The organism is Streptomyces sp. NPDC053541 (assembly GCF_044544705.1).
Classification (GTDB): domain Bacteria; phylum Actinomycetota; class Actinomycetes; order Streptomycetales; family Streptomycetaceae; genus Streptomyces.
In genome coordinates, this window is sequence record NZ_JBITXM010000003.1 from 662851 (window position 1) to 719300 (window position 56450).

The following is a 56450-nucleotide window of genomic DNA, read 5'->3' on the forward strand; positions in this document are numbered from 1 at the left end:
CGGCGTACGAGACGTGGTCGCCCGGCACGGCCCAGTGGCGCACCGGCGTGGTGTCCGCCCCGAGCGCGGGCCAGCCGGGGTCGCCGGTGGCGGCGGAACCGGCCCAGGCTCGTCAAGGGCCTCGCCCTCTTCGGCGCCGTCGTCACCCGGAGCCGCGAGGCGGGCGAGCGGCGGGGTGACGGCCGGTCAGCCGGCCTGCGGTCCGGGGGCGTTGTCAGTGGTGCCCGATAGCGTCGGGGGTGTTGGAAGAGAGCATTCCTGACAGGGGGACTTCGATGTACCAGGGCTGTGCGGACACCACGCCGAGGGTGGTCCTGACCGACGTCAACACGCGGGTGGTGGAGGCCTGGCGGGCCGCCTTCGCCGACACCCCCGGGATCGAGATCCGGCAGGGCTCGATCCTCACCGAGGACGTCGACGCCTGGGTCACGCCGACGAACGCGGCGGGGCGGATGGACGGCGGCGTCGACGCCGCGATCAAACGGCACCTCGGCGCCGGCATCCAGCTGCGGGTGCAGCGCGCGATCCGCGACCGCTTCGCGGGCCGCATGCCGGTCGGCAGCGCCGTGTGCGTGCCCTCCGGCGCCGGCGTCCCGCGTTTCGTCATCTCCACCCCGACCATGGTCGGCTCCTCGCAGAACGTGAGCGAGACCCTCAACGTGGCCCTGGCCTGCGCGGCCGCCTTCCAGGCCGTGCACCGGCAGAACAGGAAGGCACCCGGGAGCATCCGCTCCGTCGCCCTGGTCGGCATGGGCGCCGCCACCGGCCGCGTCCCGGCCCGGATCTGCGCCAACCTCATGTGGACCGGCTACACCCTCTTCCACGACCACTGGTTCGAGGACGACGACGAGCTGCGCGCCACCCTCACCGCCCAGCTCGCCGGCATCGACCAGGTCCCGCAGACCACGAGGGTGCGGATCACGCCGCCGAAAGGGCATTCCTTTCGCCGCTGACCCCGGCACGCAGACCGCCGACGCCCCCGCGGGCGCCACCGGCCACACCCCTTCGCACCACCTTCCTGCCGCAGCCACCACGACCGGGAGTTCCGCCGTGAGCGACGCCACCACCCCGCCCGCCCCCCAGCCCGACCCGAACGACCCGCTGGCCCTCGCCGCGCTCTTCAGCGGCGGCGGCGAGCCCTGGCTGCCCGTCCTCAAGCCCGTCATCGAGGCCCGCCCCGACGCCGCCCACTTCATCGGCCCCGGCCGCAGCCCCCAGGTCGTCCCGGTGCGCGAGCTCACCTTCCAGGCGCTCAAGCCGCAGCCGGCACACCGGTGGAAGGTCGTCGTCTTCGGCCAGAACCCCTACCCGAGGCCGGAGAGCGCCACCGGCATCGCGATGTTCGACAACACCTTCAGCGACTGGAAGGACAGCCAGTTCGGGCGGGTCGTCAGCATCCGGTGCCTCATCAAGGCCGCCGCGATGTGGAAGTACGGCATCGCCAAGAAGACCCCCGTCGGCGAGGTCCGCGCCCTCCTGAAGGAGCGCGACACGGTCCAGCCGCCCGAGTGGTTCCAGGCCATGCTCACCCAGGGCGTGCTGCTGCTCAACGCCTCGCTCACTGCCAGCGCCGACGGCGCCATGGGCACCGACCAGCACACCTCCTTCTGGCGGCCGGTCGCCGAGCGGATCGTCGACGAGATCCTCCGGGCCAAGCAGGAGGCCGAGGACCCCGAGGACCGCGGCGTCGTCTTCGCCTGGTGGGGCGCGCACGCCCGCAGCCTCAAGCGCACCGTGCTGCGCCTGGAGAAGAAGTACCCGGGCGTCGAGGTCAGGCACCTCGACCACGCCAACCCGGCGGCACAGGGCGACCTCTTCTGCGAGGGCGACCACCTCGCCACCGTGAACGACGCCCTGCTGTCGCTCGGCGCCGCCCCCGTCGACTGGCTGCCCAGCAAGGGCTGGAACGAGCCCGCCGCCGGTACGGGGCAGGGCGCCGGCCCCGGCACGGGAGTCGCGGGCCCCGACCCCGACGTCGCCGCGCGGATGGGCGCCTTCATCACCTCCACGAGGGAACTGCACCAGCTGTACCTGGAGCGGCTCACCAGCGTCCGGGACGAGGGACAGGTCCTGCCGCCGCTCACCGGCGTGTTCGACACCCCGCTGATGCCGTTCGAGGACGCCGTCGCCCCGGTGACCGAGGTGCTCGCCGGTCTCGGCCGGCACATCGACCGCTCCCGCGAGTTCGGCAAGCGCCGGGCCGACGAGGAGGCCGGCGGCGGACTGTCCGCCGATGCCATCGCCGCGCTCCACCTCTACACCTGCGAGTCGGGCTTCTACCGCACCGTCAACGCCGTGCTGCGCTCCCCCGACCGCAGCCGCGTCGCACCCTATCTGCCGTATCTGCGGCTGCTGTTCGACGCGGTCTCCGGCCTGCCCGTCCGCACCGAGCCGCTGTGGCGCGGAGTCGCCCTCGACCTGCGGCGCCAGTACCCGCTCGGCTCCACCGTGACCTGGTGGGGCGTCTCCTCCTGCACCTCGGAGCTGGGCGTCGCCCGGGCCTTCCTGGGCAGCAGGGGCAGGCGCACGCTGTTCGAGGTGACCCCGGCCCGCGCGGTCGGCATCCGCCGCTTCTCCGCGTTCACCGGCGAGGAGGAGTACCTCCTCGCCCCCGGCACCCAGCTGAAGGTCACCGACGTGACGACCGAGCGGGGCGGCCTGTGCACGGTGAAGCTCACCGAGGTGGACGCCCCGCTGGTCTCCTGACGCGGGTCAGTTCAGCTCGTCCGGGTGGGGGCCGGTGCGCAGCCCCCGGTCGAGACCGGCGATCGTCGCCATCTCCGCGTCCGTGAGGGCGAAGTCGAACACCTCGGCGTTGGCGCGGATCCGGGCCGGGGTGACCGACTTGGGGATGACCACGTTGCCGAGCTGAAGGTGCCAGCGGATCACGACCTGCGCCGGCGACTTGCCGTGCGCCGCCGCGATCGCGGTGATCGCCGGGTCGTCGAGGACCGCGCCCTGCGCCAGCGGGCTCCACGCCTCGGTGGCGATCCCGTGCTCGGCGTGGACGGCGCGCAGCTCGGACTGCTGGAGCGCGGGGTGCAGCTCGATCTGGTTGACGACCGGCGTCAGCGCGGCCCCGTCCATCAGCCGGCGCAGGTGCTCGGGCTGGAAGTTGGACACGCCGGCGGCGCGGATCCGGCCCTCCTCGGCCAGCCGCTCCAGCGCGCGCCAGGAGTCGCGGTACAGGTCGCGGGCCGGGGCGGGCCAGTGGATCAGGTACAGGTCGACGTGGTCCAGGCCGAGCTTGGCCAGGCTGTCGTCGAAGGCCCGCAGCGTGGCCTCGTACCCCTGATCGGCGTTCCACAGCTTGGTGGTGACGAAGAGCTCCTCGCGGGCTATCCCGGAGGCGGCGAGCGCACGGCCGACGCCGGCCTCGTTGCCGTAGATCGCGGCGGTGTCGATCGAGCGGTAGCCGGCCTCCAGGGCGGCGGTGACGGCGGCGGTGGTCTCGTCGTCCGGGACCTGGAAGACGCCGAAGCCGAGCTGGGGGATCTCGACGCCGTTGTTCAGCTTGACGGTGGGGGTGTTCACGGGGGTGTGCATGATGGTGCGTTTCCTCAGGCGGTGCGGTCGGTCAGGGTGTAACGGACGGTCTGGGCGCTGATGAGCCCGTCGCGGAAGACGAAGGTGTCGACGCCGTCGGTGACCTCGTGGGTGCTGTCCGTGGCGGTCCACTGGAGGAAGAGCACGTCTCCGGCGAACTGCGGGGCCAGGTGCCACTCGGCTCCGGGGAGGTCGGCGAGCAGCCGGCCGATGCCCTCGCGGACTCCGGCGCGTCCGGTGAGGACGCCCTCGGGAGTGACGAAGACGGCGTCCTCGGCGTAGTTCTCGCTGATGAGGTCCAGGTCGCCGGTGCCGAGGCGTCGCCCGTGGTCGGCGAAGACCTCCTGCGGCGTGCGGGTCTGCGGGGTGCTCATGGGGCCCTTCCGGGGATCGGGGGTTCGGGTGGTGCGGGGGTCAGTGGTGTACGGGGGTGGGGGCGGCCTGCGCCGTGACGGCGGCGGTCTCGACCGTGCCGTGCCCGGCACCTTCCGCGACGCCCTTGGCGGGCGCCCGGCGCTCCAGGGCCGCCGACCAGAAGGCGAGCAGCAGCGCGGCGGCGGCCAGGACGGCGCCGACCCAGTTGGGGGAGGTGAAGCCGAGGCCGGCCGAGATGACGAGCCCGCCGAGCCACGCGGCGAGCGCGTTGCCGAGGTTGAAGGCGCCGATGTTCACGGCCGAGGCCAGGGTGGGCGCGCCGTGCGCCTGGTCGAGGACGCGCTTCTGCAGCGGCGGCACGGTCGCGAAGCCGAGCGCCCCGACGAGCAGGACGGTGAGCGCGGCGAGGACCTTGTTGTGCGCGGTCACGGTGAACAGGGCGAGCACGACCGCGAGGCCGCCCAGGGTGGCGTACAGCAGGGGCATCAGGGCCCGGTCGGCGAAGCGTCCGCCGATCAGGTTGCCGAGGAACATGCCCACGCCGAAGAGCACGAGCAGCCAGGTCACGGCCCCGTCGGAGTAGCCGGCGACCTCGGTCATCATGGGGGCGATGTAGGTGATCGCGGCGAAGACGCCGCCGAAGCCGAGCACGGTCATCGCCATGGCGAGCAGCACCTGCGGGTTCCTGAAGGCGCGCAGCTCGCCGCGCAGCCGGGCGCCCTCGGCGCGGGGCATGGCGGGGACGAGCTTCGCGACGCCGAGCAGGCCGATCACGCCGAGTGCGGCGACGATCGCGAAGGTGGTGCGCCAGCCGACGGCCTGCCCGATGAACGTGCCGAGCGGCACGCCGACGATGTTGGCGACGGTCAGTCCGGTGAACATGGTGGCGATGGCGCCGGCCTTCTTCTCCGGGGCGACCAGCTCGGCGGCGACGACGGATCCGATGCCGAAGAACGAGCCGTGGGCGAGCGAGGCGACGACCCGGCCGGTGAGCATGAGGCCGAAGTTCGGGGCGACCGCGGAGAGCAGGTTGCCGAGCACGAACAGGCCCATGAGCAGCATGAGCATCCGCTTCCGGCTGACCTTCGTGCCGAGCACGGTGAGCAGCGGGGCGCCGAGGACGACGCCGAGCGCGTACCCGGTGACCAGCAGGCCGGCGGTCGGGATGGTGACGTCGTAGTCGGCGGCGATCTCGGGGAGCAGCCCCATGATCACGAACTCGGTCGTGCCGATTCCGAAGGCGCCGATGGCGAGTGCGAGCAGGGCGAGCGGCATGGTCCGTCCCTGTCCGGAATTGCTTGAACGATCCCTTTGCATGCTTCGACAATACTTGCACGCGCGCCATAAGTGCAAACGCGGGTATGGCCGGGTCGGGGGCGTTCTGGTGAACCGGGGAGGGGACGGGGCTCCGGATCGGCGGCCGGAGCCCCGTCGGGGGTGGGTCAGCCGGTGGGGAAGGCGTCGGCGCTGCTGACCCGGCTCTTGATCAGCGCGCCGGACTCGGTCAGCACGCTGCTACTGCTGTAGTCGCCGCCGTTGCAGGTGCCCGGCCGGAAGGCCGCGCTGCTCTCGTCGGCGTCGGAATAGGTCCAGTTCGCGTACCCGATCTTCAATTGATCGAGCAGGTCCAGCCAGGCCGTGGTGCCGGCCCGGTCCAGGGCCCCGCCGCCCGTCGCGGTCACCGTTCCGAACTCCGTCACGAAAAGGGGGAGCCGCGAGGCGGCCCGGCTCACGGTGGTGCGGTAGACGTCCTTGTGGCTCGCCGCATAGAAGTGGAACGCGTACATGATGTTGGTGGCGTTCACGGGGTTGTTGACGATCTCGCTCTCGTCCGAGCCGTCCGAGACGCCCAGCGAGGACCAGCCGCGGGTGCCGACGATGACGACGGCGTCCGGGTCGGCGGCCCGGATCACCGGGATCACCTGCTCGGCGTAGTTCTTGATGGCCGTCCAGCTCACACCGTTGGGTTCGTTGGCGATCTCGTAGATCACGTTCGTCTTGTTCGCGTTGCGCGCCGCGACGGACGCGAAGAAGGTCTTCGCGCGCTCCAGGTTGTAGTTGGGGTCACCCGGCGTCAGGGTGTGGAAGTCGATCAGTGCGTACATGCCACGGGCCTCGGCCTGGTCGACGAGGCCGTTCACGCGCTGGGTGAACCCGGCCGGGTCGGTCTCGTACCCGCTCTCCTGCACGTACATGGCGATGCGCAGCAGGTCCGCCTTCCAGTCCCGCGCCAGCGCGTCCAGGGACGCGGTGTTGTAGCACGAGCCGAACCACTGGATGCCGTGCGTGCTCATGCCCCGCAGCTGGATGGGGCGGTCGTACTGGTTGCACAGCTTCACGCCGCAGACGTGGACCTTTCCGTTGATGCCCACGGGGGTGCCGGTGCCCGGGCCGGGCTCCCCGCCGCCCGGCGGGGGCTGTTCGACGGAGCCCGTGCAGGAGACGCCGCCGAGCGCGAACGCGGTCGGCTTCGGGTTGGAGCCCGTGAAGGAGCCCACGAACCCCAGGTCCGTCGAGGCGCCGGTGCCCAGCGTGCGGTTCCAGTCGGCGGGGGTGGCGGTGACCTTGGAGCCGGACTGCGACCAGGTGGCGTTCCAGCCCTGGACGACCTTCTGTCCCGAGTCCGGCAGGGTGAACGTGAGCGCCCACCCGGAGACCGGATCACCGAGGTTGGTGATCTTCACGGCGGCCTGGAAGCCGCCCTGCCACTGACTCGTGACGGTGTAGTCGACCGAGCAGCCGGCGGCGGCAGCCGCCGGGGGGCCCGTCAGGGCCGTGAGGCCGAGGGCCGTGGCGCAGGTGGCGAGCCAGGCCAAGAGGCGTTTCACCGTGTTCCTCCTCGTGCGGGTGGGGGAGGGAGCCGGGGAGCGCTCCCGTGTGAGGGGCGCCGCCGTGGTCAGCCCTGGTCGGCCACGAAGGAGGCCATCCAGGTCAGGGCGGAGTTCCAGTTGATGGTCAGCTCGTTGGTGGACCAGGACTGGATGTCGTCGATGTAGCAGAACTGGCCGGTGCAGCCCTGGAGCTTGGACTGGGCCAGCGGGTCCTGGATGCCGGAGTTCGGGCCACCGGCGAGCGAACCGGCGGGCGGGTGGGGCAGCCGGGGGTCGAGCTGGTGGGCGTACCAGCGGCTGTGCTGGTTCTGGGCGCTGACCTCGCCGTAGCCGGTGACGTAGGAGAGGTTCAGCGCGTTGCGGCCGAGGACGTAGTCCATGCTCTGGAGCGCTCCGTCGCGGTAGGCCGCGCTGCCCGTGAGGTCGTACGCCGTGGCGAGGACGGTGGCGTTGTTGAGGATCTGGTGGGTCGAGCCCCAGTCGTACCGCTGGCCCTCGGGGGCGTACGGCATGCCGTACGGGTGCGCCTTCAGGGTGGCCAGGTAGCGGTCGGCGGCCTCGCGCACGGACCGGCGGACCCGGTCGCGGGAGGGCAGCAGGTTCGGGACGGTCGCCAGGTCGAGGCGGGCGGGGGCGGCCGTGCGCGCCCAGTCGAAGCTGACCGGCCCGAAGACGTCGGCGGTGTGGACCGGCGAGTTCAGGACGTGGTCCCGGAACTCCCGCCCGCCGGTGGTCAGATACAGCTCGGCGGCGGCCCAGTAGAACTCGTCGGAGACGTCGGGGTCGGCGTAGGTGCCGCCGCCGATCCCGTCGCTGTCGGAGGCGAGGACGTCCGGGTGGGCGAGGGCCGCGGCCCAGGCCTTGCGGGCGGCGGCCAGCGCGGTGGCGGCGAACTGCCGGTCGTAGGGCCGGTAGAGGCGGGCCGCCTGCGCGGCGGTCGCCGCCAGGTTCAGGGTGGCGGCGGTGCTCGGGGGGTGCAGTTCGCGCTTCTGCGGATCGGCGGCGGGCATCAGCGGCAGGCCGGTCCACTGCTCGTCGTGGATCTTGTGGTGGACCATGCCGGCGAGCGGCTCGCCGTCCGGCACCTGCATCCTGAGCAGGAACTCCAGCTCCCAGCGGGCCTCGTCCAGGATGTCCGGCACCCTGTTGCCGCTCTCCGGGATGTTCAGGGTGCCGTCGCCCAGCCGCTCGGCGTGCCCGGTGCGGGCGAGGCGGGCGCGCTCGTACGTGCTGAGGAGCTGCCAGACGGAGATGCCGCCGTTGACGACGTACTTGCCGTGGTCTCCGGCGTCGTACCAGCCGCCGGTGACGTCCAGCGTGTAGTCGCAGACGCCGGGCCGGCAGGGCACGGCCCCGTCGCCCTGGTTGGGGGCGACGTCCACGTGACCGGCGGCGCGACCGTACCCGGGCCGCAGGTCGTCCCGGATCTCCACGCCGCTGCGCTGGGTGTAGTAGAACTTCGCGGCGTCCAGACGGAGCCTCTCGTAGGCGGCGGTGCCGATGTCGAAGGGCCGGCTGGTCTCGCCGTCGGCGACCAGAGTGAGGCCCGACCCGGCCCTGCGGTAGGTGCCGAAGTCGATCGAGTGGACGTTCTGCCCGGAGGAGGGGTCCACGCCGCGCGGCACGCTCCGGCCGCTCGCGACGACGGCGCCGGCCGCGTTCTTCAACTGCCAGGGCAGCGGCTCGGTCGCCTCGGTGACGACGGTGGCGTTCTTCGGCCCGCCGGGCAGGTAGGCGACCTGGTTGACCCGGACCCGCGGGCCGGTGTCGGGCTTGTACTCCTCCGGCGGGACGCCGCCCAGCAGGGAGACGTCGTCCAGGCAGAAGCGCCAGGGGGCCGCGCCGCCGCCGAGCTGGAAGGCGACCTGACCCTGCGGGGTGTCGACGGGCGAGGTGAAGGTGTACGTGTACGTGTTGCCGGAGACGCTCACCTGCGGCGTGACCTCGTAGTACGCGTCGTACGGCGCCACTTGGAGACCCACGACGGCGCGCACGGAGTTGCCCTCCGGCGCGCCGGTCGCGTGGAAGCTGAAGCGGTACGACTCGCCCTTGGCGAGCGTGAGGTCGTTCTGGCCGACGGCCGCGTCCCACGGGTTCGCGGTGCCGCCGGGCACGTCGGCGCAGAGTCCGCCGTCGGCCGGTCCGGCGGTGACACCGCTCGTCCACCACGAGTCGATGCCCGTCTCGAACGTGCCGTTCCTGACCCGCTCGACCTCGTCCGCCCCCGCCGGCCCGGCGGGGATCGTCGTGAGGCCCGCTGCGAGCAGGGCCGTCAGGGAGAGCAGGGCGGTTCTGCGTTGGTTCACGTCTCGGCTCCTCACGGGAGACAGGGGGGTGGCCCGGGAAAGTGGGAGCGCTCCCATCGGGCGGGGGTCATACTCGTGGCTGGAGTGCCGGGGCGTCAACGTCCGGAACGGGACCGGATGCGCGCTCAACTCGGTCAGGGAGAAAGGGTTTTGAGCGGCCGGGGCCTTGGTCGGCCCGCGCGGGGCCGTCCGGAGCGCGCTCGGCCGGCCGTAAGATCGTGGGCTCTTGGGGGTGTCACGATGCTGAGACGCGGTTCGGGCACACCGACGCTGGAAGAGGTGGCCGCCCTCGCCGGAGTGGGCCGGGGAACGGTCTCCCGGGTGATCAACAACGCCTCGGGCGTCCGGGACTCCACCCGCCGCGCCGTGCGGCAAGCCATCGAAGAGCTGGGCTACGTGCCCAACCTGGCGGCGCGTTCACTGGCCGGGCGCCGGGCCGGCGCGGTCGCGCTGGTGATGACGAAGACGGACTGGCGGCTGTTCGGCGAGCCCTTCTTCTCGGAGGTCGTGCGCGCGGTCGGCGAGGCCTTGGCCGAGGCGAAGCTGCAGCTGCTGCTCACCCTCGCCCGCACGGACGACGAGCGGCAGCGGCTCGTGGAGTACGTGCGCGGCGGACGCGTCGACGGGGTGCTGCTGATGTCGGTCCCGGTCGAGGACGCCCTGCCCGACATGCTCGCCGGCGCGCGGCTGCCCACGGTGCTGTTGGGCAGGCGTTCGGGCGACGAGCGGGTGACGTACGTGGACACGGACAACGTCGGCGGCGCGCGCGCCGCGGTCGGCCGTCTGGCCGGCCGCGGACGGAGGGTGGTCGCCACGATCACCGGGCCGCCCGAGATGTACGTCGCCGAGTGCAGGCTGCGCGGCTACCGGGAGGCGCTCGCCGATGCCGGGCTGCCCGAGCTGCCGTCCCTGGTGGCGGAAGGCGACTTCACGGAGGCCAGCGGACGGCGGGCGATGGTCGGGCTGCTGGAGCGGCACCCCGAGGTCGACGCCGTCTTCGCCGCCTCCGACAGCATGGCCGCCGGTGCGCTCGACGCCCTGCGCGCGGCGGGGCGGAGGGTGCCCGAGGACGTGGCGGTGGTCGGCTTCGACGACTTCGAGCTGGCCGAACGGACCGAGCCGCCGCTGACCACCGTCCGCCAGCCCATGGGGGAGATCGGCCGGACCGTGGTGAGGCTGCTGCTGGAGGAGATGGAGCGACCCGAGGTCGCCTGGCGCCATGTGATCCTGCGGACCCGGCTGGTGGTGTGCGGGTCGGCCTGAGGGACGCCCGGCACCCCTCCGGGGAGACGGCGGAAGCGGGCCTGTTCGGGAGCGCTCCCCAAACGCTCGGGCTTCGGCGGAGCAGCGGCCCGAGGCTGCGCCCCGCCGACCTGCTCCTTCCGGATTCCTTCGGGGCGGCCCGCCGCCGACGGGTTGTCAGGCACACGGCCAACTCCTACAGTCCCCTCCAGAACGGGAGTGGGAGCGCTCCCATCCCCTCGTGCGGAGGGGCGTAAGGCCCCGGATCACCCCTGAACAGGCACAGGAGGACATCCATGGCTCGACGCAAGAAGCGACTGCTCTCGCTGGGGGCGGTCTTCGCGACCCTGCTCGGCGGAATCGCCCTGGTACTGCTGGGCCAGAGCAGCGTCCAGGCGCACGGCGTCACGATGACGCCCGGATCGCGCACCTACCTCTGCTACCTCGACGCCAGGACCGGCACCGGCTCGATGGACCCGACCAACCCGGCGTGCAAGGCGGCGCTCGCCCAGAGCGGCGCCTCGTCGCTCTACAACTGGTTCGCCGTGCTCGACTCGAACGCGGGCGGACGCGGCCCCGGCTACGTTCCGGACGGGAAGCTGTGCAGTGCCGGAGACCGGTCGCCGTACGACTTCACCGGATACAACGCCCCCCGCGCCGACTGGCCCCGCACCCACCTCACCTCCGGGAAGACGATCCAGGTCAATCACAGCAACTGGGCCGCGCACCCCGGTTCCTTCCGGGTCTACCTGTCCAAGCCCGGCTACTCGCCCACCTCGGAACTCGGCTGGGACGACCTGGAGTTGATCCAGACCGTCACTGACCCGCCGCAGACCGGCTCCCCGGGCACGGACGGGGGTCACTACTACTGGAACCTGACCCTGCCGGCGGGGCGCTCCGGCGACGCGGTGATGTTCATCCAGTGGGTCCGCTCGGACAGCCAGGAGAACTTCTTCTCCTGCTCCGACATCGTCTTCGACGGTGGCAACGGCGAGGTCACCGGCATCCGCGGCTCGGGCGGCACGCCCACGCCGACGCCCACGCCCACCCCGACTCCGACGCCCACTCCCACGCCCACGCCCACTCCCACTTCGACCCCGACGTCCACGCCGACCGATCCGCACACCGGGTGCATGGCCGTCTACCGCGTGACCAACGCCTGGAGCGGCGGCTTCCAGGGCTCCGTCGAGGTGATGAACCACACCACGACGGCCCGTGACGGCTGGGCCGTGCGGTGGAAGCCCGGCGCCGGCACCCAGCTCACCAGCGTCTGGAACGGAGCCCTGAGTACGGGATCCGACGGCACGCTCACCGTCGCGAACCTCGACTACAACCGCACCGTCCCGCCCGAGGGCAGCGTCACCTTCGGCTTCACGGCCACCTCGACCGGCAACGACTTCCCGGCCGGCTCCATCAGCTGCGTCACCCCGTAGCCACCTCGCACCGGCGCGTTGCCGAGCGCGGCACGGGCCGGTGGCGATCGGCGGGGCTGGCCCTCCGGGCATCCGCCCAGGTGGGTGCGGTGCTGTCAGGCGCGCTGGGCCGGGATGTCCAGGGTCTCGACCGCCGCGACCAGCGGAGCCAGCTCCGGATGCGCGGAGGCCTCGTCCAGGGCCCGGCGGAGCGCCGCGTCATTGGTCGGCCGGGCCTCGTCGAGAAGCTTCCGGCCCGCCGGGGTGACGTCGGTGTAGATGCCGCGCCGGTCGGTGGGGCACAGATAGCGGGACAGCAGCCCCCGGTCCTCCAGACGGCTGACGAGGCGGGTCGTGGCGCTCTGGCTGAGCACGACCGCGTCGGCGACCTGCTTCATCTGCAGGTGCCCGCCCTCGCCGTCGTGCTGCCGGCTGAGCACGTCGAGCAGCGAGTACTCCCGCGCGCTCAGGCCGTGACCCGACTGCAGGGCGCGCTCGATGTGCGACTCGATCCGGCCGTGCAGCAGGGAGAGCGCGCCCCACCCGCTGGCCAGGGCGGTGAGCGCGGGGTCCGTGGCGGTCATGGGTGCGTGCTCCTTCCGGTGGTACGAGACCCAGGATACTCCGGTGAGACAAAAACCGGCTGAAGCGGATAGAGGGCGACTGCAAGTAGGTGAGAATGGTCGGTGTCGGGCCCGGCATAGGATCCCGTCGACTGTGGACATGACACCGATGGCGGGGGTGGCGGGACGATGGACGCGCACGGGGACCGACCCACACGGCGAGGCACCGGGGCCCGGCGCGCCCCCGCGCTCCTCGTGCCCGCACTGGCCCTCGCCGCAGCGGCACTGCTGGCCGCCCGGATCGCCTTCGACTCCGACACCTTCCAGCACTGCCGCTACCTCGGCCCCTCCCTCCGGATGCACGTCACCTCCTGGGCCGGTCTCGCCTGCGCGGTCGCCGCCCTCCTGACGTACGTACGCCACCGGACCCGCCCCGGCGGCGCACCGGCCCCGGGGCGCCGGCTCGCGAGCGCCTCCGCCCTGCTCACCCTCCCGGTCCTCGCGCTGCTCGCCCTGTCGGTCTACTGGCTCCACGCCCCGGACCCCAGCGGCGGCCACGACTGCTCCGGCCTCCTTCCGCTGCTGCCGGGCCCCCGCTTCTGAGCCGCCCCCGCGCTACGGCCAGATGGCGCACGCGGCGGGCGCCCGGGCGGCGGCCGCCGGGGCGGGCGCCGAAGCTGGTGCGGCGGGGCGCCCGCCGTGGCTGCGGGCGCCCTCCCAGCGATGCCCCGCCCGAAGGAGGCCCCACGTGCCCGTATCCGCCCCCGCACCCCGCACCGGCCGACGGGCCGCCCGGCGGGCCGTCGCCGCGGCCCTGATCGCCGCGGCCGTGCTGACCGGCACCGCGGCGACCCCCGTCGCCGCGGGCCCGCCCCCGCCGGCCGGCCACGGCCCCCACGACGAGGGACTCCGCCGCGCCCTGGCCGACCTGGTCGCCTCGCCCGGCGGCCCGCCCGGCGCGATCGCCGTCCTCACCCGCGACGGCGTGCGGCAGGTCTACCGGGCCGGCACCGCCGAGACCGGCACCGGCCGCCCGCCGCGGGCCCGGGACCACATGCGGATCGCGAGCGCGGCCAAGGCGTTCAGCGGCGCCGTCGCCCTCGGCCTCGTGGACCGGCAGGCCCTCGCCCTCGACGACACCATCGGCGGACGGCTGCCCCACCTCGCGAAGGACTGGCACGCGGTGACGCTGCGCCAGCTCCTCCAGCACACCAGCGGCCTGCCCGACTTCAGCCGCAGCAAGGCCTTCCAGGACCTCGTCCGCGCCGACCCCCGCCACCACTTCGACTCCCGCCGGCTCCTCGACTTCGTGGCCGGCCAGGACCTCCTCTTCGCGCCCGGCAGCCGCTACGGCTACTCCAACTCGGACAACATCGCCGTCGCCCTGATGGCCGAACAGGCCACCGGCCGCCGTTACGAGGACCTGCTGCGCGAGCTGGTGTACCGGCCGCTCGGCCTCCGGGACACCAGCCTGCCCCAGGGCTACCGGCTGCCCCGCCCCTACCTGCACGGCTACGCCGTCGAGCCGGGCGAGCCGCCGGAGGACGTCAGCGAGGCGATCAGCGCGTCCGGCGCCTGGGCCTCCGGCGGCATCGTCTCCACCCCGGCCGACCTCGCCACCTTCGTCGGCGGCTACGCCGGACCCCGCCTCCTCGGCCCCGCCACCCGGGCCGCCCAGCAGGACTTCCTGCCCGGCGGGGCCTCCGAACCGGCCGGCCCGGGCACCAACGCGGCCGGACTCGCGCTCTTCCGCTACACCACCCGTTGCGGCACCGTCCTCGGGCACACCGGCAACACCCCCGGCTACACCCAGTTCGCCGCCGCCACCCCCGACGGCCGGCGCTCCGTCACGGTCTCCGTGACCACCCAGGCCACGCTCGACCCGGCCCTGCTCGCCCGACTGCGCGCCACGGAGGAGACCTTCGTCTGCGCCCTGCTCGCCCACGGCGACGAGCACCCGGGCCACGGCGACCAGGGCGGCCACGGGGACCAGGGCGGTCACGGGGACCACGGGCGTCCCTGAGCCGCGCCCGGCATCCGGGCCTTTCCCTCGTACGGGGCCGTCAGCGCTCCACGCGGGTGCTGCCCGCACCCCTGGAGAGCCGGCGCCGCCGCTCCCGGCGCTCCCGGGCGTGGCGGTCCAGCTCCTCCATGAGGCGGCGGCCCCGGTGCTCGGGGTCGAGCTCGTCGAGCACGCGGTCGAACTCGGCGAGCAGCGCGCCGTAGAGCTGCCAGTGGCCCGGATCCCGCAGGGCGCCGGACAGCAGGAGTTCGGCGGCGTGCGCCCGGCGGGAGCGGGCGGCCCGCAGCTCGCCCGCGAGCCGGGTCTCGGCCGCCTCGGCCGAGCGGCTGTCGAGGGCCGTGACGAGCACCGCGTAGCTGACGAAGGCGTCGGCGGCGTGCTGGGCCGTCTCCTGGAGCACCACGGCGGCCGGTTCGGGGAGCAGCCGCCGCCCGGCCCGTACCTTCGCGAGGTCGGTGACGCTGCGGGCGAGGACGCGCAGCACCACGGCACAGATCTCCAGGGTGTCCAGGCCCGTGCGCAGCATGATGCGGTGCAGCAGACCCTCCTTGACCCGCGGGTTGAGCCGCAGGCTGTCCTCGGCCGTGCGCAGCGCCGCGTCCACCTCGGCCACGTCGTTGTCGAGCCGCCGGGCCTCGTGCAGCCGGGCCGCCGCCCGCTCCACCGGCGGCGCGCCGGTGAACTCCTCGGACACGTCGAGCAGCAGCCGGCGCATCCGCCGGGCGAGGTCCTCGATGGAGTCGCCCGCCGTGTCGACCCAGACCGGCGGCGCGAGCAGCAGGTTGAAGAGCAGCCCCACCGCGGCGCCGATGACGGTCTCCAGGACACGGTCCCAGGCGGTGTCGGCGACCTGCGTGACCCCGAGCACCAGCATCGCGCTGATCGCGACCTCGGGGATGAACTCCTCCACCTTCACGAACCGCCCCACGACCAGCGAGGCCAGGATGATCAGGGCCAGGCTCCACCACGAGAGACCGACGATCGCGCTGAACCCGATGGCGATGAGCACGCCGACCACCACCGAGTTCACCCGGCGCAGACTCGTGGTGAGCGTCGAGTAGAGGGTGACCTGCACGACGAGCAGCGCCGTCAGCGGCGCGGTCAGCGGGGCCGGTTCGCTGCTGAGCCAGAGCGCGACCACGTAACTGATCGTCGCCGCCGCCGTGGACCGCAGGGTCTGGACGACGAAGGGGTCGTGCCGCAGCCGCCGCGCCCGGTCGGCGGTGCGGGCAGCGAGCCGGGCCGCCCGTGCGCGGAACTCTGTCACCTGGTTGCCTCCTGCCCCAGGTATTGCACCGTCCCCGCGCGCCCGAACCCCGGAAGCCGCCAGCCGGGCGAATCCTCCCCGACCTCCCGCCGGCCCCGCCGATTGTGACGCCGCTTTTGCAGTCGCATGACAGACACCTTCGACTCCTTCCCCCGCGACGGAGCGCCACTCCAGAATCGATCTTGACCGGCCTCCTTCCCCTCCGAATCGGAGGAGGGGTGTCCGGAGTCATGCCATGCCGGGGACACGGCACCGCCGCACGGCGGCCGCGTCCCCTCCCTACCGGAAAGCCACGACGACCATGCCCAGAACCGGCACGCCGCCGGCCCCCGCCCCGGCCCTCGCGCCCCGCGCCGCGACCACCGTTCCGGCGCACGGAAGGGCGGGCTCGTGCTCCGCCATCTGACGCGCAAGACCCTGGGGTGGCTGGCCATGATCGTGGTCGCCACCAACGTCACCTATCTGCTCGCCGCCTGGTTCCTCGACCCGCGGGCCAACTACAAGGACACCCGCCCGGTGCGCACCGAGGCCCAGATCGACCAGGCCCTGGCCCCGTACAACCTGGACCCCCGGGTGCCGCTCGTGGAGCGCTGGTGGGGCTGGTTCAGCGACGTGGTCCTCCACTTCGACTGGGGCAGGTCACCGGTCGGCGCCTCCGTGAACTCCGAGATCGGCTTCCGCGTGCTGGTCAGCGGCCAGCTGGTCACCCTCGCCACGCTCCTGTCGGTGCTCCTCGGCGTCGCGCTCAGCGTGGCCGGGGCGTCCCGCCAGTACGGCTGGTGGGACCGCCTGACCCAACTGGTGTCGGTGCTCCTCTTCAACGTCCCCACCGCCGTCGCCGCGCTCGCCGTCGTCCTCGTCGGCATCCGGCTCAACCAGGATCTCGGACTGCGCTTCCTGTACGTCGCGGGGGAGAAGTCCCCGACCGTCGAGGGCTTCCTGCCGACGCTCGTCGACCGCCTCCAGCACCTCATCCTGCCGACCCTCAGCCTGACCCTGCTCGGCTACGTCGGCTACCACCTGACCCAGCGCACGCTGCTGCTCGACGCCATCGGCTCGGACTTCGTCCGCACCGCGCGCGCCACCGGCCTCACCCGCGCGCAGGCCATCCGCCGGCACGCGCTGCGCGCCTCGCTGATCCCGACCGCCACCTCCGTGGCCTTCGGCATCCCGGCCATCTTCACCGGCGCGGTCATCACCGAGACCGTCTTCGGCTGGAACGGCATGGGCCAGTACTTCATCCAGACCATCAGCAAGAACGACGTGCACGGCACCGTCGCCGTGGCCGCCTTCGGCGCCGCGATGACCGCCGTCGGCGCGATCCTCGCCGACCTCGCCGTCGTCCTGCTCGACCCCCGGGTGCGGGTGAGCTGACATGACCGCACCCACCACCCCGCGCGCCGTACCCGCCAGTCCCGTCGCCGCCCAGGCCGCCCCGGCGCCCCGCGCCGGACACGGCCGGCTGCGCCTGCGGCGCTTCGCCCGCAACCGCGGGGCACTGCTCGGCACGGCCCTGTTCCTGCTCCTGGTGCTGTTCAGCCTCCTCGGCGGACTCCTCACCCCCTACGCCCACACCGACGCCGACTTCACCGCGCTCACCCAGCCGCCCGGCGCGGTCCACTACTTCGGCACCAACCAGGGCGGCAACGACGTGTACGCCGAAGCCGTGCACGGCCTGCGGCGCTCGCTGGTGATCGCGGTCAGCGTCTCGGTCCTGACGATCCTGCTCGCCGCGGTGATCGGCGCCGGAGCCGCGTACCTCGGCGGCCGGGTGGAGAAGGCGACCCTCGCGCTCATCCACTTCCTGCTGGTCGTGCCCTCCTTCCTCATCCTCGCCCTGGTCTCGCACCGCCTCGCCGGCGACTGGCGGGTGCTGATCCTGGTGCTCACCGTCTTCGGCTGGATGACCACCGCCCGCGTCGTCTGGGCGCTGTCCACCTCGCTGCGCGAGCGCGACTACGTGCTGGCCGCCGAGTTCATGGGCGTGCGGCCCTGGCGGATCGTGCTGCGGCACATCATCCCCAACCTCGGCTCCCTGCTCGTGGTCAACCTGACCCTCGGGGTCGTCGCCACCGTGCTGAGCGAGACCGCCCTGTCCTTCCTCGGCTTCGGGGTGCAGACCCCCGACGTCTCCCTCGGCACCATGCTCGCCGACGGCTCCGGCACCATCACCAGCGCGCCGTGGCTGTTCGCCTTCCCCGCCGGCCTCCTCGTGCTGCTCACGGTCTCCATGACGCTCGTCGGCGACGGACTGCGCGACGCCCTCGACCCCACCTCCTCCTCGGCGGCCTCGGGAGGCGCCCGATGACCTTCACCCTCACCTCCGCCGCCCCCGGCACTCCCGGCTCCGCCACCGCCCGCGAACCCGTCCTCTCGGTCCGCGACCTGGAGATCTCCTTCCCTTCCGAGGCCGGCCCCGTCGCCGCCGTGCGCGGCGTCGGCTTCGACCTGCTGCCCGGCCGCACGCTCGGCATCGTCGGCGAGTCCGGCTCCGGCAAGTCCGCCACCGCCATGGGCGTGATGGGACTGCTGCCGCCGACCGCCCGGGTGTCCGGGCAGGTGCTGCTCGGCGGCCGCGACCTGGTCGGCCTGGACGACAAGCGCCTCTCCCGGATCCGCGGCAAGGACATCGGCATGGTCTTCCAGGACCCGCTGTCCGCGCTCACCCCGATCTTCTCCGTCGGCCGCCAGCTCGCCGACGCCCTGCGCGTGCACCAGGACCTGAGCCGGCAGGCCGCCTGGAACCGTGCCGTCGAACTCCTCGACCTGGTCGGCATCCCCGAGCCGCACCGCCGGGCCCGCTCCTTCCCCCACGAGTTCTCCGGCGGGATGCGCCAGCGCGTCGTCATCGCCCTCGCCATGGCGAACTCCCCGTCCGTCCTCGTCGCCGACGAACCCACCACCGCCCTCGACGTCACCGTGCAGGCCCAGATCTTGGACGTGCTGCGGACCGCCCAGCGGGAGACCGGAGCCGGCCTCGTCCTGATCACCCACGACCTCGGAGTCGTCGCCGGGTACGCCGACGACGTCGCCGTGATGTACGCCGGGAGGATCGTCGAACGGGCCGGCGCCGACGCGCTGTTCCGGCGCCCCGCCATGCCCTACACCATCGGCCTGCTCGGCGCCGTGCCCCGGCCCGACGCGCCGAGGAACCGCCCGCTCGTCCCGATCGCCGGCGAACCCCCCTCCCTCGTGGCCCTCCCGCCCGGCTGCCCCTTCGCGGCCCGCTGCCCCGCCGCGCTCGACCGCTGCCGCACGGAGGAACCCGCCGCGACCCCCGTCGCCGGGCACGGCCTCGTCGCCTGCCTGCGCGCCGAGGAGATCGCCGACGGACGGCTGGACGCGGCGGCGCTCTTCGCCCAGCCGTCCCCGGACGGCGCGGACCCCACCGACTCCACCGACCCTGCCGAATCCGCCGACGCCGCCGGCGCGCCGGGCGAGGTCGTGCTGCGGGTGACCGGCCTGGCCAAGACCTTCCCCGTCACCAAGGGAGCCCTCCTCAAGCGCCGGGTCGGCACGCTGCACGCGGTCAGCGACGTCGCGTTCGAGCTGCGGGCCGGCGAGACCCTCGGCCTGGTGGGGGAGTCCGGCAGCGGCAAGACCACCACCCTCCTGGAGATCCTGCGGCTGCGGCCGCCGGAGCGCGGCCGCATCGAGATCACCGGCACCGACGTCGCCGCCCCCGGCACCGCCGAACGGCTGCGCGCACTGCGCGGCGCCGTACAGATCGTCATGCAGGACCCCGCCGGCGCCCTCGACCCCCGGCTGACGGTCTCCCAGCTGCTCGCCGAACCCCTCCAGGCGGCCGGCGCCGACCGGACGGCGACCCGGACCCGGGTCGCCGAACTCCTGGACCTGGTCCGCCTCGACGCCTCCGTCACCGACCGCTTCCCGGCCGCCCTGTCCGGCGGGCAGCGGCAGCGCGTCGGCATCGCCCGCGCCCTCGCGACCCAGCCCCGGGTCGTGGTCCTCGACGAACCCGTCTCCGCCCTCGACGTCTCCGTACAGGCCGGAATCGTCAACCTGCTCACCCGGCTCAAGCGCGAACTCGGCCTGGCCTACCTGGTCGTCGCGCACGACCTCGCCGTGATGCGGCACTTCGCCGACCGGGTCGCCGTCATGTACCTCGGCCACATCGTCGAGAGCGCCCCCACCGAGGAGCTCTTCGCGCGCCCCCGGCACCCCTACACCGAGGCCCTGCTCTCGGCCGTCCCGGTGCCCGACCCCCGGAGCGAGCGCACCCGCGAACGGATCGTGCTCCGCGGCGAGCAGCCCAGCGCCGCCCGCCTCCCGCAAGGGTGCGTCTTCGTCGAGCGCTGTCCGCTGTACGCGCGCCTGGACGAGGAGCTGCGGCAGCGGTGCCGCACCGAGCGCCCCGCCCCGCGCCCGGCCGCGCCCGGCTCCGACCACCACCACGCCTGCCACGCCCGCTGAACCCCGCACCACCCGCCCGCGCCCCCGGCCGCCAGGCCTCGGGCGCGGCCCGAGACCCCACACCCGTACCACCGAGATGAGGAACCACCCCGCCATGCGAGCGAGAAGCGCCGTCCCCGCAGCCGCCCTGACCGCGGCCCTCACCCTGGCCGTCACGGCCTGCAGCGCCTCCGGCCCCGGCACCCCGGGCGCCGGAAAGGGCGCCGGCGGCGCGGCCACCCCGGCCGCGGCCTCGGCGAAGGTCGACTACAACCCCCAGCCGTACGAGAACCTCAAGGACGGCGGCACCTACACCACCGCGGGCACCATCGACGACCAGGGCAACCCCTTCAACGCCAACGCCACGCTCACCGCCAAGCGCGTCTGGTTCTGGTACAACCCCGACGTCATCACGTACTCGCCCACCGGCGAGACGCAGTACAACCCCGACTACCTCACCGACGTCAAGGTCGACGTCACCGGCGGCAACCAGCGGGTCGTGCTCACCCTCAACCCCAAGGCCACCTACAACGACGGCACCCCGATCGACTGGACGGCCGTCAAGGCGACCTGGCAGGCCAACAACGGCGCCGACAAGAAGTACAACGCCGCCGACACCGAGGGCTACCGCCACATCACCTCGGTCACCCGCGGCAAGGACGCCAAGCAGGCCGTCATCGGCTTCAAGGGCGTCGCACCCTGGTGGTCGAGCCTCTTCACCACCTTCCTGCACCCCAAGGCCGCCACCGTCGCCGCCTACAACGACGCCTACGTCAAGCAGGTCCACCCCGAATGGGGCGCCGGCCCCTACACGGTCGGCAAGTTCGACGCCAAGGGCGGTGACCTCACCTTCGTCCGCAACCCCAAGTGGTGGGGCAAGAAGGGCAAGCTCGACCGGCGCGTCTACGTCAACCTGGAGTCGGACGCCGCCGCCAACGCCTTCAAGAACGGCCAGATCGACTACACCGCCGCCGGCGACGCCGAAGGCCTCAAGCGCCTCTCCGGCGTGGCCGGCACCGAGATCCGCCAGGGCGGCAGCCCCTTCGCGTACTCCTTCTACGTCAACGCCAAGTCGCCCAACCTGAAGGACCTCCAGGTCCGCAAGGCCCTCCTGGAGAGCATCGACCGCACCCAGATCGCCAGGATCCAGTTCCAGGGCCTCGGCGACTACAGCGAGCCGCTGCCCGGCTCCCTGCTGCTCTTCAGCTTCCAGAAGGGCTACTCCGACAACGTCGGCGCCGTCGTCAAGCACGACCCGGACGACGCCAGGAAGCTCCTGGACGCCGCGGGCTGGAAGCCCGGCGCCGACGGCATCCGCGAGAAGGACGGCAGGAAGCTCACCGTCTCCTACACCCTGCGCGGCGACGACCCGCTGGAGAAGGCCACCGCCGGCGCCCTCGTGCAGATGCTCAAGCCCGTCGGCATCCAGATCGAGCTCAAGACCTCCACCGAGGCCGACTTCGCCAAGATCCTCAGCGAGCGCAGCTTCGACATCTTCCTCGTCGGCAACCGCTCCGGCGACCCCTTCGGCACCCGCTACCTGTGCGAGTTCTACTGCACGGACAGCGCCTCCAACCTGGTGGGCATCGGCACCCCCGAGCTCGACAAGGAGATCCGCGCCGTCGGCGCCGTCGCCGACCTCGACGAGCAGACCGCCCGCGCCAACGCCGTCGAGCGCAAGGCCCTCGCCCAGTACGGCTACCTGCCGCTCTTCAGCGGCCCCTCCATCTACGGCGTCCGCAACGGCCTCGCCAACGTCGGCGCCACCATCTTCGGCACCCCGCTGCCGGAGACCGTGGGCTGGCAGAAGTAGCCGCCCGCCGGGCCACCGCCCCGCCGCACCGGTCGCGCCACCGGTGCGGCGATCCCCGTTCAGGCGGACCGAGGAGCCTCCCCGGGCGCCCGCTCGTCCTCAGCCCCGCCGGCTGCCGCGGCCTCGGCCGGACTCCGCCGCAGGAGCGTGAGCCGGGCGATCTCCGCGTCGAGCGCCGCAAGCCGCTCGGCGACGACCTCGCCGTACCCCTCGGACCCGTCGCCCCGGCACGCCGTCGCGGGATCCACGGCGAGCAGATCGAGCCGGTCGGCGCGGCGCCGGATGTCCTTCAGGGTCAGGCCCAGCGCCTGCAACTCCCGTACGACCCGGACCCGGGCCACCTCGGCGGAGCCGTGCTCCCGCTGCCCGGAAGCCGTACGGCGCGGTAGAGGCAGCAGCCCGCGCGCCTCGTACAGGCGCAGCGCGCGCGGTGCCGTCCCGGCCGCCGCCGCGGCCTCACCGATCCGCATGACCCCTCGTCTCCCCACCCGTCGGCGAACTCCCCTACAGCTCCACCACGGTCGCCCCGAACGAGCACCCCGCGATCAGTCCCGGCAACGCCCCCGGAGCCCCGTCCATTCCCCGGACCGTCGTCCGGGGGAACCGGATCGCGCCCGCCCGCAGCCACGGCCCGAAACGCGCCTCCCACTCCGCCTAGACCTCCGTGTGGTCCGCGCCGCTGTACCCGGCGAGCGTGATGCCGCGGGTCACCAACCGGAACGTGTCGAGCACCGCCGGGGCGCTCCCGCCCGCCCGCTCGGGGGACGGCTGCCCGGCCAGCGCGCCCACCAGGGCGAACCGCGCACCCCGGTTCGCCGCCCGGACGGCGGCCGCCAGCTGCTCGCCCCCCACCGTGTCGAGGACGACGTCCACGCCGCCCGGCGCGGCCCGCGCGAGCCGCTCGTCCAGCGGTCCGGAGCCGCGCAGCACCGTCGCGTCGTACCCGAGTTCCCGCTCCAGGCGCCGCGCCTTCCCGGGCGAGCCCGTGCTGCCCACCACCCGTCCGGCCCCCAGCAGCCGGGCGATCTGCCCGGCCATGGTGCCGACGGCGCCGGCGGCACCCGTCACGAACACCGTGTCGCCCTCGCGCACCCGCGCGAGCCGGGTCAGCGCCCCGTACGCCGCGACCCCCTGGGCGAGGTGCGCCACCGCCTCGGGCAGGGCGTCGTCCAGGACCCGGCACCCGGCGACCGCGGGCGTCGCGTACTCCCGCCGGCCCTGAAGGTGGAGCACCGTCCGCCCCGGCTCCAGCGGCCCGTCGACCACCTCGCCGATCGCGGGACCGAACAGCGCGTCGCCGGGGTGCAGCGGCGGCAGCGGCGCGTCCCGGGTCTCGCCGCCGACGAGGGTGCGCAGACCCGGGAAGACGAGGAAGGCGGTGTTGCGCACGAGGAGTTGCCCTTCCCCCGGCCGGGGAACGGGCTCCCGGGTCAGGGCGAAGTCCTCCGCAGTCGGCAGGCCCCGGGGCCGGCGCGCCAGGCGCACCACACGATGAGTCGCAGTCATGCCCGGACGCTGAGCCCTGACCCGCGGGGCAGGGTCAAGCCCGCCCGGGCACCCCGTAAATGCGTCGACAGCCCCCTCGGCCTCCGGCACAGTGTCCCTCCGTGACGAGCAGCGAACTGTGGACCCGTGCGACCGCCGACCGCTACGACGCCGAGGAGACCGAGGCCTTCTCGGCCGCCGTTCTCGGACCCACCCTCGACTTCCTCACCGAGCTCGCCGGAGACGGCCGGGCGCTCGAGTTCGCCATCGGGACCGGACGGGTGGGCGTCGCGCTCAGGGAACGCGGCGTGCCGGTGGCCGGCATCGAACTGTCCGAGCACATGGCGGCGGTGCTGCGCCGCAAGATCGACGAGGAGACCCTCCCGGTCGTCATCGGGGACATGGCCACCACCGTCGTTCCCGGCGGCTTCACCCTGGTCTATCTCGTCTACAACACCATCACGAACCTGCTCACGCAGGACGAGCAGGTCGAGTGCTTCCGCAACGCGGCACGGCATCTGGAGCCAGGCGGCCGGTTCGTCATCGAGCTGGGCGTGCCGCCGCTTCGGCTCCTGCCGCCCCGCCAGATCGCGGTGCCGTTCGACGTCTCCGAGCGGCATTCCGGCTTCGACACCTTCGACCTGGTCGAGCAGGTGCTCGTCTCGCACCACTTCACCCGCGACGGCGACGACGGCCGCTACCGCCGCGACACGTCCCGGCACCGGTACGCCTGGCCGGCCGAGCTCGACCTGATGGCGCGGATCGCCGGTCTGGAGCTGGAACGCCGCGTCGCGGACTGGGACGGGTCGCCGTTCACCCAGGACTCCACGAAGCACATCTCCGTGTGGCGCAAGCCGGCCTGAGACCGGCCCCCGGGCCGTGGGGCGACCGGGCCGTGGGGCGACCGGGCCCTGGGTCACGGGCCATGGACCCGAAGGCCCGTTCCCGCCTCCTTCGCCGGCCGCCGGCCGTGTGGCACGGTGGCCGCATGCCCGCTCCCGAGCCCGCACGCGCCGCCGATCCCGCGGCCACCCCCGCCTCCGCCTCCGCGCGCGTCCCCGTGCCCGTCATCCTGGACTGCGACCCCGGCCACGACGACGCCTTCACCATCCTGCTGGCCGCAGCCCACCCCGCCGTCGACCTGCTCGCGATCACCACCGTCGCCGGCAACCAGACGCTGGAGAAGACCACCCTCAACGCCCGCCGCGTCTGCTCGGTCGCCGGCATCAGGGGCGTGCCGATCGCCGCCGGCCGCGACCGCCCGCTGCACGGACCGCGCCGGATCGCCGAGGACATCCACGGCGCCTCCGGCCTCGACGGGCCCGGCTTCGCCGAGGGCGAGCCCGACGTGCCGCAGGACCCGCGCGACGCCCTCGCGCTCGTACGTGACACCCTGCTCGCCCACCCGGAGCCGGTGACGCTCGTGCCGACCGGGCCGCTCACCAACATCGCCGTCCTGCTGCTCGCCCACCCCGAACTCGCCGCGCGCATCGACCGGATCGTGCTGATGGGCGGCTCGACGGGACGCGGCAACACCACGCCCGCCGCCGAGTTCAACATCCTCTGCGATCCGGAGGCGGCGGACATCGTGTTCCGCAGCGGGCTCCCGGTCACCATGTTCGGCCTCAACGCGACCCACCAGGCCCGGGCCACCCCCGAGGTCGTCGCCCGGATCGCCGCGCTCGGCACCCCGCTGAGCCGGCTCTGCGTCGACCTCCTCACCTACTTCGCGTCGACATATCGCGAGGTCTTCGGCTTCGACGCGCCGCCGCTGCACGACCCGCTCACCGTGGCCCATCTGATCGACCCGTCGCTGGCCCGCCTGGCCCGGGCGGCCGTCGCCGTCGAGCTGACGGGCACCCACACCCGGGGCGCGACCGTGGTGGACCTGCACGGTGTGACGGGCCGGCCGGCCGACACCGAGGTCGCCCTGGACATCGACACGGAGGCGTTCTGGGACCTGATCGTGGACGCCGTACGCACCCTCGGCGGCGCCACCACCCCCGGTGGTGACGCCGCCTGAGCCGGACGCGGTCGGCGGGGCAGGGTCAGCGACGCGCCGTCACTTCCCGATCCACGCGTTGCGGATCGTCACCGTCGACGTGTTGCCCTGCCGGTCGGTGACCTCGGCGGCGAGGGAGATCCCGCGGTCCTCGGCGGGGCTCGGCACGACGATCGCACCGGCCACGACCTTCACCGGCTGCCAGGTCCTGCCCTCGTCGTCGCTCACCGACACGGTCAGCGACTTCAGGTTCGGGCCGGCCGCCGCGCCCTGCACGGTCACCGGAACCCGGACCCGCTTTTGTGCCGGGATCCGCGAGGCGAGGTCGACGGGGGCCGCGAAGCGGACCGTCGACACCGGCAGCGCGGTGGTGGCCGCCACCTGCCGCGAGCGGAAGGCGAAGCCCACCTCGATCCGGGTGCCGGCCGCGGCGGCCGTCGCCGGGCGCTCCACGAAGGACGTCAGCCGGTACGCGGCCTCGGCCCCGTCGACCGTGAAAGGCACCGTGCCGCTCAGCGGATCGTCGTTCTCGGCCACCTTGACCCCGTTCCGGTAGAGCACGCTGCCGGCCGAGGCGTACGGGCCGGAGCCCGGGTGCCCCGCGCCGTCGGCGGCCGGCGGCACGGCCCCGACGAGCCGCTGCTCGCCCGTCACCGGATCGGGCGCCGTCCGGAAGACTCCCAGGCCCTCGCCCAGGACCGGGCCGAAGACCCCGGTGTTGAAGGTCTCCCGGTACGTGCGGCCGGCCTCGTAACGCTTCGGCGCGGCCGTCTCGTAGGCGGCCTCCAGGGCCGGATAGCCCCACTCGTCCGGCTCGCCCAGCTGGTTGAAGCGGGTGAGCCAGCGGACGCCGTCGGCGGTGGACACGTAGAAGGTGCGGGTGCCCGGCAGTGCCTGGCGCGCGGAGAAGCCGTTGCCCTCGGGTGCGCCCGGCAGCTGCGCGTACGGGGAGGCGAGCACGGTCTTCCCGGGGACGGAGGCGCCCAGGCCGACCTTGAGCACGGCCAGTTCCTCGGCCCGCACGTGCCGGGCGTACCCGGTCGCGACCGTGGTCGCCGGGCCGCCGAAGGCCACCGCGTACTGGCTGGTGGCGTCCTTCAGGAAGTGCGCGTCCCAGGTCTGCAGCAGGGAGCCGTCGGTGACGGCGGGGCCCTGGTGCGCGGTGCGGAAGCCGGTGAAGCCGCGCAGCACCCAGCCGTTGCCGACGCGCCCGATGCCGGTGGCGAGCTCGTAGTACGTCCCCGCGTGGTCCGCGGTGTCGATGCCGGGCACCGTCAGGTCCACCGGCCGGGTGGTGCGGGCGTCGGAGACGACCGTGGTGTCGGCGGTGACGTCGAGCCGCGGCCGCGCGATCCAGTCCGTTCCCGCGGTGTAGTCCGAAGGGTCCTGGTAGACGGCGGTGTTGAGCGTGTACGTGCCCTTGGGGACCCGGAGGGTACGGGCGTCGGACCCCTCGTCGACCCGGGCCTGGAAGCCCGCGGCGGGCCCGGCGACCCCGGTCAGGGTGCCGACGAAGGATCGGGCGTCGGCCCCGTCGCGGCCGAGGGTCCGCAGCGTGAGGTCGTACGACTCGGCCTCCCGCACGGCCACCGCGGCCGTGCGGACGGAACCGCCTCCGCCGGTGGCCGTGACGTACGCGGAGTAGCCGCCGTCGGCGTCACCGATCCGGGTGTCGGCCACCACCTCGACCTCGGCCTTCCCGCCCGCCGGCACCGTCACCGTCCGCGCCCCCAGCCGGAAGAAGCCGGCCGGCGCGGGCGCGCCCGACGGGTCCGCGGCGGACACCTTCAGGTCGAGCGTGACGTCCGCGGCCCCGAGGTTGCGGTAGACGAGCGTGCGGGTGACGGGCTCGTCGTCGGCGTGCGGCCACAGCGCGGTGCCGAAGTTCAGCGAGGCCTGCTCGGCGACGACGCCCGCGTCGAGCGCCCGGTCCACCCGGATCCGGCCCGTGCCCTGCTGGAAGACGCCGGCGTCGACGCCCTCGGCGGAGCCGGTCAGCGCGCCCTTCAGCTCGGCCGCCGTCCAGTCCGGGTGGCGCTGCTTGAGGAGGGCGGCGGCGCCCGCGACGTGCGGGGTGGCCATCGAGGTGCCGTCGAGCCGCAGATAGCCCGGCGCCGGGTGCGGAACGCCCGGGCGCGTGTCCAGGGCGCTGCCGGCGGCGGCCGCCGCGGCGATGCCGACGCCGGGCGCGGTCACGTCCGGCTTGACCGCCCCGTCACCGAGCCGCGGTCCGGTGCCGGAGAACGGCGCCGGCCGGTCGTCCCGGTCCACCGCGCCCACGGTCAGCGCCGCGTCGGCGGTGCCCGGCGAACCCACCGACGACGCACCGCTCTCGCCCTCGTTGCCCGCGGCGACCGCGAACAGGACGCCCTTCTCGGCCGACAGCCGGTCGATCGTGGCCTCCAACGGGTCCACACCGGGGCTGTCGGGGCCACCGAGGCTCAGGTTGACCACGTCCGCGCCCTCGGCTGCGGCCCACTCCATGCCCGCGATCACGGCGGAGTCGTCCCCGTACCCCTCGTCGTCGAGGACCTTCCCGCTGATCACCTCCGCACCGGGAGCGACTCCCTTGAACCGGCCGCCCGACGCCGCGCCGGTGCCGGCGGCGATCGACGCGACGTGCGTGCCGTGGCCGACCCGGTCCACCGCGTCGGCGGAGGCGGAGAAGTTCTTCTCGCCGACCACCCGCGTGTTCAGGTCCGGGTGCGTCCGGTCGACGCCGGTGTCCAGGACGGCGATCTTCACGCCCTTCCCGTCCACGCCGGACGCCCACGCCCGGTCGGCGCCGATCTGCCGGACGCTGTGGTCGAGGCGCGCCCCGCGCACCCCGTCCAGCCACACCTTCTCGATCCCGGCGGCGGCGACCCGGGCCCCGCCGCTCCGCCGGTCGGTCAGCGCCTCCCAGACCCGGGCCACGTCCTGCTGCGACGCGGCACGGACGGCGTCCGCGCCGAGCGTCGGGAACGTGCGCCGCGGCCGGCCGTCCCCGGCGGCGCGCACCTCGGCGCGCGCGGCGCCCGCGGCCCCTTCGTACTGCACGATCAGCTTGAGCCCGGCCCCGTGGCTCCGGCGCAGCCGCGGGTCGGTGAGGACGGAGAGGTCGAAGAGCCGCTGGTCGAGGCGGCCGCCGGCGATCAGGCGCTCCGCGTCGGCGGGCACCACCAGGGTGTGGTCCCCGGTGCGGCGCACCTGGACGGGTATGTGCTCGCGGCCCTCGGCGGGGTCGAAGGCCACCATGCGGCCGGCGGCGTTGACCGTCACGCGGTCGCCGGTGACGAGCGGAAGGGTACGGGTGTGGGCGGAAGCGGCCGGCAGGGCTCTCCCGGCCGTGGTGGCCGAGGCGGCCGTGACGGCCGGGGCGGTCATGCCCGCGACGAGGGCCACCGAGGTGGCCGTGGCGACGGTGAGGGTGCGTGTTCGGGACACGGGTGCGCGCAAGTCTCCCCCTGGAGATAGGGACGGGGTCGAGTGGTCGGAACCGGCCGGGGGAGCGAGCCGCTCCGCCGGCGGTCCGCGCAGTATGTGAGCCGGGGGAGAGGTGATCAACTGCCCCCGAGGCAAAGGCAGTCGGGTCCCGCGACTTCCGGCCGACCTGCGGGCCGCGGGTGCGATGGGGCCACGACGAGTGTGTGACCGGAGCGTGACGGGACGGCGATCCTTCCACGACAGAGGCGACCGCCGACCCGTCCGGAACACGTTCCGGCGCAGGTCACGCGGCCGCCTCGGGCCCGGCCCCGGCGCGCGCGGAGCCGGGCCCTCCTCTTGGCCGTATCCCCACCCGGCCGGAACCGTGCTCCGTCCGGGCCGCGCCTACGGCCGCGCCGTGCCTACGGCTGGGCGTCGAGCCAGCTCAGCTTGTGCCCGTACAGCACCCGCTGGCAGTAGTCCGTGCCCACCGGATCGGAGGCGTCCCGATTGGCCGTGCAGTCCGCGGCGGAGCCCGGCCGGTGCTCGGAGAGGGACCACAGGCGGCCGGTGCCGCGCTCGATGTAGAGGTCCTCCGCGCCCCGCGCGGTCTTCACGGCCTGCCCGGACGCGACGAGCTGCCCGTCGGCGCTCCAGGTGTAGCGCCAGAGGTTGCCGGGCTCGTCGGTGCCCTTGGACTCGTTGACGTACAGCGTGCCGCCCGCCGCCGCCGCGCCCTGCGCGCCGCCGCTGGCCAGCGGCAGGTAGTTGGCCCAGCCCTCCGCGGTCACGTCGGACGTGCGGCCCTCCAGGGCCGCGACGGGGTACGAGGCGATGCGGCCGGTGGACGGGTACCCGGTCGCCGGGCGGCAGTACTCGCCCATGAGCAGGCGGTCCGGGACGGTGCTGCGGTCCAGCGAGATGTACGAGGCCTTCGGCGCGCCGGTCGACACGCAGGAGTAGGAGCCGGCCGGGTTGCTCTGGGTGGCCTTGAACTTCCAGGCGGCGACCTGTGGCATGACGTAGCGGTAGCCGAAGCTGTACCAGACGTTGTCGTGCCGGCCGACCTTCGTCTTGTCCTCGGTGTTCGCGGTGGTCGGCACGCCGTCGGTGTCCGCGCCCATCGCGTCGTGCGTGGTCGGGTCGCCGTCCGGATCCAGGTCCATGATGGAGCGCATGTCGAAGACGCGCAGGCCGTTTCGGGTGTCGGCGACGTAGAGGTAGTTGCCGTACCAGACGATCCCGCCGGCGTGCACGCCCTTCTGGATCGGGTACTCGGAGGCGTGCAGCCCGTCGAAGGAGACGTGGTCGGCCGAGTTGACGTACGTCCAGCCCAGCAGGACGTGCCGGTACTTGATCTCCGGGCTGCCGGTGGCCGGGTTGATCCGGTTCTGCACGAAGGTGACGCGGACGCCCTTCTGGTTGCAGGCGTCGTTCGCGGCCAGCTCGGCCGCGGTGCAGTCGCCGGTCGCCGGGTCCGGGTCGGTCTCCCGGCCCGGGTCCCAGCCGTCGTACGAGGCGAACAGCTGGATGTTCCCGGCCTCGCCCCACAGCTCGTTGTCCTTGGCGTCGGAGACGCCGGTGAAGCCCTGCGGCACCCACTCCTGCGACACCGAGTCGTCGTTCTGCAGGCAGTACTTGGTGTCGGGGTCCGGCGCGGTCCCGAACGGGTCGCGGGAACACCACGGCGTCACGGTGCGGTTCGCCCCGGCGAGCAGGTTCTGCACCCCCGACTTCGGCAACACCGCGTCGAGCCGGGTCACCCGCGAGGTCGTCTCCGCGTTCAGCGCACCGGGCGACAGCGTGAAGTCCCCGGGCGACGCCGCCCCGCCGGGTGCGGTCCACCCGCTCACCGCGAACGACGACGACGGCGCCGCCTGCGCCGCGAGCGGCTCCTGCACGGCGGGGTCCCCCGCACGGCCGGCCCCGTCCCGCGCCTGTGCGGCCGGCGTCGCCACCAGACCGGTGACCACCAGCGAGGCCGCGGCCGCCGCCGTGAGCCAGGCGCGGCGTATTCGCCTTGAGGGCATGTGAGGTCGCCTCCGTTGATGAGGTGTCAGACAGCAAGTCGAACGGAGGGTTCCAGAACGCCCGAGCGATGCGCAAGGGTGAGGGATGTGCCGCCAATGCGGCTTATGGGGTGGGCGGTTGGAGCGGAATGTGCCCTGTTGGACGCCGCCGGCGGCCGCCGGGGGAGCGGAGCCCGCCGCCGGATCCGCACAAGATCCACACCAGTGACGAGAGGGGGCGAGGACGGATGACGCCCGGAGGGTCCTGGACCGGTGACGACCGCGAGTTCGGGGGTGAGGTGCACGCGCGCTGGCTGACCATGCTCCATCGATCGACCGCGGATCCCGGCTACCGGGACGAGTGGTACGACGAGCAGTGCGGCGGATGCCGCTTCTGGCTCGCGTTGAGCGGCGAGCCGGGTCTGGACTGGGGGGCCTGCACCCACGCGAGGTCGCCGTTCGACGGGCGGGTGCGCTTCGAGCACGACGGCTGCGACGCCTTCGCCGTACGCGAGGACGGCTCGTTCGGCTGAGGGGATCCGACTGCGGCGGGGGATGGTCGGATCCCGGAGGGGGGTTCAGCGGGCCGCCGTCCGGGGGCGGAAGGTGCGGCGGTATGCCTGCGGGCCGATGCCGATCGTGGCGTTGAGGTGGCCGCGCAGGGAGGCGCCGGTGCCGAGGCCCGAGCGTTGGGCCACCAGGTCTACCGGCCAGTCGGTGGTCTCCGGGAAGTGGCGTGCGAGCTCGACGCGTTGCCGGGTGAGCCACTGGCCGGGCGTGCTGCCGACCTCCTCGCGGAAGCGGCGACTGAAGGTGCGGACGCTCATGTGGGCCCGCTCGGCGAGACCGGCCAGGGTGAGCGGTTCGGACAGGTGCTCCAGGGCCCACGCCCGGGTCGCGGCCGTGCTCCCCGCCGTGGGCTCGGGGAGCGGGCGTCGGATGAACTGCGCCTGGCCGCCCTCCCGCCACGGCGGTACGACACAGGAGCGGGCCACCTCGTTGGCGACCCGGCTGCCGTGGTCGCGGCGCACCAGATGCAGACACAGGTCGATGCCCGCCGCGACCCCGGCCGAGGTGAGGACGTCGCCGTCGTCGACGTACAGGACGTCGGGGTCGATCCGGGTACGGGTGAACATCCGCTGCAGCCGGTCGGCTTCGCGCCAGTGGGTGGTGGCGGGGCGCCCGTCGAGCAGCCCGGCGGCGGCCAGGACGTACGTCCCGGTGCAGATCGCCACGATCCTCGTGCCGGGCCGGACGGCGTCCAGCGCGCGGCGCAGCGGGCCGGGCAGCCGGCCCTCCTCCCGGATCGGCCCCAGCCGGTGGGAGGGCGGCACCACCACGGTGTCGGCGGCGGCCAGGAGGGAGGCGTCGTGGGAGACGGCGCTCGAGTCCGCGGCCGCGGTCTTCGGGCCCCTGGCCACCCGGTACCTCACCGGCGCGGGGCCGGACGTGATCGCCCGGCTCGCGGAGGGCCTCGGCCTGACCGAGCAGGCCGCCGGCTCCCGCCTGAGGCACTACCAGTACCTCTCCTTCTGACCCTTCTGAACCTTCTGAGCCCGGGCCGCCGCGCCCCTGGGGCGTCGGGTCGCCGACCCGCCCGCGCGCGGGCGCCCCCACCGGCCCCGCGCCCCGGCGCGCGCCCGCGCCGCCCGCCGCCCGGCCCTCTGGCAAGCCCCCCGGGCCCCGGGAGGCCGGCCCCGTCCGCCTCAGCTGAGCGTCTTCACCGCCGCCGCGTCGTACGGCTTCAGCTCGTCCGTGCGCCCGGCGAGGACCTTGGCCGCCCACTCCGGGTCCTGGAGCAGCGCGCGACCGACGGCGACCATGTCGAACTCGTCGCGCTCCAGGCGGTCGAGGAGGTTGTCCAGGCTGCCGAGCTCCGCGCCCTGGCCCGCGAAGGCCTGGATGAAGTCGCCGTCGAGACCGACCGAGCCGACGGTGATCGTGGGCTTGCCGGTGAGCTTCTTCGTCCAGCCCGCCAGGTTCAGGTCCGAGTCCTCGAACTCCGGCAGCCAGTAGCGGCGGGTGGAGGCGTGGAAGACGTCGACGCCGGCCGCGGCGAGCGGGGTCAGGATCGCCTCCAGCTCCTCCGGGGTCTCGGCGAGCCGCGCGTCGTACGCCTCCTGCTTCCACTGCGAGTAGCGGAAGATCACCGGGAACGTCGGCGAGACGGCCGCGCGGACCGCCGCCACGATCTCGGCCGCGAACTTCGTGCGGGCCACGGCGTCGCCGCCGTACGCGTCGGTGCGGCGGTTCGTGCGCTCCCAGAGGAACTGGTCGAGGAGGTAGCCGTGGGCGCCGTGCAGCTCGACGCCGTCGAATCCGATGCGCTCGGCGGCAGCGGCGGCCTCGGCGAAGGCGCCGATGACGTCGTCCAGGTCGCTCTGGGTCATCGCCTTGCCGGCGCCCTCGGTGCCGTCCACGCCGATGCCGGAGGGGCCGACGACGGGGGCCTCGGGGTACGGGGCCTGGCCCTGCCGGCGGACCATGCCGATGTGCCACAGCTGCGGCACGATCGTGCCGCCCGCCGCGTGCACGTCCTCGGCGACGCGGGCCCAGCCGGCCAGCTGCTCCTCGCCGTGGAAGCGCGGCACCCGGTCGCTCTGGCCGGCGGACGGGTGCCCGACGTACGTCCCCTCGGTCACGATCAGGCCGACGCCCGCGGCGGCGCGGCGGGCGTAGTACGAGCGCACGTCCTCGCCCGGGATCCCGTCCGGCGAGAACATGCGCGTCATCGGTGCCATCGCGATGCGGTTCGGGACTGTCAGGCCGTTCAGCGTGACGGGCCGGGAAAGGATCTCGGCGGCGCGGGAGGCGGGGGACTCGGTGACGGTCACGGGGACGCTCCTCGGGACGAAAACTTCACAACGTTGATGCTTGAGAACTTCATGCAACGGTCTGCGAGGGTGACGGTAGAGGTAGATATTTGAGGTAGTCAAGTTTCTCCGGGTAGAATGGCGCCATGACGGAAGCTCCTCGCACCGACGCGGCCCGCGTCGACACCGCCCAGCTCATGGAGCTGCTCTCGGTGTCCCTCGGCGTCTACTACGGCGACTTCACGGTCGCGGCGGCGAGCGAGAACCTCACGGCCAGCCAGGGCAAGGCGCTCACCGTGCTGCGCCGCGGCCCCGCCGCGATGCGCGCCCTCGCCGAGACGCTGACCTGCGACGCCTCCAACATGACCGGCATCATCGACCGGCTGGAGAAGCGCGGCCTCGTGCGCCGCGAGCCCGACGCCGCCGACCGCCGCGTCAAGAACGTGATCCTCACCGCGGAGGGCGAGCGCGTCAGTGACGCCATCCGCGCGCGGATGCACCTCACGCGGGACGGCCTCGAAAGACTCGACGACGAGGAGCGGCGCTCCCTCCACGCCCTGCTGGAACAGGTCTTCGCGCCCCGTCCGACGGACTGACCTTCCCGCCGCCGACCGTTTCTCCCGCCGGGTGTCCGCCGGGAGGCCGGGGCGCCCCGCTCCCTCGGGCGCCCCGGCCCCCGGCGAGAACCGGACGTGACGGCCTAGGTGTCCGCGCCCTTCCCCTGCGGGTCGCTCGCGCCCCGGAAGAGACCGAAGGTGCGCGTCAGCGCGCGCAGCGGCGAGGACTCCTGCTTGGGCGGGGCCGCCGCCGGCGAGGGCGCCTGGGGCGCCCCGGTGCCGCCCGTGGCCTCGGCGAGCGCCGCCAGCGCGGACTCCGCGGCCTCCCGGTACAGGTCGCAGGAGGCCGTCATCGCCTCCAGCGCCTTGGCGTACCGGGTGACCATGGCCTTCGCGTGGACCAGCTCCTCGTCCGGCGTGAAGAGGTGCCAGCCCTGGCGCAGCCGGGTCAGGACCGGCTCGGCGTCGGGCGGGAGCGGCAGCGGCAGGGTGGCGAACTCCTTGATCCTGTCGAGGAGTTCGGTCGGCTCCGTGCCGTCGAGGAAGACGTTGCGGACGGTGAAGCGCTCCGCCTCGTAGCCCGCGACCGCCGGCGAGGGCGGCAGGACGACGGCGCCGCCCCGCGGAATGCCCACCCCCAGCTCCCGCTTCAGCGCGAAGTCGGCGATCAGCGCCTGCTCCGGCGTGGCCCGGTGCTCGACGACCCGGTGGCGCAGGCTCGGCGGCAGGAAGGCCGTGACCGGCTGCCGGCCCAGCGCGTCCGGCGTCATCGCCTCGTGCACCACGACGTGGATGAACCAGCTCTGCCGGTGGCAGGCGCGCAGCAGCCGGCGCACCTCGTCGTCGTCCTTGGGCAGGTGGTTCGCCGCCCGCAGACGCACCTCGGGCACCGCGTCGTGGTCCCAGGCGACGTGGTCGCTGTCGGGCCAGAACACGGTCGCGGGGGAGGGCCACGCGGCCTCCCAGGCCCGCTCCGCCTCCGCCGCAAGGACCCACGCGACGCCGTCCCCGTCCGTACGGCGGGACTCCGGGTCGTACGTCGTCAGCTGCGCCCGTACGGTGACGCCGTCGGCCACGCGCCAGCGGGCCTCGAACACCCGGCGGGCGTGGGGGCCGGGATCGGCCGTCTCGTCGCGGGGGTAGAGGTCGGTGGAACGGGCCGCCTCGACGGGATCGAGGTCGAGGTAGTCGTCGATCACCCGGGCCGCCTTGAGGGCGATCAGATTGCGCCTGACGTCCCGCTCGGGCTCGGGCCCGGTGTGACGCCCGCGCCCGAGCCACGCGGTGTCGGGGACGGGGGTCGGAGGAGTGCTGTTCTTGGCCATGGAACCGTTCGGTGGATGATCGGGGCGGGCCAGACCAGTATGGTCCCCGGCCCGGACGGGCGGAGCGATACCCCGCCCATTCACCCCACCCGGTCCGTCCGCCTCACCCCCCGTGACCGGCGAAGGCGCCTCCGGGCCCGACCACCGCCATCAGGGGGCGCTCGCCTCCGAAGCCCGGGGTGTGGGCTTCGGAGGCGAGGACGCCCTCCCGCACTAGGACGATCGGCGCCAGACCCACGCCAGGGCGGCCCCCGGCGTCACGCAGGAGAGGAAGGCGGCGGGACGGGTCAGACCGCCCGCGTCCAACCCCAGGGCGGTCGGCAGCAGCAGGAGCAGGCCGAGGAGGGCGATGCCCAGGGCGGGGAGGTGTACGGGCGCGGCGAACCGCCGCATGCCGCGCGGCATGTCGTGGCGGAGGAGCCCCGTCAGGAGCGCCCCCGCGAAGAAGACCGGCATGAACGTGACGAGGATCAGCCGGGTGCCGATCACCCCCGTGCCCCAGCGCCGGCCGTCCTCCAGGACCGGCGAGTCGGGGCGGGGGTCGCCGGGCGCGTAGTGGACGTCGATGCTCATGCCCGCCTTCGGCGGCTCGTAGCGGGTGTACATCCCCGGCACGGTGACCTCGCGCAATCCGTTCTCGTACGGGACGCGCAGGACCAGGTCCGTCTCGAAGTACACCGGCTCGTCGGAGGCGTTGCCGCGCACCGGGTCGCCGGCGAGGCGGGCGACGGTGACGGAGTAGCGCCCGAAGCCCGCCGCCTCCAGGCGTTCGGTCTCCCGCCCGTACTCCGGCGACACCATGAACCCGAGGTCGAAGCAGGCCAGCGTTGCCAGCGGCACCAGCCAGGCCACCAGCCACGCGAGCCCGCGTCCGCCGGCCGGGGGCAGGCCCGTGCGGAGCGGGGCCCGGAGCGAGGCCACGATCCAGGCGACGGCGAACACCACGGCGAGCGCGACCAGGCCCGTCTCGACGATCAGCGGCGGGTACGGGCTGACGCCCCACAACGCGCAGCCGACCGCCGCCGCGGCGCTGAGCAGCGTCCCCCAACCGGTGAGCGTGGTCCACGCGCTCCGCCGGTACGCGGGTCTCTTCCGCGGTGACGCCTTCTCCAGCTGCACCATGCCTGTCCCCCCTGGACACCCTGCCGCACGCGCGACGCGTGCGGGACCGCGGGGCACCCTAGCCCAGGCACGGAGCGCACTCCCGTGCCCGGTCAGGAGGCGCTGCGGCGCCTCAGCGCGTAGAGGGCGATGCCGCCCAGGAGCAGGACGCCCGCGCCGATGCCCAGGGCCGGGGCGAGCCTGGCCAGGAGCGAGGTGTCGCCGGTGTCGTCGTCGGCCTGGTGGCCCGTCGCGCGCTCGGCGGACGGCGAGGGGGCCGGCAAGGGGCCCCGCGCCGTCTCGTCACCGAAGTGGAACACGGGTCCGTTGTCGGGGCGTGGCGTGCCGGAGACGTCCACGGTCAGCGAGATCGGGACGACGATGCCCTTCGCCCTGGCATCGGGCTCGGCGACCTGGGCCTGGATGTAGTAGGTGCCGGGCGCGTCGTAGCCGTCGGAGTCCTGCTCGGTGATCTCCCAGGGGCCGCAGACCCGCTCGACGTGCCCGGTCCGGCCGGCCAGGAGCTCGGTCGAGTCGTGGTCCGCGTTGCACAGGGCCCGCCGGCGCTGGGGGTTGTAGACGTCGAGGCTCCAGCCGGTGGCCGCCGAGGCGGGGAAGTCGCCCGGGATGTCCACCCCGGCCCTGATGGTCAGTTTCTGACCGGCCTTCAGTTCCACCCGCCAGAACGGGGCTTCGCCGACGGTGATGGACTGCCGGTGGGTGCCCGGCCCGATGGGGGTGGCGCTGTTGAAGGAGAAGCCGCCCTCGGCGTCGGCGCCGGTGCGGGGTTCCGGCACGCGCGCGCCCGCGGCGCGGGTCGTCTTGTCGGCGAGGCCGACGAGCAGTTCGACGGGCATCGGCTTGTCCCCGGCCTTGGTCACCCCGTTGTGGACCATGATGCAGCCGGTGTCGTCCGGTGCGGGCGTCTCGCCCCCGGCCCCGGGCTTGCTGCGGCCGCCCGCCGAGATGATGTTCGCCCAGCCCATGGACTGCTCGAACTCCCGCAGCCAGGCACGCGGTTCGCCGTCGCCGGCGGGGCCGGCGGAGACGGTGATCAGGGACCCGCGCGCGTACCCCTCCTCGGCGACCGCGGTGGCGCTCACCTGGAGCTGCTGGTCCGGCCGCTTCTTGACCCGGTAGTAGAGGTCGCGCCCGCCGGTGAACCGGTCCAGGTACTGTCCCGGGGCGACCAGCGGGGCGCTCGCGCAGTCGACGTGGGAGCCCTCGACCGGCGTGCCGGTGGCGTGGTAGGTCCGCCACTCCTTGCGGAACAGGGCGCCCAGGTTCGCGGTGAGCGAGTCGCCGTCCTCGGCGTCCGCGTAGGAGCCTCCCGTGACCTCGGCGATGCACGTCAGCTGCGCCCGCGCCGCCGAGGGCGTACGGAACCCGACCACGTCCACGGCGAGGTCGACGCCCTGCCCCTTGAGCTCCCGGGCCACGTCGCACGGCGGCGGCGGGGCGCAGGTGTCCTCGCCGTCCGAGACCAGCACGATGCGGCGCTTGCCGTCCGTACCGAGGTCCTTGGCGGCCTCGCGGAGCGAGACGCCGATCGGCGTGAACCCGACGGCCTTGAACCCGGCGACCCGGTTCCGGGCCTCGGCCCGGGCCGCCCGGTCCATCGTGGCGACGGGCAGGACCTGCTGCGTGTCGGCGCAGCCTTGCTTCTTGTCCTGACCGGGGTACGTGGCGCCGTAGACGCGGAGCCCGAGCCGGGCCTCCGGGGGCGCCGTGTCGATGATCCGGCTGACGGCCTGCTTGGCCGCGGCGAGGCGGGTCTGGCCACCGGCGTCGTTCTGGTTCATCGACCCGGACAGGTCCAGGACGAGGTCGATCCGGGCGGGCTCCTCGGCCCGGGCCGCCGCGGGCGCGGCGCCCGCGGCCCCCGCCGCCGGGGCCAGGAGCGCGCCGGCGAGCAGCACGGGCAGGACGGCGCGGGCCTGCGGCCGGCGGGGGCGGAGTGGTGGTCTCGTGTGCTGCATGAAGCGAACTCCAGGGAGGGACGGGGACGGTGCATCGGGTTCGGCCCCAACTCCCCAGACAGGCAAGGAATGTGAGCGCCGGGGTGCCGGACCTGATCACTTCGACGATGAGCAGATGCGAACGGTTCCCCGGGACCGGAAAATGCCTGAAGGCCTGGCCTCTCTTGCGAGGCAAACCGAGATCGACATCCCGATCGCAACCAGATTCACGCCGAGGGCGGCGGTCACGGTCCGGCACCGGGAGCCGCCGCCGGAGGCCGTTCTGCGCCATGATGGCGGCATGGACGACCAGACCTCCGCATGGGTGACCCTCTTCTCGTACGAGAACCTTCCCGGCCGCCCGCAGCCGGGCCGGCTGACCGCCGTTTGACTGCGGGACCGGGGCATCGACTGGAACCCCTTCGCCGACGACGAGGTGCGGATCGACCTCATGTGCGGCATCCGCGAGGACGGCCACTGGCACGGCACCTTCGCCGTACGCTTCCGCGCCGACGCCCTCCGCCGCCTCGGCCTCCACCCCGACCAGCCGACCTCCGCACCGGCGGACCCGCAGGCACCGAAATGGTGGGGGCCGTGGGCGAGATGAGGCTCCGCGGGCTTGGCTCCGCGCGGGCTGTCGCACCACGACGCCGTCCGAAGGATCAGGGCCCCCGGCCCGCCGTCCCGCCCTCGCCCCGGCCCGGGCGCGCCGGTTCGTGCCCGATACTGCCTGCATGGGGGATCACGACACCGCGCGCACACGTCTGCGCGCCGCACTGCGCAGCAGCGATCCGTGGACCGCGCTGAGCGTGCTGCACACCGGCCGGCCCGGCCCGTCCGACCCGGCCGGCGCACCCGAGCGGCCCGAGCGAGCCGAGCAATGGGCCGCGGCGGTCGAGGAGTTGTACCGGTCGGACGCCGACCGGACGGCGTACGGCGGTCACCTCACCTGGTTCCTGGGGAGGCTCGGCGAGGCCGGGGCCGAGGTGCTGATGCGGCTGGTCGCCGAGCCGGCCTTCTCGCCCGCCGAACGCCGGGACCTACTGGCGACCGCCGTGGGGCGCGGGCTTCGTCTGCCGGCCGCGGTGCTGGAGTCGTACGCACGACAGCACACGGAGTCCGGCGGCGGCGTCGACGGCCCGCCCGATCCCGTGCTCGTCAACGCCATGGGACTCTCCGGCGACGTGTCCTTCGCGCCCCGCCTCGGTGCGCTCCTCGACGATCCCGACGCCCCGCGCGGCCGGGCGGCGCTCGCCCTCGGCCGGCTCGGCGCCCGCGCGTGGACGGTGCCGATCGCCGAGCGCCTGCCCGTGGAGACCGGACTCGACCACGTCGCGTTCGCCGTCGCCCTGGAGGTCATGGGCGACCGGGCCGCCGTACCGCACCTGCTGCGGTGGCTGGCCGAGAGCCGCGAGGAACGGGTGTACGACGTCCACCACGCGCTCGTACGGCTCACCGGCCGCGACCCGCTGCTCCCGGAGGGCGCGAAGGGCGCCGAGTACGCGGCGGCCGTGCGCGCCGCCTGGGCCGACGGCCGCACGGAACCCGCCGCCCCGGAGGTCCGCGACCTCGTCGTGGAGTCGGGCGCGCGGGCCCGGTTCCGCGTCGAGGAGGGCGCGGGCCGGATCCGGGTCGCCTTCGACCCGCCGCTGCCCGGCTCGTCCTGGCCGCGCTGGGACCGTTCTCTGACGTTCGACGGCAGGCCGCTGTACCGCGTCGGCTCGGTCTGCGACACCTGCGAGCTGGGCCTGTCGTTCCTCGGCTGGCCGGACGCCGAGGCGCGCCGGATCGCCGCCGGCCTGCGCGGACGGCTGGCCGATCCACACCACCTGGACGCCGCGCTGCTTGCCGACCTCACCCCCGTACTCGCCGAGCTCGCGACCGGCCACTACCGCGCCCTCCTGCTCGACCTCCCGCTGGAGCGGGTGACGGATCCGGCCCGCTCGTGGTGGCACCTGCGCGCCCAGGCCCGCCCCGTGGAGGACGACGACGGGTGCGACGAGGACGCCCGCCCCGAGGACGCCTGGCCCGGCGTCGCGCACTTCCAGCTCCCGACACCCATTCCGGACGCCCGGATCCCGGCCACCTACGCCGCCGTACTGCCCTCGCAGCCCCCGGAGGCGCTCGACCCGGCGGCCCTCGCCCGGCACGCGGCCGCCCTGGCGGCGGGGGAGCGGCCCGCCGCCGTGGTCCTCGGCTGGGTCGACGACCGGTACGTGGAGGCGCGCGACGAGGAACGCTGGCTCGTCGGCGTGGTCCTGGACGGCCACCACCGCCTCACCGCCTACGCCACCGCCGGCCTGCCGGCCCGGGTGCTCTGGATCGCCCCCATCGGCGAGGCCCCCGGCGCGGACGGCGGCCTGGAGGGCCTGGCGGAACTGTCCGCCGCGTACGCCGTGCGGGAGTGAGCCGGGAAAACCGCTCGCCCCTGCGGGACCGTGCGCGGAAACCGGTCGGCTGACTGAAACCGGCGCACGCGCACCTGACGGAGGGAGGGCGCCCGCCCTGCCGCACCACCGTGACACCCTGCCGTTCCCCGAGAACCTCGTGCCGCCGGCCACCGGCCCGGACGGGACGAGGAAGCCCGGCTGCGCGCGCTGGTCGCCGCGTGGGTCCCGCCCGTGCAGGTGGACGCGATCGTCCGGAGCCGGTACAGGAAACGGGCCGAGGGGCCCAGGGCTGGAACCGGTGCGACCGCTACGGCGGGTCGATCGGCAACCGGGTCACCGGAGTGAGTTCGGTGACCGCCCCGACGAGGCCGCCGACCGGGGCGTCGCCGCCCTCCTGGAATGGCGCGCGTGGCGGAGAGCGGACGGCGCGACGCTTCGGCGAGCCGGCGCCACCACCGCACGCCTCGCCCGAGGACCGCAGCCGGAGCCTGGCGCGGGCGTGCCTCCGGCTCGCCACGTACGCGCTGAACTCCGGCGCGGAAAGCGGCTGATACGGCCAGGCGGCCCGCCCGCGCGGGTGGTTCCTCGCCGCCACCGGCATGGACGCCGCCGACCTGGCGAGGCGCAGCGGGATGCTCAACCACCGCAGGCGGTGAGCCGGCCCCACCGTTCAGCCGGTCTGTTCGGCCAGGGCGAGGATGATGCCCGAGGGGCCACGGAGGTAGCAGAGGCGATAGATGTCCTTGTACTGCGCCACCTCGCCGAGCAGTTCGGCGCCGTGGGCGCGCAGGCGGCGGATCGTGTCGTCGATGTCGTCGACCGCGAACATCACCCGGTGCATGCCGAGTGTGTTCGGCGGCGGATTCCGCGTGCCGTCCCCGATCGCCGAGGGCCTGTGGTACTGCGCCAGCTCCAGCTTCCCGTGCCCGTCCGGCGTCCGCATCATCGCGATGGTGCTCCGCACCCCGTCCAGCCCGACCGCCTGGTCCGCGAACAGCCCCTCGATCTGCGCCGTGCCCTCGACCTGCATCCCCAGCTCGGTGAAGAAGGCGACGGCGGCGTCCAGGTCCTCGACGACGATGCCCACGTTGTCCATCCGCTGAAGCGTCATCCCGGTTCTCCCTCTGCTCGCGTTACGGAACCCATCGATGCCACCGGTATACCGAGCCCGGCTCCGGCACCCCGGGCGCGACACCGGGTGCGGGGCGAGTCCGCGTCACTCACCTTCGCGGCGTTTCGGCCACACCCGGTGTCGTAGGGCGCCCATGCGCCGTACGGGTCGATGCACAGCACACGAACGTACTTTCGCCTGTTTCCGGGGTTCGATTGCCGTCCGATTCCGCTGTGCTCGCCTCGCGCTCCCACCTCGATCGCCGCCACCGCGGTCCTCGCGATCCGGACCAGCTCCGCCAGCATCACCGATCTGGTCGTGCGCGTCACCGACGTCCAGGGCGAGGCCCTCTTCGTCGCCGACCTGGAGCGCCTGTGCGCGGAGGCCGTCCAACGCGCGGTCCCCGACGGCGGAAAGGCCCTGCCCGAGACGACGCCGGAGATCCGGTTCGAGAAGGTCACCTACACCTACCCCGGCAAGGAGACGCCGTCCCTGCGGGACGTCGACCTGGTGATCCCCCGGGGCAAGACGGTCGCCCTGGTGGGCAAGAACGGCTCGGGAAAGTCCACCCTGGTCAGCCTCCTCAGCGGAGTGCGGCTGCCGAGCTCCGGACAGGTCCTGTGGGGCGGCGTCAGCACCGCAGAGGCCGACCGGGCCCAGCTCTTCGGCCGGGTGGCGATCGTCGCCCAGGACTTCTTCCGCTGGCCCTTCACCGCCCGCGTCAACATCGGCATCGGCCGCAGCGACGTCCGGTGGGACGACGAAGCCATCCGGGACGCCGCCGCCTACGCCGGCGCCGACGAGGTGATCGCCGGGCTGCCCCGCGGACTCGACTCGCTGCTCGGACGTGGCTACAAGGGCGGCCAGGAGATCTCCGGCGGCCAGTGGCAGAAGCTCGGCCTCGCCCGGGCCAGATTCCGCCACGGCGAGCTGCTGATCGTCGACGAGCCCACCAGCGCGCTCGACGCGGCCGCCGAGCAGCGCGTCTTCGACCAGATCCACCGCCTCGCGGACAAGGGCCAGACCACCGTCCTGATCACCCACCGCCTCGCCAGCGCCCGCCACGCGGACGTCATCTACGTCCTCGACGAAGGCCGCGTCGTCGAGACCGGCACCTTCACCGAGCTCATGGACCCCGCGATCGGCACCGGCGCGTTCCGCGACGCCTACGAACTCCAGGCCCGCCAGTACGAGACGGCCCCCGTCCCACCCCCACGCGACCGCGCCGCCGAGCCGAAGAGCCGCCGATGACGCGCTGATGACCCCGCGGCCCGACAGCTGTTGCGCAGGGGGCCGGTGCCACCGCACCAGCACCGACCTGGACCCGACAGCAGGCGGGTCCGGAGTCATCGACGTAGACGGTCGCCGTAGCGCCGACGTCGTGTCCCTCTAAGCTGCTCCCGGAACACGAAACAGGAGGTCGACCACCGTGGCCGACGAGGAGCAGGGGCTGGCCGAGGAGCAGCGGCGGCACTGGCAGGAGACGTACGCGGCGCACCCCGGCATGTACGGCGAGCGGCCCTCCGCACCGGCTCTGCACGCCGCCGGCGTCTTCCGTGCCGCCGGGGCGCGGGACGTGCTGGAGCTCGGGACCGGGCACGGGCGCGACGCCCTGTACTTCGCCCGGGAAGGGTTCACCGTCCGGGCGGCCGACTTCAGCCCCACCGGGCTCGAGCAGCTGCGTACCGCGGCGCACACGCAGGGCGTGGCGGCGCGGGTCACCACGCTGGTGCACGACGTGCGCGAGCCCCTGCCGCTGCCCGACGACTCCGTGGACGCGGTCTTCGCGCACATGCTGCTGTGCATGGCCCTGTCCACCGAGGAGATCCGCGCCGCCGTCAGCGAGGTCCGCCGCGTCCTGCGGCCCGGCGGCAGCCTCGTCTACACCGTCCGGCACACCGGTGACGCCCACTACGGCGCCGGCACGGCGCACGGGGACGACATCTACGAGCACGGCGGCTTCGCCGTCCACTTCTTCGACCGCGCCCTGGTCGACGGCCTCGCCGAGGGCTGGACCCTGGACGAGGTCCACGCCTTCGAGGAGGGCGACCTGCCCCGCCGCCTGTGGCGCGTCACGCAGAGGCTGCCCCGATGAATCCGGCCGACATCACCGTCGACGGCACCGGTCTGCTGTGCGTGACCCTCCTGCTGCGCCTGCGCAAGGAGATCGAGGGCGCACCCCCGGGCACGGTCGTCCACGTCGTGGCCACCGACCCCGCGGCCCCGCTCGACCTCCCCGCCTGGTGCCACATGACCGGCCACCACTACCTCGGCCCGGTCCCCGACCCCAACGGACGCCCCCTCTACGCCCTGCGCCTCACCCCCGAAGCCCGCCCCACCCGACCCGACGCCCCCTGGCACCCGGCCACCTGAGATCCCGGACACCTGATCGGCGCCTCCACGCTCCGGAAAGGAAGACTCAGCCGTGTTCGACCACATCGCAGGCCTGCGACCGGCCGAGGCCGCGCGTTGGACCGACCTCGTCGAGCGATGCCGACCCGTCCTCGCGGACGACGGAATGGACGCCGTGCAGACCCTGCTGGCCGCGCAGGGCATGGGCATCATCCCGTCGATCGCGATCACCCGCGCCTTGCTCGGCTGGCAGGAGACGCCCCTCGGCGTCGCCGCCGAGATCGTGACCACGAGCTCCGCACGGACGGACCCCGCCGACACCGCACCCGCGCCCGCTCCCGGTGGCCCTCCGCACCACCGGGAATAGCCGGGCGCCACGGCCGCTCGACCGGACGAAACCCCTCCCCGGTCGGCCCGGCGATCATGTGAGGAACAAGAACCACCCCGATGCGGCGACCGGCGTCGCGCAGAGAGCGAGGAACGGCGTGAAGCTCGCGGACCAGATGGGCGACTGGCTCGACTCGGACCAGGCCGCGTACGTGCTGGGGCTGGCGCTCGGGGCCATCACGGAGGATGTTCCCTTTTCGAGGAGCAAGCGACTCTTCTGGGAGGACGGCCCGGTGTCGCGGGGCCTGCACGCGGCACTGCTGGCCCTCGTCGAGGCCGGAATCCTGGAATCGCGGGACGACGACGAGCAGTTCCGCTGGGCGCTGACCGGGCACCTGAACGACTTCGGGCGGCCGCAGGAGCACCGCCTCGGCGACGACGGCAGGCGGTGAGGCCGGTGTCGCCCCGCATGCGCACCCGTACGACCGACCCGGACTCGCCCGGCCCGCCGGCCGTCCCGAGAATCGCGTTGACGACCCCCACCCGGCAGTGCTGGAGTCGGCACGTGGACAGCATCCCCGCCAACCGGCGGCTCTGGAATCAGATCAGCGGCACCTACCAGCGCGAGCACGACCCGCAGATCGGCGCCGCACCCCGGCTCTGGGGCATGTACTCCATCCCCGACGCGCGGCTGCGCGCCCTCGGTGACGTCGCCGGGCGGCGGGTCCTCGAACTCGGCTGCGGCGCCGGGCAGTGGTCCAGGGCGCTCGCCGCCGAGGGCGCCCGGGTGGTCGGGATCGACCTGTCCGAGGCCCAACTCGGTGCCGCGGCCAAGGCGATGGGGACGACGCGATACCCGCTCGTGCAGGGCGCCGCCGAGCAGCTCCCCTTCGCCGCCGACAGCTTCGACCTGGTCTTCTGCGACTTCGGGGGGCTCAGTTGGGCGCCCCCGCACCTCGCCGTTCCCGAGGCCGCCCGCGTCCTGCGCCCGGGCGGGCGGCTGGTGTTCAACGTCGCCAGTCCATGGTTCGAGGCCTGTTACGACGAGGCCGCCAGCCGTGTGACCACGACGCTGCAGAAGGACTACTTCGGTCTGGACGCGATCGCCGAAGGCGACGGCGCGACCAGCTACCAGCTCACCTACGGCGACTGGGTCAGGGTCCTGCGCGGTGCCGGTCTCGTCATCGACGACCTCATCGAACCGCGGCCGGACCCCGGAACACCCAACGGCTACAACGAAACCGACCCGCCCGACTGGGCCCACCGCTGGCCCGCGGAACTCCTCTGGGTCACCCACAAACCGTGAGCCCCGCCATGCCGAGACGTCCCCACGCCCACCAGCCGACGCCCGACGACATCGAGGCGTGCTTCGTCGCGCTCGTCGAGGGACGCCTGACCCGGGACGAGGCAGACCGGTGGGCCGCGCGGTGGATGGCCGACGACGGGCTCAACTGGGACGACGTGTCCTGGTGGGCCCTGGGCCTCCTCCACGGCATCGACCTGCCGGCGGACGAGAGTGGCGCCTCCCTGCACGACGACGAGCAACTGCGCACCTGGCTCGCCGAGCTGAGGAGCCGCCGGGCCACGTGAGCCGGCGCCGGGGCGCCGCGCGACGAAGCAGACGCCGAGGGCTCAGGCACCCTCCACACCGGACGGCTGCTGCCGCACGCCCTGCGCCGGTTCGCGCTCCACGGACGTCCCCACCGCCTCGGACCTCGTCAGCCACAGACCCGTGAACACGGCGGCGGCCAGAGTGAGGGCGCCGGCCGTGAGGAAGGCGCTGTCGAGGCCGGCCTCGAAGGAGGCGCCGCCGGACTGGCGGGTGCGGACGACGGCGCCGAGTGCCGCCACGCCGAGCACCGCGCCGATCTGGCGGGTGGTGCTGCTGACGCCCGAGGCGAGACCACCCTCCTGCGGGCCGACCGCCTGGATGGCGGCTCCCGTCAGCGGCGACATGGTCAGGGCGAAGCCGGTGCCGACGACGGCGAGCCGCCACCACACGTTTCCGTAGCCGGTGTCGGCGTGCACCGTTCCCAGTGCGAGGAGTCCCAGTCCCGCCACGGCCAGGCCGGCGGTGACGACGACGCGGAATCCGTACCGGGCGGCGAGCCGGCCCGCGTACGGGCTGACGACCACCATGGCGAGGGTGGTGGGCAGGGTCTGCAGTCCGGCACGCAGGACCGAGCTGCCCTGCACGTACACGAAGAACTGGGAGAAGAAGAACGTCGAGCCCATGAGGGCGAACCCCACCACGACCATGGCCGTGTTCGACACGGTGAACAGCCGCAGCCGGAACAGCCGCAGCGGCAGCATCGGCGTGGCGCGGCGCGCCTCGACGGCGACGAAGGCGGTGAGGAGGGCCGCCGCGGCGGCGAGGCCGCCCAGGATCACCGGCGACGTCCAGCCGCGGGCGCCGCCCTCGATCAGCCCGTACGTGAGGGCCCCGACCCCCAGGACGGAGAGCACCGTGCCGGGGACGTCGATCGCGGGGGCGCTCGGGTTGCGCGCCTCTGCGAGGCAGCGCCCGCCGAGGACCAGCAGGACCGCGCCGATGGGCAGGTTGACGAGGAAGACGGCGGGCCATCCGAAGGCCTCGGTCAGCACCCCGCCGGCCACGGGGCCCGCGGCCAGACCGATGCCGCTGAGCCCGGCCCAGAGGCCGATCGCCTTGACGCGTTCCTGCGGTACGGGATGGGCGGCGGCGAGCAGGGCCAGCGAGGCCGGGCTGAGCGCCGCGGCCCCGATGCCCTGGAGCACCCGGCCGGCGACCAGCCAGCCGAGCGACGGCGCGAGGGCGCACACCACGGAGGCTGCGGTGAACACCGCCACGCCCGTCAGGTACACCCGCTTGCGCCCGAACCGGTCGGCGAAGATGCCGCCGGACAGCAGCAGCATGGCGACCAGCAGGACGTACGCGTCGACGATCCACTGAAGGCCGGTCAGTTCCGTGTGCAGCCGCTGCTGCATGTCGGGCAGCGCCGCCCCGACGATCGTGTTGTCGAGCAGGACCATGAACTGCCCGAGGCAGGTCACCGTGAGCAGCATGCCCCGGTTCGATCGGCTGCCTGCGGTGGCGAGTGACGGTGACGACGATGCGGCCATGCGGACTCCTCTCCCTTGTCGGGCGCGCCCGGTCGCGCCCATGAGCGCCCGGTCGCGGTCGACGCGGGTGGCGATGGACCGGGCCGGCGGCCCGATAAATGCAGTCGGTGACTGCGTTAGTGGACTGTAGGGAGGTGGCGCCGTAAACGCAAGTAGTGACTGCATTAAGGTGGGGGAATGGCAGAGCAACCGAAAGCCCGGAGGCCCGGTGGCCGCAGCGCCCGCGTCGCCGCGGACGTGCACCAGGCCGTCACCGACCTGATCAGCGAGCGCGGATACGGCAACTTCACCGTCGGCGAGGTCGCGGCCCGCGCCGGAGTGGCCGACAGCAGCATCTACCGCCGGTGGGGCAACCTGGAGAAGCTCCTCACCGATGTGGCGCTCACCCGCCTCAACGCGCAGTCGCCCATGCCTGACACCGGAAGCCTCGACGGTGACCTGCGGACGTACGCGGCCAATGTGGCCCGCGAGATCACCGGCCCCGACGGGCTGGCAGTGGTGCGCCTGGCGGTGGCCCTGTCGGGCAACGGTCGGCGGGGGGTGCGGGCCGGTGACGAACTCCGCGTCGCACGCATGCGGCAGCTGCAGTCCATGCTCGACCGTGCCCAGGAGCGCGGCGAGGACGCCCCCGACGCGTTCGCCGTGCTGGACCACATCCTCGCCCCGATGTACATCCGCGTCCTGTTCGGCATGGTCCCGCTCACCCCGGACTACATCGACGGCCTGGTCGACCGGCTGCTCTGACCTCCTCCTCCGTCTCCTCCTCCACCTCCTCCTTCGGAGCCGTACCTCGCGCGGGGTGCGGCTCCGAGGCGTTTCTAACGCAGTCGAGAGTTGCGTTTGCGTGGAGGCCGGGTCTAAGGTCCACCCTCGGCTAAAGCAGCCATCGCCTGCGTTAGGAGTTTTCCGGTGGACCCGATCTTCTTCCCCGACCACCCTTCGTTCTGGTACGAAACCCTGCGGACGCTCGGTCACATCGCTTACGGCGGCGCCGACTTCGGCGAGGTCGCCGCCACCGTGCAGAAAATCGGCGAGGGCGACTACGACAGCTGGCACGACCACTGGCTCGCCACCGCCGACCGGGTCGCCGGCCAGGCCCGGTCCTCACGGGAGGGCGGCCACCGCGTCAGCGCGCGCGACGGCTTCCTGCGCGCCTCGAACTACTACCGCTGCGCCGAGTTCTTCCTGCACGGCGACCACGCCGACCCGCGCATCCGCCACGCCTACGACGCCTCCGTCACCTGCTTCCGCCAGGCCGCCGAACTGTTCACCCCCGCCATCACGCCGGTCGCCATCCCGTACGAGGACACGACCCTGCCCGGCTACCTCTACCGCCCCGACGGCGACGGCGCGCCGCGCCCCACGGTGGTGATGTTCAACGGCTTCGACGGCACCGCCGAGGAGATGCACTTCTTCGGCGCGGCGGCCGCCGCCGAACGCGGCTACACCGTCCTGGTCTTCGACGGCCCCGGACAGCCCGGCGCCCGCCACCGCCAGGGACTGATGTTCCGGCCCGACTGGGAGAACGTCGTTACGCCGGTGCTCGACTTCGCGCAGACGCTGCCCGAGGTCGACGCCGACCGGATCGCCGTGCTCGGCGCCAGCATGGGCGGCTATCTGGCGCCCCGCGCCGCCGCCTTCGACCACCGGATCGCCGCCGTCGTCGCACTCGACGGCGTCTACGACCTCGGGGACATCAGCACCGCGCCCCTCGGACTGCCGCGCGACGAGGCCGAGCGCCGGTTGCGGGCCGCCCACGACCCCGAACTCGACGCGGCGATCGAAGCGTCCATGGCCACCGATCCCACGCTCAAGTGGGCCGTCGAACACGGCATGTTCACCATGAACGCCGCCACCCCGCGCGCGTTCTGCGCCGCCTACCTCGACTACCACCTGCGCGACGGCATCGCCGAGCGCATCACCTGCCCGGTACTCGTCTGCTCCGGCGAGGGCGACGGCTTCTTCCAGGGGCAGCCGGAGAAGCTGTACGCACACCTGCGCTGCGAGAAGACGTTCCTGCCGTTCACGGAGACGGAGGGCGCCGAGGCGCACTGCCAGTCCGGCGCCCAGAGGATGGCGTTCGCCCGGGTCTACGACTGGCTGGACACCGTGATGGCCCGCCGGCCTGCCGGCCCGGCGCGATGAGAGGAAGGGGGGAGCCCCGTAACGGAGGGGCGTGCGGTCAGCCGCAGGTGAGGTCGAAGCGCACGTGCTCGACGGTGATCTCACCCGGGTCGGGCTCGCCGTCGCGGTCGGCGTCCGTGAAGACGACCTTCTTCCGCTCGCTGATGGTGAGCGTGCCGACGGGCGTGCCGTCGGCGGCGTGGATCGTGCGCTCGTCCTCGGAGACGGTGCTGAGCACCGTGTGGTACGGGCGGGTGAGGACGACCTTGAAGCGCTCGTAGTTCGTCCCGCTCTGCACATAGCGCCCGTCGGGCAGGTCCATGTGGAAGTCGTAGCTGTTGACGCCCTTGATGACCGTGGCGCCGTCGGTGCGCACGACGCGGGCGACGGTGTGCTCGACGACGGTGAAGCGGCCGATGACATCGGGCGGCAGACAGCCTTCGAGCGGGCCCTCGCCGGACTCGGTCGTGGTCTCGTCGATGGTGTCGATGACGACGCTGTCCGCCCGGGCCGGGGCGCCGGCGCAGAGGCAGACGGCCGCGGCCAGCGCGGCGGCGGGGGCCGCGAGGCGGCGCATGCGGGAAGTGAGGTGCATGGCCACGACGCTAATGATCCGGACGTAATCCGGCAGCGCGGACGCGACCGTGCGGAGGACGACGCGGGCCGCGACCGGAGCGCCCTTCCCGCCCGCCTTCACTCGTTCGAGTGACGTGTCCGGGTACATGCCCGGGCGTGGCGGGCGGGGGCGCTCTGATGGGTGCGCTTCACCCGGAGGGGTGGGGGACTCGGGGTGATCGTCGAACGAGGGGCGGGCATGGGGATAACTGTTCTGGTCGTCTGGCTGGTGACGGCACTCCTCGGCGCGTTCCTCCTGACGATCTGGCTGCGCAACGGCGGTCTGCGCCAGCGTGACGCGCGGGTCACCCGGCTGCCGGTGTGGCTGATCCTCGGTCACATCGGCCTCGCCGTCCTCGGGTTGGTTTCCTGGTCGCTCTTCCTGCTCGGCCGGACGGCCGCATTCGGCTGGGCGGCCGGTGCGGTGGTGCTGATCGTCGCCACCCTCGGACTGATGATGCTGTTCCGCTGGCTGCCCAGTTCCGGGCGGCATGCCCACGGCGAGCCGACGGCGGAGGGACACTTCCCCGCCACGGCCGTCATCGCGCACGGCGCCTGCGCCGTCGTCACGGTGTTGCTGGTGGTCGCGGCAGTGAGCAGAACGGTCTGAGCCGGCGGCGCCTTACGGGCCGTCAGTCGGCGTCGTCGGCGCCCGATTCGCGCAGCTCGACGCAGCACTGCCCCGGCTTCGGGGCGAGCCGGGCCTCGATGCCCGTGGTCCGCAGGCCGTCCAGGATGCCGCAGACGAAGGCGTGGTTGATGCCGCAGACCAGTTCCGGCGACCGCCCGACGAGGTGGTGGAAGGGGCAGTTGAGCAGACGCAGCCGGGTGGGGGCCGTGCGGTCCGGCTCGAAACCGTAACCCTCCAGCACCGCCTGCCCCGCGCTCACGGAACGCTCCGGCCCGAGGCGACCGGGCCGGAAGCGGGCGCGCTGCGCCGTCCCCGACTCCTCGCCGTGCCGCCGGGCGGTGCGCATGGCCGCGGCGCGCGCGCCCTCGCCCGGCTCCTCGCTGAGGACCGCGGCGATGAGGATGTCGGCGATCACGTCCGGCCGGCGCTCCGGGATGCTGATCCGTATGTCGACGTCCGCCGGCTCGTACACCTTCGGCTTGCGCCCCACCTTGCGGATGCCGCCGGGGGCCTCGTAGCGGCTCCGCAGCAGCCCGGCGGCGACGAGCTTGTCGAGGTGGAAGGCCGCCAGCTTGGCGGAGATGCCGGCCTCGGCGGCCGCCTCCTCGCGCGTGACCGGACGCCTGGCCCGGCGCGCGAAGGCGTACATCGTGCGCCGCTGGTCGTCCGCGAGCACGGCGACCGCCCGGACCCGTACGTCGTCATCGGTGGCGCCGGGGCCCAGGTCCGGTCCGGTGGCGAACTCCGGGCGGGGGGTGAGCCCCGGGCCGGGGGCGAGGTCTGGTCCTGAGCCGGTCTCCGGGGGCGGGGTCGCGTCGCTGGCCATGCCTCCATCGTAAGGCGCACCCGCATGGGCGTAACCGATCCACACCTTCGTGTGTCCAGGGGCGCTTGACGACCCTTCGCAATAAGTCCAATACTTGTTAGTGAAATCAAGGAGAGGGGCCCATCATGACCAGCGAGCGTCACCAACAGGCGAAACAGCCGGTCAGCGCCCTGCTGGCCGGGCCGTACGGGCATCCTTTTCATCCGATGCTGGTCACCGTGCCGATCGGCGCCTGGGTGGCGAGCTTCGTCTTCGACATCGCCTCGCAGTTTGTCGACGACCCCGCCTTCCTCGCGCGCGGATCGATGTGGCTGATCGCCGTGGGCGTGGTCGGCGCCCTGCTCGCGGCGACCGTCGGCTTCCTGGACCTGTTCGCGATCCCGCCCGGGACCCGGGCCTTCCGCGTCGGTCTGGTGCACATGACCCTGAACCTGCTCGTCACCGCCGCCTACGCCGGCAACTTCCTCTGGCGGCGCGCCGATCCGGCGCCCGCCGAGGGAGTCGGAGCGGGCATGCTCGCCCTCTCCGCCGCGTCCCTCGCCGTCCTCGGCGCCTCCGGCTACCTGGGCGGCAAACTCGCCTACCGGTACGGCGTACGCGTCGCGGACGAGCGCACCCAGGCCGAGGGCTACACCTCGGCGGGCGCGCCGGGCGACCGCTAGGCCCTGTCCGTCGGATCAGGGTCGGACAGGCCCCAGCACGCCGAGCCGCGCGCCACGTCCCCGTGGCCCGCCGCAGCACTGCGCGGCGCCGGTGCCGCCCCGCGCCCACCGCCGGTTCCGGTACGTCGGCGGCGCGGCCCGCCGCCACGGCGCGGCGCCGGTCGAGCCGACCGCACCGCCGACGCGCCGGCTCACTGGTGCACGCGTCACCGATTCACCGATCCACCGCTTCACGGGGGCACCGCACCCCTCTTTCGCCCTGCCCACACCATCCCCTTCGACCTCCGTCGACCGACACCCCGGGAGTACCCGTGCACATCGCCGCACTGATCGCCTGGCTGCTGACCGCAGTCAGCGGCTTGTACATGCTCGGCACCTGGATCGCCCGCGGCGGCCTCCGGCAGAAGGGAGCCGGCGCCAGCCGGCTGCCCGCGCCGCTGCTCTTCGGCCACTTCGCCCTCGCGGCCCTCGGCCTGCTCGTCTGGATCGCCTACCTGGCCGTCGACCGCGACGCGCTCGCGTGGACCGCGTTCGGCCTGCTGCTGCCGGTCGCGCTGCTGGGCTTCACCATGCTGGCCCGCTGGATCCCCGTCCATCGTGCCCGCAACGCCGCCGTGGCGGCCCGGACGGGTGCCGCGGGGGACGGTGGCGACGGGCCGGCCGAACGGCACTTCCCCCTCGCGGTCGTCCTCGGCCACGGACTGCTCGCCGTGGCGACGCTGCTCCTCGTCCTGCTCGGCGCGCTCGGAATCGGGGCGAGCTGACATGGCCCTCCACGACGCACTCGCGACCGAGCAGGACTCCGGAGCCGCCGGCCGGCAGGCCCCCACCGCCCTGCGCGTCGTCCACGACGCGGCCGGTGTCGACTTCGCCGCGGCCGAGGACGCCGCCCGTCACTTCCTCAAGGCCCTCGGCGTCCTCAGCGACGACGAGAACATGCGGGACACGCCCGGCCGGATGGCCCGCGCGTACGCGGAGCTGTTCAGCCCCCGCGACTTCGCGCTGACCACCTTCCCCAACGACGAGGGCTACGACGAACTCGTCCTGGCCCGCGCCATCCCGTTCCGATCGGTCTGCCAGCACCACCTGCTGCCGTTCGTCGGCACGGCACACGTCGGCTACCTGCCCGGGCCGCGCATTCTGGGCCTGTCCAAACTCGCCCGCACCGTCGAGTACTTCGCCTGCCGGCCCCAGGTGCAGGAGCGCCTCACCAAGCAGATCGCCGACTGGCTGCAGGAACAGCTCGACCCCAAGGGCGTCGGGGTGGTCATCGAGGCAGAGCACACCTGCATGACCCTGCGCGGCGTCCAGGCCGCCGGATCGTCCACCGTCACCTCCACCCTGCTCGGACTGCTGCGTCACGACCCGCGCTCCCGGGCGGAGTTCCTCGCCCTGAGCGGAGTCAACGCCTGACGTCGTCGACCGCCGCACTCGCGGGCTTCCCGGAGCCCTGAGAAAAACCAAGAACCCCTGGGAAACCCGGGCGACCTCGCGAGACCCCGAGAGACCCGAGAGCCCCCGAGACGCCCCGAGTCACCCCCGAGACCCCCTGAGGAGCCGCTTCGTGGAGATCTGGATCAACCCCGCCTGCTCGAAATGCGCCTCGGCGCTCGACCTGCTCGACGCGTACGAGGCCGAGTACACCGTCCGCCACTACCTGGAGGACCCGCCCACCCCCGGCGAACTGGAAGAGGTCCTGGCCCGACTCGGCCTGGAACCCTGGGACATCGCCCGTACCGGCGAGAGCGCCGCCGTCGCACTGGGCGTGGTCACCTGGCCCCGCGACCCGGCCGCCCGCCCCCGCTGGATCACCGCCCTCGCCGAGCACCCCTCGATCATCCAGCGCCCGATCATCACCGCCGACGACGGCACGACCGTCGTCGGCCGCACCGAGGAGGCCGTGCGCGCGGTGCTGCCGCGCGACCCTTCGGGCGCCCGATAGCCCGGCCCACGACAGCCCTGACCATCTGCTGGGCCTGACCCTGGGCCTGGGTTGCTTCTCGCGGCGGGGTGTGTTGGCGCTACGACGGCGGTGCAATCCAGTTCCTGGTGGAGTACTGCACCGGGATTCTGGAACCCTGGGGGTTGCCGCCCATCGACCTGGAAGTCCTTCCAAGCTGATCGATTGCAGGCAGTTATCGGCTGGTGAGGCGCCGGTATCCCAGACCAGAATGCCGCGTTCGGTCGGATTCGATGACCAGCGGGAGTTGGGGCCACGTGCCCCGATGCCGCCATGCGGATGATCGGGGCCAGGCCTCGCGGTCAGCGGTGCGCCGTCGGCCACCGCCCTGCGGGCGTGTCACCTCAGTCGGTGGCGCCACCCGCGGAACGGCGCCCGCCACTCGTCCGCCGTCAGCGCGGCGTTGTCGGCGGCCACGCCCGCGGGTACGGCACGCGCAACGCCTCGGGCGGGACCGGCGTGTGGTCCGCGGCGGCGTGGAGGCGGCCGTCACGCAAGCGTATGGCGCCGGTGCGGAGCATGGTCGTGACGAGTTCGGTGGCGAGGTGCTCGGGGGTCACGTCCAGCAGGCGGGCGGCGTCGGTGAGCCAGGTGCGGGCGAGGAGGTACGGCTCGATCTCGGCGGCCGGGATGCCGTCGCGGATCATCAGGGCGAAGGCGAGGATCCGCCGGGCGCCGTACCAGACCGCGCCGGCCGGATCGTCGACGAGGCGCTGCGCCCGGCGCAAGGCGGCGGCGAGCGCGGCCTCGGGGTCGGCGGGGATCGGCCCGTGGGAGGGGAGGATCACGCGAGGGGCGAGGTCGGCCATGCGCTTGAGGGAGGCGAGCGCGGTGGTCGCCGCCTCGGGCCCGTCGAGCGCGAGGTCGACCCAGCCGACGTCGTAGTCCGACAGCGCGTCGCCGACCACGAGCAGCCGTTCCTCCGGCTGCCACAGGGCCAGGTGGCCAGGGGTGTGGCCGGGCGTGCGGACCACCTCCCACTCGGCTGCGCCGAGACGCAGCAGCTGTCCGTCGTCGAGCGGGATGTCGACGGTGTACGGGGCGACGGGCTGGTCCAGGTACTCGGCGGCGCAGCAGCCGGGGTCGCGGCGGGCGATCGCGTCGGCCTCCGGTGCGCCGGCGGCGACGGCCGCGCCCCGGGCCTGGAGGAGTGCGTTGCCGCCGACGTGGTCGGAGTGCCAGTGGGTGTTGACCACCAGGTCGACCTTCCCGGCCCGGGCACGGGCCCAGGCGGCGGTCTCGTCGGCGTGCCCGACGAACCCGGTGTCCACGAGGGCGCTGTGACGCCCGGGCAGGAGGAGGGTGTTGGCGTCGGGGAACGGCCGCTGCCACCAGGTCAGCCAGTTCGGCAGCTCCGGAACCGGCCGCTCGGGGCTCACGCGCCGCCCCCGTCCGCGGGGATGAGGGTCCGTCGCCGGTGGGCGACGAGCTCACGAGGGCCGTCGCCCCGCCCGCGCGTCCGCGCCACGGGGCCCGCCTCTTCCTGCTCGGTCCGGTCTTCCACGTACCTGCTCTCCTCGCGTGCGGTCGGTGGGGCGGGGCGACGCATTCCTCAGCCGTGCAGGCGTTCCCACAGCAGGAAGGCGCCGATGGTGATCATCATGGCACCGCTCACGCGGGTGACGAACAGGGCCGCCGCGGGCCGGGTGCTGAGGACCGTACGGGCCACCACGCCGACGCCGAGGTAGACGACGGCGCACGCGGTCAGGTGCAGGGAGCTGAGCAGTCCGGTCTGCGCGCTGACCGGCCAGCCCGTGGCCGGATCGATGAACTGCGGGAAGAGGGAGAAGTACAGCAGCAGTGCCTTCGGGTTCAGGCCGCTGGTGCCGGCGCCCTTGAGGACCACCGACAGCCGGGACACGCCCCCGCCGTCCCCGGTGGTGGCCGCGGCCGGCGCGACCGGC

At 73.6% G+C, this 56450-nt stretch carries 51 protein-coding genes and 1 pseudogene (1 of these 52 running past the window's edge); 30 read left to right on the forward strand and 22 right to left on the reverse strand.

Translation table 11 applies throughout. The features are described 5' to 3' along the window. The first annotated feature begins 275 nt into the window (after positions 1 to 275). Positions 276 to 953, forward strand: coding sequence for a macro domain-containing protein (locus tag ACIGW2_RS10260; protein ID WP_391651798.1), 678 nt, complete (start codon positions 276 to 278; stop codon positions 951 to 953). 97 nt (positions 954 to 1050) lie between these two features. Then, positions 1051 to 2706, forward strand: coding sequence for an ADP-ribosyltransferase domain-containing protein (locus ACIGW2_RS10265; RefSeq protein ID WP_391651797.1), 1656 nt, complete (start codon positions 1051 to 1053; stop codon positions 2704 to 2706). 6 nt (positions 2707 to 2712) lie between these two features. Here the strand turns inward: ACIGW2_RS10265 and ACIGW2_RS10270 are convergent, their stop codons facing one another. The 5 genes from ACIGW2_RS10270 to ACIGW2_RS10290 form a co-directional block, all read right to left on the reverse strand. After that, on the reverse strand, positions 2713 to 3546 hold the full coding sequence (locus tag ACIGW2_RS10270) for an aldo/keto reductase (RefSeq protein WP_391651796.1): 834 nt from the start codon (positions 3544 to 3546) through the stop codon (positions 2713 to 2715). A gap of 14 nt (positions 3547 to 3560) precedes the next feature. Further along, positions 3561 to 3920 (reverse strand): nuclear transport factor 2 family protein, encoded by a 360-nt coding sequence (locus tag ACIGW2_RS10275; RefSeq protein ID WP_399842612.1) that lies wholly within the window; start codon positions 3918 to 3920, stop codon positions 3561 to 3563. A gap of 40 nt (positions 3921 to 3960) precedes the next feature. Next, positions 3961 to 5196 carry an MFS transporter gene (locus tag ACIGW2_RS10280; protein ID WP_399842614.1) on the reverse strand — a complete coding sequence of 412 codons (1236 nt, stop codon included), beginning with the start codon at positions 5194 to 5196 and terminating at the stop codon, positions 3961 to 3963. A 167-nt stretch (positions 5197 to 5363) separates the two neighbouring features. Next, positions 5364 to 6749, reverse strand: a complete 1386-nt coding sequence (locus ACIGW2_RS10285; protein ID WP_399842617.1) for a cellulase family glycosylhydrolase — start codon at positions 6747 to 6749, stop codon at positions 5364 to 5366. A 68-nt stretch (positions 6750 to 6817) separates the two neighbouring features. Beyond that, complete coding sequence (locus ACIGW2_RS10290; protein ID WP_391651792.1) at positions 6818 to 9058, reverse strand: glycoside hydrolase family 9 protein; 2241 nt, start codon at positions 9056 to 9058, stop codon at positions 6818 to 6820. A 240-nt stretch (positions 9059 to 9298) separates the two neighbouring features. Here ACIGW2_RS10290 and ACIGW2_RS10295 point away from each other — a divergent pair, with 240 nt between their 5' ends. Continuing rightward, on the forward strand, positions 9299 to 10321 hold the full coding sequence (locus ACIGW2_RS10295) for a LacI family DNA-binding transcriptional regulator (protein WP_399842620.1): 1023 nt from the start codon (positions 9299 to 9301) through the stop codon (positions 10319 to 10321). A 275-nt stretch (positions 10322 to 10596) separates the two neighbouring features. Then, positions 10597 to 11733: a lytic polysaccharide monooxygenase gene (locus ACIGW2_RS10300; RefSeq protein ID WP_399842623.1), complete on the forward strand. Its 1137-nt coding sequence runs from the start codon at positions 10597 to 10599 to the stop codon at positions 11731 to 11733. 95 nt (positions 11734 to 11828) lie between these two features. Here the strand turns inward: ACIGW2_RS10300 and ACIGW2_RS10305 are convergent, their stop codons facing one another. Beyond that, positions 11829 to 12296 carry a MarR family winged helix-turn-helix transcriptional regulator gene (locus ACIGW2_RS10305; protein ID WP_399842626.1) on the reverse strand — a complete coding sequence of 156 codons (468 nt, stop codon included), beginning with the start codon at positions 12294 to 12296 and terminating at the stop codon, positions 11829 to 11831. 234 nt (positions 12297 to 12530) lie between these two features. Between ACIGW2_RS10305 and ACIGW2_RS10310 the strand changes: the two genes are divergently transcribed. Together ACIGW2_RS10310 and ACIGW2_RS10315 are read left to right on the forward strand one after the other, a co-directional pair. Continuing rightward, complete coding sequence (locus ACIGW2_RS10310; RefSeq protein WP_399842630.1) at positions 12531 to 12878, forward strand: hypothetical protein; 348 nt, start codon at positions 12531 to 12533, stop codon at positions 12876 to 12878. Positions 12879 to 13023: 145 nt separating this feature from the next. Continuing rightward, positions 13024 to 14298, forward strand: a complete 1275-nt coding sequence (locus ACIGW2_RS10315; protein WP_399842632.1) for a serine hydrolase domain-containing protein — start codon at positions 13024 to 13026, stop codon at positions 14296 to 14298. Positions 14299 to 14338: 40 nt separating this feature from the next. Here the strand turns inward: ACIGW2_RS10315 and ACIGW2_RS10320 are convergent, their stop codons facing one another. Beyond that, on the reverse strand, positions 14339 to 15565 hold the full coding sequence (locus tag ACIGW2_RS10320) for an aromatic acid exporter family protein (protein ID WP_399842635.1): 1227 nt from the start codon (positions 15563 to 15565) through the stop codon (positions 14339 to 14341). Positions 15566 to 15955: 390 nt separating this feature from the next. Between ACIGW2_RS10320 and ACIGW2_RS10325 the strand changes: the two genes are divergently transcribed. The 4 genes from ACIGW2_RS10325 (at position 15956) to ACIGW2_RS10340 (ending at position 21791) form a co-directional block, all read left to right on the forward strand. Then, positions 15956 to 16939, forward strand: a complete 984-nt coding sequence (locus ACIGW2_RS10325; RefSeq protein ID WP_399842637.1) for an ABC transporter permease — start codon at positions 15956 to 15958, stop codon at positions 16937 to 16939. A gap of 1 nt (position 16940) precedes the next feature. Beyond that, positions 16941 to 17873: an ABC transporter permease gene (locus ACIGW2_RS10330; RefSeq protein WP_399842639.1), complete on the forward strand. Its 933-nt coding sequence runs from the start codon at positions 16941 to 16943 to the stop codon at positions 17871 to 17873. Beyond that, a complete protein-coding gene (locus tag ACIGW2_RS10335) occupies positions 17870 to 19999 on the forward strand; it encodes a dipeptide ABC transporter ATP-binding protein (RefSeq protein ID WP_399842642.1) in 2130 nt (709 codons plus the stop codon). The genes ACIGW2_RS10330 and ACIGW2_RS10335 overlap by 4 nt, the downstream gene beginning before the upstream one ends. Before the next feature lie 94 nt (positions 20000 to 20093). Beyond that, positions 20094 to 21791, forward strand: a complete 1698-nt coding sequence (locus tag ACIGW2_RS10340) for an ABC transporter family substrate-binding protein (protein ID WP_399842644.1) — start codon at positions 20094 to 20096, stop codon at positions 21789 to 21791. 59 nt (positions 21792 to 21850) lie between these two features. On the opposite strand, the gene ACIGW2_RS10345 is transcribed toward ACIGW2_RS10340, so the two are convergent. Further along, positions 21851 to 22261 carry a MerR family transcriptional regulator gene (locus tag ACIGW2_RS10345; RefSeq protein WP_399842646.1) on the reverse strand — a complete coding sequence of 137 codons (411 nt, stop codon included), beginning with the start codon at positions 22259 to 22261 and terminating at the stop codon, positions 21851 to 21853. 184 nt (positions 22262 to 22445) lie between these two features. Then, positions 22446 to 23297 carry an MDR family NADP-dependent oxidoreductase gene (locus ACIGW2_RS10350; RefSeq protein ID WP_399842649.1) on the reverse strand — a complete coding sequence of 284 codons (852 nt, stop codon included), beginning with the start codon at positions 23295 to 23297 and terminating at the stop codon, positions 22446 to 22448. Between the two features lie 101 nt (positions 23298 to 23398). Between ACIGW2_RS10350 and ACIGW2_RS10355 the strand changes: the two genes are divergently transcribed. After that, a complete protein-coding gene (locus tag ACIGW2_RS10355; RefSeq protein WP_391651780.1) occupies positions 23399 to 24139 on the forward strand; it encodes a class I SAM-dependent DNA methyltransferase in 741 nt (246 codons plus the stop codon). Between the two features lie 125 nt (positions 24140 to 24264). Continuing rightward, positions 24265 to 25299: a nucleoside hydrolase gene (locus tag ACIGW2_RS10360; protein WP_399842652.1), complete on the forward strand. Its 1035-nt coding sequence runs from the start codon at positions 24265 to 24267 to the stop codon at positions 25297 to 25299. Between the two features lie 39 nt (positions 25300 to 25338). On the opposite strand, the gene ACIGW2_RS10365 is transcribed toward ACIGW2_RS10360, so the two are convergent. After that, on the reverse strand, positions 25339 to 28704 hold the full coding sequence (locus tag ACIGW2_RS10365) for a S8 family serine peptidase (RefSeq protein ID WP_399842654.1): 3366 nt from the start codon (positions 28702 to 28704) through the stop codon (positions 25339 to 25341). Between the two features lie 401 nt (positions 28705 to 29105). Next, positions 29106 to 30713 (reverse strand): hypothetical protein, encoded by a 1608-nt coding sequence (locus ACIGW2_RS10370; RefSeq protein WP_399842656.1) that lies wholly within the window; start codon positions 30711 to 30713, stop codon positions 29106 to 29108. 227 nt (positions 30714 to 30940) lie between these two features. On the opposite strand from ACIGW2_RS10370, the gene ACIGW2_RS10375 reads away from it, so the two are divergent. After that, positions 30941 to 31225 (forward strand): DUF3027 domain-containing protein, encoded by a 285-nt coding sequence (locus tag ACIGW2_RS10375; protein ID WP_399842659.1) that lies wholly within the window; start codon positions 30941 to 30943, stop codon positions 31223 to 31225. A gap of 45 nt (positions 31226 to 31270) precedes the next feature. On the opposite strand, the pseudogene ACIGW2_RS10380 reads toward ACIGW2_RS10375, so the two are convergent. Continuing rightward, a pseudogene (locus tag ACIGW2_RS10380) lies at positions 31271 to 32074 on the reverse strand (GlxA family transcriptional regulator); the annotation flags it as partial. A gap of 324 nt (positions 32075 to 32398) precedes the next feature. After that, positions 32399 to 33526 (reverse strand): NADH:flavin oxidoreductase, encoded by a 1128-nt coding sequence (locus tag ACIGW2_RS10385; RefSeq protein ID WP_399842662.1) that lies wholly within the window; start codon positions 33524 to 33526, stop codon positions 32399 to 32401. A gap of 176 nt (positions 33527 to 33702) precedes the next feature. Here ACIGW2_RS10385 and ACIGW2_RS10390 point away from each other — a divergent pair, with 176 nt between their 5' ends. Next, a complete protein-coding gene (locus ACIGW2_RS10390) occupies positions 33703 to 34101 on the forward strand; it encodes a MarR family winged helix-turn-helix transcriptional regulator (protein WP_391652451.1) in 399 nt (132 codons plus the stop codon). Positions 34102 to 34205: 104 nt separating this feature from the next. Here ACIGW2_RS10390 and ACIGW2_RS10395 read toward each other — a convergent pair whose 3' ends face one another. From ACIGW2_RS10395 to ACIGW2_RS10405, 3 genes are all read right to left on the reverse strand, one after another. Further along, the gene (locus tag ACIGW2_RS10395) at positions 34206 to 35387 is read right to left on the reverse strand and encodes a hypothetical protein (protein ID WP_399842664.1); all 1182 of its coding nucleotides are present in this window, start codon (positions 35385 to 35387) and stop codon (positions 34206 to 34208) included. 213 nt (positions 35388 to 35600) lie between these two features. After that, complete coding sequence (locus ACIGW2_RS10400; protein WP_399842667.1) at positions 35601 to 36509, reverse strand: hypothetical protein; 909 nt, start codon at positions 36507 to 36509, stop codon at positions 35601 to 35603. 92 nt (positions 36510 to 36601) lie between these two features. Next, entirely contained in the window at positions 36602 to 38467 is a 1866-nt protein-coding gene (locus tag ACIGW2_RS10405) for a VWA domain-containing protein (protein ID WP_399842669.1), read from the reverse strand. A 415-nt stretch (positions 38468 to 38882) separates the two neighbouring features. Here ACIGW2_RS10405 and ACIGW2_RS10410 point away from each other — a divergent pair, with 415 nt between their 5' ends. Beyond that, positions 38883 to 39053, forward strand: coding sequence for a hypothetical protein (locus ACIGW2_RS10410; RefSeq protein WP_391652484.1), 171 nt, complete (start codon positions 38883 to 38885; stop codon positions 39051 to 39053). A 127-nt stretch (positions 39054 to 39180) separates the two neighbouring features. Next, a complete protein-coding gene (locus ACIGW2_RS10415) occupies positions 39181 to 40854 on the forward strand; it encodes a hypothetical protein (protein WP_399842672.1) in 1674 nt (557 codons plus the stop codon). A 652-nt stretch (positions 40855 to 41506) separates the two neighbouring features. On the opposite strand, the gene ACIGW2_RS10420 is transcribed toward ACIGW2_RS10415, so the two are convergent. Further along, positions 41507 to 41947: a VOC family protein gene (locus tag ACIGW2_RS10420; RefSeq protein ID WP_391651771.1), complete on the reverse strand. Its 441-nt coding sequence runs from the start codon at positions 41945 to 41947 to the stop codon at positions 41507 to 41509. Between the two features lie 318 nt (positions 41948 to 42265). Here ACIGW2_RS10420 and ACIGW2_RS10425 point away from each other — a divergent pair, with 318 nt between their 5' ends. From ACIGW2_RS10425 to ACIGW2_RS10455, 7 genes are all read left to right on the forward strand, one after another. Then, positions 42266 to 43198 carry an ATP-binding cassette domain-containing protein gene (locus tag ACIGW2_RS10425; protein ID WP_399842675.1) on the forward strand — a complete coding sequence of 311 codons (933 nt, stop codon included), beginning with the start codon at positions 42266 to 42268 and terminating at the stop codon, positions 43196 to 43198. Between the two features lie 178 nt (positions 43199 to 43376). Next, positions 43377 to 44042 carry a class I SAM-dependent methyltransferase gene (locus tag ACIGW2_RS10430; RefSeq protein WP_399842678.1) on the forward strand — a complete coding sequence of 222 codons (666 nt, stop codon included), beginning with the start codon at positions 43377 to 43379 and terminating at the stop codon, positions 44040 to 44042. Beyond that, positions 44039 to 44320, forward strand: coding sequence for a sulfurtransferase TusA family protein (locus ACIGW2_RS10435; RefSeq protein WP_391651768.1), 282 nt, complete (start codon positions 44039 to 44041; stop codon positions 44318 to 44320). The genes ACIGW2_RS10430 and ACIGW2_RS10435 overlap by 4 nt, the downstream gene beginning before the upstream one ends. 52 nt (positions 44321 to 44372) lie before the next feature. Further along, positions 44373 to 44666: a hypothetical protein gene (locus ACIGW2_RS10440; RefSeq protein ID WP_391651767.1), complete on the forward strand. Its 294-nt coding sequence runs from the start codon at positions 44373 to 44375 to the stop codon at positions 44664 to 44666. Positions 44667 to 44784: 118 nt separating this feature from the next. Continuing rightward, positions 44785 to 45078 (forward strand): hypothetical protein, encoded by a 294-nt coding sequence (locus tag ACIGW2_RS10445; RefSeq protein WP_391651766.1) that lies wholly within the window; start codon positions 44785 to 44787, stop codon positions 45076 to 45078. A 113-nt stretch (positions 45079 to 45191) separates the two neighbouring features. Next, positions 45192 to 45932, forward strand: a complete 741-nt coding sequence (locus ACIGW2_RS10450) for a class I SAM-dependent methyltransferase (protein WP_399842681.1) — start codon at positions 45192 to 45194, stop codon at positions 45930 to 45932. Between the two features lie 8 nt (positions 45933 to 45940). Continuing rightward, on the forward strand, positions 45941 to 46216 hold the full coding sequence (locus ACIGW2_RS10455; protein WP_399842683.1) for a hypothetical protein: 276 nt from the start codon (positions 45941 to 45943) through the stop codon (positions 46214 to 46216). 42 nt (positions 46217 to 46258) lie between these two features. Here ACIGW2_RS10455 and ACIGW2_RS10460 read toward each other — a convergent pair whose 3' ends face one another. After that, positions 46259 to 47728: an MFS transporter gene (locus ACIGW2_RS10460; RefSeq protein WP_399842685.1), complete on the reverse strand. Its 1470-nt coding sequence runs from the start codon at positions 47726 to 47728 to the stop codon at positions 46259 to 46261. A 177-nt stretch (positions 47729 to 47905) separates the two neighbouring features. Here ACIGW2_RS10460 and ACIGW2_RS10465 point away from each other — a divergent pair, with 177 nt between their 5' ends. Both ACIGW2_RS10465 and ACIGW2_RS10470 read left to right on the forward strand, forming a co-directional pair. After that, on the forward strand, positions 47906 to 48472 hold the full coding sequence (locus ACIGW2_RS10465; protein WP_391651762.1) for a TetR/AcrR family transcriptional regulator: 567 nt from the start codon (positions 47906 to 47908) through the stop codon (positions 48470 to 48472). Positions 48473 to 48637: 165 nt separating this feature from the next. Beyond that, positions 48638 to 49873 (forward strand): alpha/beta hydrolase family protein, encoded by a 1236-nt coding sequence (locus tag ACIGW2_RS10470; RefSeq protein ID WP_399842688.1) that lies wholly within the window; start codon positions 48638 to 48640, stop codon positions 49871 to 49873. Positions 49874 to 49910: 37 nt separating this feature from the next. Here the strand turns inward: ACIGW2_RS10470 and ACIGW2_RS10475 are convergent, their stop codons facing one another. After that, positions 49911 to 50447, reverse strand: a complete 537-nt coding sequence (locus ACIGW2_RS10475) for a hypothetical protein (protein WP_391651760.1) — start codon at positions 50445 to 50447, stop codon at positions 49911 to 49913. 219 nt (positions 50448 to 50666) lie between these two features. On the opposite strand from ACIGW2_RS10475, the gene ACIGW2_RS10480 reads away from it, so the two are divergent. Next, on the forward strand, positions 50667 to 51077 hold the full coding sequence (locus ACIGW2_RS10480) for a hypothetical protein (RefSeq protein ID WP_399842690.1): 411 nt from the start codon (positions 50667 to 50669) through the stop codon (positions 51075 to 51077). Positions 51078 to 51099: 22 nt separating this feature from the next. Here ACIGW2_RS10480 and ACIGW2_RS10485 read toward each other — a convergent pair whose 3' ends face one another. Then, positions 51100 to 51924, reverse strand: a complete 825-nt coding sequence (locus tag ACIGW2_RS10485) for a helix-turn-helix transcriptional regulator (RefSeq protein WP_399842692.1) — start codon at positions 51922 to 51924, stop codon at positions 51100 to 51102. A 125-nt stretch (positions 51925 to 52049) separates the two neighbouring features. Between ACIGW2_RS10485 and ACIGW2_RS10490 the strand changes: the two genes are divergently transcribed. The 4 genes from ACIGW2_RS10490 (at position 52050) to ACIGW2_RS10505 (ending at position 54528) form a co-directional block, all read left to right on the forward strand. After that, positions 52050 to 52586, forward strand: coding sequence for a DUF2231 domain-containing protein (locus ACIGW2_RS10490; RefSeq protein WP_399842695.1), 537 nt, complete (start codon positions 52050 to 52052; stop codon positions 52584 to 52586). Between the two features lie 311 nt (positions 52587 to 52897). Then, a complete protein-coding gene (locus ACIGW2_RS10495) occupies positions 52898 to 53350 on the forward strand; it encodes a hypothetical protein (RefSeq protein ID WP_399842698.1) in 453 nt (150 codons plus the stop codon). Position 53351: 1 nt separating this feature from the next. Continuing rightward, positions 53352 to 53999: a GTP cyclohydrolase I FolE gene (folE, locus tag ACIGW2_RS10500; protein ID WP_399842701.1), complete on the forward strand. Its 648-nt coding sequence runs from the start codon at positions 53352 to 53354 to the stop codon at positions 53997 to 53999. A gap of 151 nt (positions 54000 to 54150) precedes the next feature. After that, a complete protein-coding gene (locus ACIGW2_RS10505) occupies positions 54151 to 54528 on the forward strand; it encodes an ArsC/Spx/MgsR family protein (protein WP_399842703.1) in 378 nt (125 codons plus the stop codon). Positions 54529 to 54938: 410 nt separating this feature from the next. Here the strand turns inward: ACIGW2_RS10505 and ACIGW2_RS10510 are convergent, their stop codons facing one another. Both ACIGW2_RS10510 and ACIGW2_RS10515 read right to left on the reverse strand, forming a co-directional pair. Then, complete coding sequence (locus ACIGW2_RS10510) at positions 54939 to 55925, reverse strand: MBL fold metallo-hydrolase (protein WP_399842705.1); 987 nt, start codon at positions 55923 to 55925, stop codon at positions 54939 to 54941. A gap of 173 nt (positions 55926 to 56098) precedes the next feature. Beyond that, positions 56099 to 56450: the 3' portion of a LysE family translocator gene (locus ACIGW2_RS10515; protein WP_391651757.1), read on the reverse strand. The gene runs 272 nt beyond the window's last position; the window shows 352 of its 624 coding nt (coding positions 273-624); the start codon falls outside the window, past its right edge; its stop codon occupies positions 56099 to 56101.

Coding starts and splice junctions, on each gene's coding strand:
- ACIGW2_RS10260 (WP_391651798.1), top strand. CDS start 276: ATGTACCAGGGCTGTGCGGACACCACGCCGAGGGTGGTCCTGACCGAC.
- ACIGW2_RS10270 (WP_391651796.1), bottom strand. CDS start 3,546: ATGCACACCCCCGTGAACACCCCCACCGTCAAGCTGAACAACGGCGTC.
- ACIGW2_RS10275 (WP_399842612.1), bottom strand. CDS start 3,920: ATGAGCACCCCGCAGACCCGCACGCCGCAGGAGGTCTTCGCCGACCAC.
- ACIGW2_RS10280 (WP_399842614.1), bottom strand. CDS start 5,196: ATGCCGCTCGCCCTGCTCGCACTCGCCATCGGCGCCTTCGGAATCGGC.
- ACIGW2_RS10295 (WP_399842620.1), top strand. CDS start 9,299: ATGCTGAGACGCGGTTCGGGCACACCGACGCTGGAAGAGGTGGCCGCC.
- ACIGW2_RS10300 (WP_399842623.1), top strand. CDS start 10,597: ATGGCTCGACGCAAGAAGCGACTGCTCTCGCTGGGGGCGGTCTTCGCG.
- ACIGW2_RS10305 (WP_399842626.1), bottom strand. CDS start 12,296: ATGACCGCCACGGACCCCGCGCTCACCGCCCTGGCCAGCGGGTGGGGC.
- ACIGW2_RS10330 (WP_399842639.1), top strand. CDS start 16,941: ATGACCGCACCCACCACCCCGCGCGCCGTACCCGCCAGTCCCGTCGCC.
- ACIGW2_RS10335 (WP_399842642.1), top strand. CDS start 17,870: ATGACCTTCACCCTCACCTCCGCCGCCCCCGGCACTCCCGGCTCCGCC.
- ACIGW2_RS10340 (WP_399842644.1), top strand. CDS start 20,094: ATGCGAGCGAGAAGCGCCGTCCCCGCAGCCGCCCTGACCGCGGCCCTC.
- ACIGW2_RS10345 (WP_399842646.1), bottom strand. CDS start 22,261: ATGCGGATCGGTGAGGCCGCGGCGGCGGCCGGGACGGCACCGCGCGCG.
- ACIGW2_RS10350 (WP_399842649.1), bottom strand. CDS start 23,297: ATGACTGCGACTCATCGTGTGGTGCGCCTGGCGCGCCGGCCCCGGGGC.
- ACIGW2_RS10360 (WP_399842652.1), top strand. CDS start 24,265: ATGCCCGCTCCCGAGCCCGCACGCGCCGCCGATCCCGCGGCCACCCCC.
- ACIGW2_RS10370 (WP_399842656.1), bottom strand. CDS start 30,713: ATGCCCTCAAGGCGAATACGCCGCGCCTGGCTCACGGCGGCGGCCGCG.
- ACIGW2_RS10375 (WP_399842659.1), top strand. CDS start 30,941: ATGACGCCCGGAGGGTCCTGGACCGGTGACGACCGCGAGTTCGGGGGT.
- ACIGW2_RS10390 (WP_391652451.1), top strand. CDS start 33,703: ATGGAGCTGCTCTCGGTGTCCCTCGGCGTCTACTACGGCGACTTCACG.
- ACIGW2_RS10395 (WP_399842664.1), bottom strand. CDS start 35,387: ATGGCCAAGAACAGCACTCCTCCGACCCCCGTCCCCGACACCGCGTGG.
- ACIGW2_RS10400 (WP_399842667.1), bottom strand. CDS start 36,509: ATGGTGCAGCTGGAGAAGGCGTCACCGCGGAAGAGACCCGCGTACCGG.
- ACIGW2_RS10405 (WP_399842669.1), bottom strand. CDS start 38,467: ATGCAGCACACGAGACCACCACTCCGCCCCCGCCGGCCGCAGGCCCGC.
- ACIGW2_RS10415 (WP_399842672.1), top strand. CDS start 39,181: ATGGGGGATCACGACACCGCGCGCACACGTCTGCGCGCCGCACTGCGC.
- ACIGW2_RS10420 (WP_391651771.1), bottom strand. CDS start 41,947: ATGACGCTTCAGCGGATGGACAACGTGGGCATCGTCGTCGAGGACCTG.
- ACIGW2_RS10435 (WP_391651768.1), top strand. CDS start 44,039: ATGAATCCGGCCGACATCACCGTCGACGGCACCGGTCTGCTGTGCGTG.
- ACIGW2_RS10455 (WP_399842683.1), top strand. CDS start 45,941: ATGCCGAGACGTCCCCACGCCCACCAGCCGACGCCCGACGACATCGAG.
- ACIGW2_RS10460 (WP_399842685.1), bottom strand. CDS start 47,728: ATGGCCGCATCGTCGTCACCGTCACTCGCCACCGCAGGCAGCCGATCG.
- ACIGW2_RS10465 (WP_391651762.1), top strand. CDS start 47,906: ATGGCAGAGCAACCGAAAGCCCGGAGGCCCGGTGGCCGCAGCGCCCGC.
- ACIGW2_RS10475 (WP_391651760.1), bottom strand. CDS start 50,447: ATGCACCTCACTTCCCGCATGCGCCGCCTCGCGGCCCCCGCCGCCGCG.
- ACIGW2_RS10480 (WP_399842690.1), top strand. CDS start 50,667: ATGGGGATAACTGTTCTGGTCGTCTGGCTGGTGACGGCACTCCTCGGC.
- ACIGW2_RS10485 (WP_399842692.1), bottom strand. CDS start 51,924: ATGGCCAGCGACGCGACCCCGCCCCCGGAGACCGGCTCAGGACCAGAC.
- ACIGW2_RS10490 (WP_399842695.1), top strand. CDS start 52,050: ATGACCAGCGAGCGTCACCAACAGGCGAAACAGCCGGTCAGCGCCCTG.
- folE (WP_399842701.1), top strand. CDS start 53,352: ATGGCCCTCCACGACGCACTCGCGACCGAGCAGGACTCCGGAGCCGCC.